At 71.6% G+C, this 56,887-nt stretch carries 44 protein-coding genes and 8 pseudogenes (1 of these 52 cut by a window edge); 20 read left to right on the top strand and 32 right to left on the bottom strand.

The window, feature by feature from the left end; translation table 11 throughout:
• A protein-coding gene (locus tag ACWDX7_RS13335) for an acyltransferase family protein (protein WP_451491664.1) crosses the window boundary here: on the top strand, window positions 1-42 show its 3' portion. The gene continues 1,404 nt to the left of window position 1, outside the view; 42 of the gene's 1,446 nt are visible here — the last part of the coding sequence; its start codon lies beyond the left edge, outside the window; its stop codon occupies window positions 40-42.
• Between the two features lie 893 nt (window positions 43-935).
• Here the strand turns inward: ACWDX7_RS13335 and ACWDX7_RS13330 are convergent.
• Window positions 936-1,385, bottom strand: a complete 450-nt coding sequence (locus ACWDX7_RS13330) for an SRPBCC family protein (RefSeq protein WP_451491665.1) — start codon at window positions 1,383-1,385, stop codon at window positions 936-938.
• Window positions 1,386-1,993: 608 nt separating this feature from the next.
• On the opposite strand from ACWDX7_RS13330, the gene ACWDX7_RS13325 reads away from it, so the two are divergent.
• Window positions 1,994-2,203, top strand: coding sequence for a hypothetical protein (locus tag ACWDX7_RS13325; RefSeq protein WP_451491666.1), 210 nt, complete (start codon window positions 1,994-1,996; stop codon window positions 2,201-2,203).
• Between the two features lie 82 nt (window positions 2,204-2,285).
• Entirely contained in the window at window positions 2,286-2,981 is a 696-nt protein-coding gene (locus ACWDX7_RS13320; RefSeq protein ID WP_451491667.1) for a restriction endonuclease, read from the top strand.
• A gap of 153 nt (window positions 2,982-3,134) precedes the next feature.
• Here ACWDX7_RS13320 and ACWDX7_RS13315 read toward each other — a convergent pair whose 3' ends face one another.
• From ACWDX7_RS13315 to ACWDX7_RS13300, 4 genes are all read right to left on the bottom strand, one after another.
• On the bottom strand, window positions 3,135-3,515 hold the full coding sequence (locus ACWDX7_RS13315; RefSeq protein ID WP_451491684.1) for a hypothetical protein: 381 nt from the start codon (window positions 3,513-3,515) through the stop codon (window positions 3,135-3,137).
• 3 nt (window positions 3,516-3,518) lie between these two features.
• Entirely contained in the window at window positions 3,519-5,132 is a 1,614-nt protein-coding gene (locus ACWDX7_RS13310) for a DUF4139 domain-containing protein (RefSeq protein WP_451491668.1), read from the bottom strand.
• Between the two features lie 8 nt (window positions 5,133-5,140).
• On the bottom strand, window positions 5,141-7,261 hold the full coding sequence (locus tag ACWDX7_RS13305; RefSeq protein WP_451491669.1) for a DUF4139 domain-containing protein: 2,121 nt from the start codon (window positions 7,259-7,261) through the stop codon (window positions 5,141-5,143).
• Window positions 7,262-7,760: 499 nt separating this feature from the next.
• Window positions 7,761-8,420, bottom strand: a complete 660-nt coding sequence (locus ACWDX7_RS13300) for a PepSY domain-containing protein (protein ID WP_451491670.1) — start codon at window positions 8,418-8,420, stop codon at window positions 7,761-7,763.
• Between the two features lie 560 nt (window positions 8,421-8,980).
• On the opposite strand from ACWDX7_RS13300, the gene ACWDX7_RS13295 reads away from it, so the two are divergent.
• On the top strand, window positions 8,981-10,021 hold the full coding sequence (locus ACWDX7_RS13295; protein WP_451491671.1) for an acyltransferase family protein: 1,041 nt from the start codon (window positions 8,981-8,983) through the stop codon (window positions 10,019-10,021).
• 143 nt (window positions 10,022-10,164) lie between these two features.
• Here ACWDX7_RS13295 and ACWDX7_RS13290 read toward each other — a convergent pair whose 3' ends face one another.
• Window positions 10,165-11,082 carry an alpha/beta hydrolase gene (locus tag ACWDX7_RS13290; protein WP_451491672.1) on the bottom strand — a complete coding sequence of 306 codons (918 nt, stop codon included), beginning with the start codon at window positions 11,080-11,082 and terminating at the stop codon, window positions 10,165-10,167.
• Window positions 11,083-11,287: 205 nt separating this feature from the next.
• On the opposite strand from ACWDX7_RS13290, the gene ACWDX7_RS13285 reads away from it, so the two are divergent.
• From ACWDX7_RS13285 to ACWDX7_RS13275, 3 genes and pseudogenes are all read left to right on the top strand, one after another.
• Window positions 11,288-11,938 carry an NAD(P)-dependent oxidoreductase gene (locus tag ACWDX7_RS13285; protein ID WP_451491673.1) on the top strand — a complete coding sequence of 217 codons (651 nt, stop codon included), beginning with the start codon at window positions 11,288-11,290 and terminating at the stop codon, window positions 11,936-11,938.
• A 156-nt stretch (window positions 11,939-12,094) separates the two neighbouring features.
• Window positions 12,095-13,966, top strand: a complete 1,872-nt coding sequence (locus ACWDX7_RS13280; protein WP_451491674.1) for an RNA ligase family protein — start codon at window positions 12,095-12,097, stop codon at window positions 13,964-13,966.
• Window positions 13,966-15,132: pseudogene (locus tag ACWDX7_RS13275) on the top strand (RNA repair domain-containing protein); the annotation flags it as partial. The gene ACWDX7_RS13280 and the pseudogene ACWDX7_RS13275, both read left to right, overlap by 1 nt.
• Window positions 15,133-15,349: 217 nt before the next feature.
• Here the strand turns inward: ACWDX7_RS13275 and ACWDX7_RS13270 are convergent.
• The 3 genes and pseudogenes from ACWDX7_RS13270 to ACWDX7_RS13260 form a co-directional block, all read right to left on the bottom strand.
• Window positions 15,350-16,270, bottom strand: a complete 921-nt coding sequence (locus ACWDX7_RS13270; protein ID WP_451491685.1) for an NADP-dependent oxidoreductase — start codon at window positions 16,268-16,270, stop codon at window positions 15,350-15,352.
• Between the two features lie 216 nt (window positions 16,271-16,486).
• Window positions 16,487-17,564 (bottom strand): annotated as a pseudogene (locus ACWDX7_RS13265) (RNA ligase (ATP)).
• A gap of 897 nt (window positions 17,565-18,461) precedes the next feature.
• On the bottom strand, window positions 18,462-18,812 hold the full coding sequence (locus ACWDX7_RS13260; RefSeq protein WP_451491675.1) for a hypothetical protein: 351 nt from the start codon (window positions 18,810-18,812) through the stop codon (window positions 18,462-18,464).
• 93 nt (window positions 18,813-18,905) lie between these two features.
• On the opposite strand from ACWDX7_RS13260, the gene ACWDX7_RS13255 reads away from it, so the two are divergent.
• Window positions 18,906-19,361 (top strand): hypothetical protein, encoded by a 456-nt coding sequence (locus ACWDX7_RS13255; protein ID WP_451750466.1) that lies wholly within the window; start codon window positions 18,906-18,908, stop codon window positions 19,359-19,361.
• A gap of 155 nt (window positions 19,362-19,516) precedes the next feature.
• On the opposite strand, the gene ACWDX7_RS13250 is transcribed toward ACWDX7_RS13255, so the two are convergent.
• Window positions 19,517-22,252: a DNRLRE domain-containing protein gene (locus ACWDX7_RS13250; protein WP_451488394.1), complete on the bottom strand. Its 2,736-nt coding sequence runs from the start codon at window positions 22,250-22,252 to the stop codon at window positions 19,517-19,519.
• A gap of 720 nt (window positions 22,253-22,972) precedes the next feature.
• On the opposite strand from ACWDX7_RS13250, the gene ACWDX7_RS13245 reads away from it, so the two are divergent.
• The 3 genes from ACWDX7_RS13245 (at window position 22,973) to ACWDX7_RS13235 (ending at window position 24,791) form a co-directional block, all read left to right on the top strand.
• Window positions 22,973-23,275 (top strand): hypothetical protein, encoded by a 303-nt coding sequence (locus ACWDX7_RS13245; protein ID WP_451488393.1) that lies wholly within the window; start codon window positions 22,973-22,975, stop codon window positions 23,273-23,275.
• Between the two features lie 278 nt (window positions 23,276-23,553).
• On the top strand, window positions 23,554-24,012 hold the full coding sequence (locus ACWDX7_RS13240) for a Crp/Fnr family transcriptional regulator (RefSeq protein WP_451488392.1): 459 nt from the start codon (window positions 23,554-23,556) through the stop codon (window positions 24,010-24,012).
• Window positions 24,013-24,320: 308 nt separating this feature from the next.
• A complete protein-coding gene (locus tag ACWDX7_RS13235) occupies window positions 24,321-24,791 on the top strand; it encodes a subtilase-type protease inhibitor (RefSeq protein ID WP_451488391.1) in 471 nt (156 codons plus the stop codon).
• Between the two features lie 163 nt (window positions 24,792-24,954).
• Here the strand turns inward: ACWDX7_RS13235 and ACWDX7_RS13230 are convergent, their stop codons facing one another.
• Window positions 24,955-25,404: a hypothetical protein gene (locus tag ACWDX7_RS13230; RefSeq protein ID WP_451488390.1), complete on the bottom strand. Its 450-nt coding sequence runs from the start codon at window positions 25,402-25,404 to the stop codon at window positions 24,955-24,957.
• 381 nt (window positions 25,405-25,785) lie between these two features.
• On the opposite strand from ACWDX7_RS13230, the gene ACWDX7_RS13225 reads away from it, so the two are divergent.
• On the top strand, window positions 25,786-26,517 hold the full coding sequence (locus ACWDX7_RS13225; RefSeq protein WP_451488389.1) for an SIR2 family NAD-dependent protein deacylase: 732 nt from the start codon (window positions 25,786-25,788) through the stop codon (window positions 26,515-26,517).
• Window positions 26,518-26,553: 36 nt separating this feature from the next.
• Here the strand turns inward: ACWDX7_RS13225 and ACWDX7_RS13220 are convergent, their stop codons facing one another.
• The 8 genes from ACWDX7_RS13220 to ACWDX7_RS13185 form a co-directional block, all read right to left on the bottom strand.
• Window positions 26,554-27,036 (bottom strand): VOC family protein, encoded by a 483-nt coding sequence (locus ACWDX7_RS13220; RefSeq protein WP_451488388.1) that lies wholly within the window; start codon window positions 27,034-27,036, stop codon window positions 26,554-26,556.
• A gap of 189 nt (window positions 27,037-27,225) precedes the next feature.
• On the bottom strand, window positions 27,226-30,804 hold the full coding sequence (locus ACWDX7_RS13215) for a bifunctional glycosyltransferase/CDP-glycerol:glycerophosphate glycerophosphotransferase (RefSeq protein ID WP_451488387.1): 3,579 nt from the start codon (window positions 30,802-30,804) through the stop codon (window positions 27,226-27,228).
• Window positions 30,805-30,972: 168 nt separating this feature from the next.
• On the bottom strand, window positions 30,973-31,347 hold the full coding sequence (locus tag ACWDX7_RS13210; protein ID WP_451488386.1) for a hypothetical protein: 375 nt from the start codon (window positions 31,345-31,347) through the stop codon (window positions 30,973-30,975).
• 85 nt (window positions 31,348-31,432) lie between these two features.
• On the bottom strand, window positions 31,433-31,852 hold the full coding sequence (locus tag ACWDX7_RS13205) for a roadblock/LC7 domain-containing protein (protein ID WP_451488385.1): 420 nt from the start codon (window positions 31,850-31,852) through the stop codon (window positions 31,433-31,435).
• Window positions 31,853-31,920: 68 nt separating this feature from the next.
• On the bottom strand, window positions 31,921-32,712 hold the full coding sequence (locus ACWDX7_RS13200; RefSeq protein WP_451488384.1) for a transcriptional regulator: 792 nt from the start codon (window positions 32,710-32,712) through the stop codon (window positions 31,921-31,923).
• Window positions 32,709-33,233 carry a hypothetical protein gene (locus tag ACWDX7_RS13195; RefSeq protein ID WP_451488383.1) on the bottom strand — a complete coding sequence of 175 codons (525 nt, stop codon included), beginning with the start codon at window positions 33,231-33,233 and terminating at the stop codon, window positions 32,709-32,711. The genes ACWDX7_RS13200 and ACWDX7_RS13195 overlap by 4 nt, the downstream gene beginning before the upstream one ends.
• Window positions 33,234-33,391: 158 nt before the next feature.
• The gene (locus tag ACWDX7_RS13190) at window positions 33,392-33,640 is read right to left on the bottom strand and encodes a helix-turn-helix domain-containing protein (protein WP_355415779.1); all 249 of its coding nucleotides are present in this window, start codon (window positions 33,638-33,640) and stop codon (window positions 33,392-33,394) included.
• 272 nt (window positions 33,641-33,912) lie between these two features.
• Window positions 33,913-34,494 (bottom strand): TetR/AcrR family transcriptional regulator, encoded by a 582-nt coding sequence (locus ACWDX7_RS13185; RefSeq protein ID WP_451488382.1) that lies wholly within the window; start codon window positions 34,492-34,494, stop codon window positions 33,913-33,915.
• A gap of 404 nt (window positions 34,495-34,898) precedes the next feature.
• On the opposite strand from ACWDX7_RS13185, the gene ACWDX7_RS13180 reads away from it, so the two are divergent.
• Both ACWDX7_RS13180 and ACWDX7_RS13175 read left to right on the top strand, forming a co-directional pair.
• Window positions 34,899-35,150, top strand: a complete 252-nt coding sequence (locus ACWDX7_RS13180) for an SCO4226 family nickel-binding protein (RefSeq protein WP_451488381.1) — start codon at window positions 34,899-34,901, stop codon at window positions 35,148-35,150.
• Window positions 35,151-35,339: 189 nt separating this feature from the next.
• Entirely contained in the window at window positions 35,340-36,761 is a 1,422-nt protein-coding gene (locus ACWDX7_RS13175) for a PP2C family protein-serine/threonine phosphatase (RefSeq protein ID WP_451488380.1), read from the top strand.
• Between the two features lie 266 nt (window positions 36,762-37,027).
• On the opposite strand, the gene ACWDX7_RS13170 is transcribed toward ACWDX7_RS13175, so the two are convergent.
• Window positions 37,028-38,524: a DNA-binding protein NsdB gene (locus ACWDX7_RS13170; protein WP_451488379.1), complete on the bottom strand. Its 1,497-nt coding sequence runs from the start codon at window positions 38,522-38,524 to the stop codon at window positions 37,028-37,030.
• A 229-nt stretch (window positions 38,525-38,753) separates the two neighbouring features.
• Between ACWDX7_RS13170 and ACWDX7_RS13165 the strand changes: the two genes are divergently transcribed.
• Window positions 38,754-39,878: an aminoglycoside phosphotransferase family protein gene (locus tag ACWDX7_RS13165; RefSeq protein ID WP_451488378.1), complete on the top strand. Its 1,125-nt coding sequence runs from the start codon at window positions 38,754-38,756 to the stop codon at window positions 39,876-39,878.
• A gap of 98 nt (window positions 39,879-39,976) precedes the next feature.
• Here ACWDX7_RS13165 and ACWDX7_RS13160 read toward each other — a convergent pair whose 3' ends face one another.
• From ACWDX7_RS13160 to ACWDX7_RS13145, 4 genes and pseudogenes are all read right to left on the bottom strand, one after another.
• On the bottom strand, window positions 39,977-41,587 hold the full coding sequence (locus ACWDX7_RS13160) for an RICIN domain-containing protein (RefSeq protein ID WP_451488377.1): 1,611 nt from the start codon (window positions 41,585-41,587) through the stop codon (window positions 39,977-39,979).
• A 274-nt stretch (window positions 41,588-41,861) separates the two neighbouring features.
• Window positions 41,862-42,233, bottom strand: coding sequence for a hypothetical protein (locus tag ACWDX7_RS13155; protein ID WP_451488376.1), 372 nt, complete (start codon window positions 42,231-42,233; stop codon window positions 41,862-41,864).
• 264 nt (window positions 42,234-42,497) lie between these two features.
• Window positions 42,498-42,998: a hypothetical protein gene (locus tag ACWDX7_RS13150; RefSeq protein ID WP_451488375.1), complete on the bottom strand. Its 501-nt coding sequence runs from the start codon at window positions 42,996-42,998 to the stop codon at window positions 42,498-42,500.
• Window positions 42,999-43,043: 45 nt separating this feature from the next.
• A pseudogene (locus ACWDX7_RS13145) lies at window positions 43,044-43,835 on the bottom strand (maleylpyruvate isomerase N-terminal domain-containing protein); the annotation flags it as partial.
• 142 nt (window positions 43,836-43,977) lie between these two features.
• On the opposite strand from ACWDX7_RS13145, the gene ACWDX7_RS13140 reads away from it, so the two are divergent.
• Window positions 43,978-44,574 (top strand): PucR family transcriptional regulator, encoded by a 597-nt coding sequence (locus ACWDX7_RS13140; RefSeq protein ID WP_451750451.1) that lies wholly within the window; start codon window positions 43,978-43,980, stop codon window positions 44,572-44,574.
• Window positions 44,575-44,777: 203 nt separating this feature from the next.
• Here ACWDX7_RS13140 and ACWDX7_RS13135 read toward each other — a convergent pair whose 3' ends face one another.
• Window positions 44,778-45,182 (bottom strand): hypothetical protein, encoded by a 405-nt coding sequence (locus ACWDX7_RS13135; protein ID WP_451493116.1) that lies wholly within the window; start codon window positions 45,180-45,182, stop codon window positions 44,778-44,780.
• Between the two features lie 242 nt (window positions 45,183-45,424).
• Between ACWDX7_RS13135 and ACWDX7_RS13130 the strand changes: the two genes are divergently transcribed.
• Both ACWDX7_RS13130 and ACWDX7_RS13125 read left to right on the top strand, forming a co-directional pair.
• The gene (locus ACWDX7_RS13130; RefSeq protein WP_451493117.1) at window positions 45,425-45,952 is read left to right on the top strand and encodes a hypothetical protein; all 528 of its coding nucleotides are present in this window, start codon (window positions 45,425-45,427) and stop codon (window positions 45,950-45,952) included.
• A gap of 1,390 nt (window positions 45,953-47,342) precedes the next feature.
• Window positions 47,343-47,570, top strand: a complete 228-nt coding sequence (locus ACWDX7_RS13125; protein WP_052877024.1) for a hypothetical protein — start codon at window positions 47,343-47,345, stop codon at window positions 47,568-47,570.
• A gap of 485 nt (window positions 47,571-48,055) precedes the next feature.
• Here ACWDX7_RS13125 and ACWDX7_RS13120 read toward each other — a convergent pair whose 3' ends face one another.
• The 3 genes from ACWDX7_RS13120 to ACWDX7_RS13110 form a co-directional block, all read right to left on the bottom strand.
• Window positions 48,056-48,886 carry a hypothetical protein gene (locus tag ACWDX7_RS13120; RefSeq protein WP_451493118.1) on the bottom strand — a complete coding sequence of 277 codons (831 nt, stop codon included), beginning with the start codon at window positions 48,884-48,886 and terminating at the stop codon, window positions 48,056-48,058.
• Window positions 48,887-48,987: 101 nt separating this feature from the next.
• Window positions 48,988-49,902 carry an ABC transporter ATP-binding protein gene (locus ACWDX7_RS13115; RefSeq protein WP_451493119.1) on the bottom strand — a complete coding sequence of 305 codons (915 nt, stop codon included), beginning with the start codon at window positions 49,900-49,902 and terminating at the stop codon, window positions 48,988-48,990.
• 599 nt (window positions 49,903-50,501) lie between these two features.
• Window positions 50,502-50,753, bottom strand: a complete 252-nt coding sequence (locus ACWDX7_RS13110; RefSeq protein WP_451493120.1) for a hypothetical protein — start codon at window positions 50,751-50,753, stop codon at window positions 50,502-50,504.
• Between the two features lie 637 nt (window positions 50,754-51,390).
• Between ACWDX7_RS13110 and ACWDX7_RS13105 the strand changes: the two are divergent.
• Window positions 51,391-51,740: pseudogene (locus tag ACWDX7_RS13105) on the top strand (transposase); the annotation flags it as partial.
• 290 nt (window positions 51,741-52,030) lie between these two features.
• Here the strand turns inward: ACWDX7_RS13105 and ACWDX7_RS13100 are convergent.
• Window positions 52,031-53,527 (bottom strand): hypothetical protein, encoded by a 1,497-nt coding sequence (locus tag ACWDX7_RS13100; protein WP_451493121.1) that lies wholly within the window; start codon window positions 53,525-53,527, stop codon window positions 52,031-52,033.
• A gap of 803 nt (window positions 53,528-54,330) precedes the next feature.
• On the opposite strand from ACWDX7_RS13100, the pseudogene ACWDX7_RS13095 reads away from it, so the two are divergent.
• A pseudogene (locus ACWDX7_RS13095) lies at window positions 54,331-55,059 on the top strand (NF041680 family putative transposase); the annotation flags it as partial.
• Between the two features lie 12 nt (window positions 55,060-55,071).
• On the opposite strand, the pseudogene ACWDX7_RS13090 reads toward ACWDX7_RS13095, so the two are convergent.
• The 3 pseudogenes from ACWDX7_RS13090 to ACWDX7_RS13080 form a co-directional block, all read right to left on the bottom strand.
• Window positions 55,072-55,263, bottom strand: a pseudogene (locus ACWDX7_RS13090) (integrase core domain-containing protein); the annotation flags it as partial.
• Window positions 55,264-55,289: 26 nt separating this feature from the next.
• Window positions 55,290-56,373 (bottom strand): annotated as a pseudogene (locus ACWDX7_RS13085) (IS110 family transposase).
• Between the two features lie 221 nt (window positions 56,374-56,594).
• Window positions 56,595-56,887, bottom strand: a pseudogene (locus tag ACWDX7_RS13080) (DDE-type integrase/transposase/recombinase); the annotation flags it as partial.

Raw genomic sequence — 56,887 nt, 5'->3', positions numbered from 1 at the left:
AAGCCCGTGGTCATGCCAGTGCGCGGCGGAACCCGGGAGTAGATCTCCCGGGGCGGGGGCGGGCGGGACGGCTTCGGGCCTTGCCAGCGACGCACGGTACCGAAGCGGGAGCCGGATCAGGCCAGACAGGTCCGGATGCAGATCATCCTTCCGCGTGACGGCCGTGGGGCCCCTGCCCGCGTAGTGCGGCAGGGTGGGCGGATGCAGTCGCGCCGGGCTCTGCCCCTGACCCTTGCCGCGCTCCTCATGGCCACCGGGTGCGTGACCGTGCGTCCCGCGGATCCGCCGGACGCATCACGCCTCGCGCCCGCCGCGGCCCGTCCCACGGTTCCCCCGTCGCCCCCCGCCGCCCTGCCGTTGGGCAGCCTGCCGGCCGGGCGGGAACCCTTGCCCGCGGCGCCGGCCGCAGCGGAACCGCCAGGGGCGCGTCCGGCGGGCGAGCGGCTCGCCGCGGCCCCGCCGCGACCACCGCGCCGGGCAGCCCCCGTCAAGAAGGCGAAGCCGGCCCGGGCGCCCCGCCGCGCCCGCCCGGCGGCCCCGGCCGTACCCCGCAAGCGACCGCCGGCCCCGGCGAAGTCCGTACCCTCACCGCGGCACGCGTACGACATGGCATCCCTGTGCGCGGCCGCCGAAGGCACGGTCGCCCCGTCCATCGTCGCCCTGTGCCGCTAGGTCCTGTCCGGGCGATCTTCGTGGATCAGGCCGCGTTGTCTGGTGCGGTGCATCGCAAGGCGGAGGGGCGCAGCTCGTACGTGGCCGTACTCGCGCGCTCCGACAACGCAGGGAGGTGCCGTGCCAGGCAGCGCGGGCCCGCGGAGATCGCCCGGACAGGGCCTGGGGATCGTCCTCCCCGACGCGTTGGACATGGGCCGGGGGCGGCGCCGCCCCCGGCCGGGGCCGGGGACGACCACCGCGAAGCGATCCGGGAGCGTGGTTCAGACGTTGCCGCGCCAGGCGCCCGTCTCGGCGCCGCGCTCCTCGATGAAGTGCTTGAACCGCTTCAGGTCGCCCTTGACCTGCCGGTCGACGAACCCGAGCTTGTCCCCGATGTTCTCCGCCATTCCCTCCGGGTCGAAGTCCATCATCAGCGTGACCTGGGTGTGTGCGGGGTCGATCGGGCTGAAGGTGACCAGCCCCGACTGCTCCGTTTCGCCACCGACGGTCACCCAGGCCACCTTCTGGTCCGGGACCTGCTCGGTGATCTCAGCATCGAACTCCCGCTCGACCCCACCGATCTTCGTCACCCAGTGGGTGAGCGTGTCGGTGCGCTGCTCGATCCGCTCCACACCCTCCATGAACTGCGGGAACGACTCGAACTGCGTCCACTGGTTGTAGGCCGTCGTCACCGGCACGTCGACCTCAATGGATTCCTTCACCTGCGACATCAGAAAACCCCTTCCGACTGCGCGTCCCGCCGGCCGTCGGCCGACGGCGGTCAGCCCTCCGTTTCCCCGATCCGGTGACCGTACGCACCTCCGGCCTGGAACATCACCCGCCCGAGACAGCAGCAGACGGCGATTCCCCGCAACCAGCCCACCCCGGCCGACCAGGCGCCAGGAGCCGGGTGAGCGTGCCAGATGTCATGGGCTGGGGCCACGGTCATCGCGCCCGCGGGCTTCCGCGGGGCGCTCGCGGCGCACCAGGCCGTCCCCCGTACGCGAGAGGTTGCCTGGATGCCGCGGAGGCAGCGCAGCGGCAGTCCCGTTGTACTGCGGAGCTCAGCAACGGGGCCTTTCCAGTTGCGCCTGGGGCCATGGGCGCGCCCGGGAAGAACGGCAGTGCGGCGGGGGATCTCTTTGTCGCGGTGCACTGCGTCTGAGTCCTCGTCGCCGAGAGGAGTTCTTCGAACACGTGGTCCTGACGAATCCGGCCAGTGCATCGCATTGCCGCCAATCCCCGGCGATCCAGCCGCAGCGCTGCTGACCTCGCGCTACACAAGAAGCCGGGGCTGTCGTCCGCTGCCCCGTGGAGGTTCTGGCGGGGGGCTGGACGCTTGCTGACGATCAACTTGGCGGTACTGCTAGTGGTCATCGTTGTGCTGCGGCTAAGGCGGCGTACCGAGGCCCGGAGCCGATTCGACGAGAAGATGACCGTGCTCATCGTTCTGGCGCTGGGTGTCGTCCTTGCTCCCACCGAGGTCGGCCAGGGCATTGCACACTTCCTTGGCCAACTCGTCAGCGGCGTCTCCCAGGCGGGACAGTGACTGACCAACCGCCTCCGTCTCCCAGCCGGGCGTCGCTCCACGGCCCTACACAGGGCTGCCATCTCGTTCTGAGGAGAGGACGGTGAGCGGGCGTCGTCCTGCCCGGCGTTCCGGTCGGCGCCCCCGGCGGCGGAAGAATCAGGGGCTGGAGCAGGTCGTCCTCGCCGCCCTCGCAGCCACGGCCGTACTCAGCCTGGCGGCCGCCGTGCTGCGGTGGCTGGCCGCTCACCCCTGGATCGTGGCCGCCTCGCTGCTGGCGACCGCCGCTGCCGCCAGCACTTGGGCGTGGCGTCGCAGGGAGGCCGCCCGGCGGGACCAGGCCCGGGCGAGCGGTCTGCGCTACGCGCTCGGACAGCTCGATGGCCTACATCACCTGGCGTTCGAGTTCGCGGTGCGGGACTTGATGCGCCGCGACGGCTGCGCGGACGCGCGGCAGGTCGGCGGCCGCGGTGACAACGGCGCCGACGTCAAGGCCACCGACCCCTTCGGCCGGCGGTGGGTCGTCCAGTGCAAACACAAGAGGGACGGCTGGTCGGGCAAGCCCGTAGGCACCCCCGACCTGCACGTCCTCAACGGGACCGGTAGGCAGGTCCATCACGGCAACGTCCTGGTCATGCTCACCAACGGCCGCATCACCGACAACGCCACCCAGTTCGCGAAATCCCAGCGACTGCATCTGGTCGACCGCCACCTCCTGGCCGAGTGGGCCAGCGGATCCCGCCCCCTGTGGGAGCTCCTGCGCGCCCTCCCCCCGCCCGGCCGCCAGGTAGCCCCCTGACGGACGGTTATCAGCCTGCCTCTGCGGCGACGAAAGCAGCGACGAGTAGCGGCCAGGGCGTGGTCGACATGGGCGCGCCGCGGTGGGCTGCCCACATTTGGGGATGCGTGATCTCCCGTTCGAGCCGGTGCATTGACGCCCGTCGCGACACGGTCAGAAGCCCACGGGGGCGCCGTCGGGCTTCCGCCCGAAGGCCGACGCGAGGACAGCGGGGAGGTCGGCTGCTGGGACAGCGGTGCGCACCTCCACCAGGACACGGGGGAAGTCGTCATCATGGACCGCGCCCAGATGCTCCTGGCGCAGCCGGTGGATGACCTCGACGAGTTCCGGCCGCAGTCGCATCCAGGCGCGGGACGTGCGGATCTCCACCTCGACTTGATCCATGAACCAGCGCATGACCTCGTAAGGGACGTTCAGGCGTCCGCCCTGGGGGTCGCGACCAGGTCGAGAGCCACGGTCCGGGCGTAGTCGCCGGGCCCCGCACGTCGCCGCGCGGACCCGGTGACGCCGTGCCGGGCGGACCGTCGCGCTCAGAGCTCAGAGCCCGGTGACCTTGGAGCTCGCCGACAGCTCGTAGACGAGGGTGACCGTACGCCGGCCGCTGGGTGGGAGGGTGACGTTCCAGCGGGCGATGCCCTCGGCGTCGACCGCGTCGGGCGGAGGGGAGCAGGATTCCTTGCGCAGGCGTATCTCCACCGCCGAGACCTCGGAGACCGGGAGCCGCTCCCGCAGGACGACCATCCGGTCGCCCTGCTCTCCGGCGGCAGAGAACCGCGAGAGGTGCGATCGGACCGTACGGGTGACGACGGTCCGCTGGGTGATGCCGGCCGAGTCACGTGACTCCTCGGCATGACGGACGACCCGGAGGTCGTCGCAGCTGCCGAAGGCCAGCTCGGCGGGCGCGCCGGGGGCGGTGAAGTCCAGCGTGCCCCGCCCGCTGAATCCGCTGTCGCGGACCAGGTCCACGGGCCCGGCGAGCAGCGCGTGACCGGCCAGGTTGTCGAACCGGACCACCCTGGTGACCAGCGGAGACAGCTCGGGTGAGCAGGCGTACTCGCTGCGCGCCGCCGTGGTGAAGGCGGACAGCGGCACCCGGTGCGCGCAGCCGTCACCGGGCACGGACACCGGCGCCGGGGACCGCAACACCCGCGCCTCGCCGCCGTCGTCCACCCCCGGCAGACCGAGCACCGGGCTGGGGCCGAGGGTCGCGATCTCCTCCTCGCGCAGCTCGACGTCGACCGTACGGCGCTCCGCGGCCGAGCGGTCCGTGAGCGTCAGCCGGTCCTCGTTCGGCCGCGGCGGATCGGTGGCGAGCGCCGAACGGGCCGTCGACAGCGTCAGCCGGACGTCCGACCAGTCCTCGCCGGTGCGCTGCCAGACCATGGCGTCGGTCTCCAGCGTCAGGGAGTCCCCTCGCAGCACGGCCCGGTAGGCGGGCCGCCACAGCGCACACGGGGTGAGGTGGCTCAGGCGCAGCCCGACCGGCCCCGCGACCGCGGTTTGCACGGTCAGCTCGATATGGCCGACCAGCTCGGCGGGCTCCACCTCGGTTGCCGCCATGGCTCGCTCGGCCTCCCCGAGCTCGTCTGCGAGGGCGGACAGCCGGGCCTCCACCGTGCGGAGTTGCTCGCCGCACGCGTCACGCTCCTCGTCCACCCGGTCCAGTTCACGGTTCCAGCGGGGCCCGTCGCTCTCCCCGGATCCGGCGCCCTCGCCGATCTCCCGCAGCAGATCGGCGGCGAGGCGGCCGAGCAGGTCGATGCGGACGTGCAGCCGGTCGCGTCGCTGCCCCTGGGTGAGCCGTTGCTCTTCGAGGGCGTGCACCCGCCGGCGCAGGGCGGAGTCTTCGTCGGGGGACGACAGCGGCCCGCGCGGCGTCCAGCTCCGGACGATCCGCACGTCGAGTACGGTCGCCGCGTGGTCGGCGGTCAGCTCGGCGTGGAGGGTCCGGTCGACGGCCAGCGCGCTGACCGGCCCGAGCCGTAGCCGCTGGACCCCCGCTTCCAGGTCGAGTACGACGGCACGCTCGACGTGTGCGCGGTCTTCCAGGCAGGTGACGGCGGTCACGGGGAGCGGGATGACGGGGACGGGGTCGGGGACGGCGGGATCGGCGGTGACGGGCAGCGCGAGCGGCTTCGGGGCCGTGGTCATGGTGGTGGTCAGCTCCTGCGGTTGCCGCCGACGATGGCCTTGCCGGCCGGGATTCGGATCTCGTAACCGCCTTCGAGCGCGGCGGTGCCGCCGGCGGGCAGGTCCACCCGCCAGACGCGGGTGCCCGGGGCATGGCGGTCGGGCTCCACACCGGCCTCGGGTGCCGTCCAGTCGGCCCGTTCCTCGATCCGGACGTCCGGTTCGGAGGTGACGGGCACCCGCTCGCGGACCTCGACGGTGACGGGTCTCGCGAGCCGGTTGGCCAGCTCCACGTGGACGCGGTGGTTCAGTACGGTGGTGTTGTTGCGCAGGCCCGAGGTGGACTCGTGCAGGTTCGTACGGCGGGTGACCCGGATGCCCTCGGCCGGTCCGAGCCCCACGCGGCGGACACCGCCGGGGGCGAGCGTGGGCAGCGCGGCCGTCAACAGGAACTCGTCGTCCACGGTGACCTCCACCGGGCCGGCCAGCAGGGCCTGGTCGGTGGCGTTGGAGAGCACCAACGTGGCGTACACGGTCTGCTCCACGGACGGCGTGCACAGGTACTCGGTGTGCAGACCCACCGGGATCTCGCCGACGGTGACGGTGTGCCAGGTGCCGTCCGAGGGGATGTCGGCGCGGGCGGCGGCATCGAAGCGGTGGTCGAAGGAACCCGCTGACTCGCGGGGCCGTACGGCGTACCCGGGCAGCGGCAGCGCGGCCACCGCTTCGGCGCGGCCGCGGTACTCGGCCGCGACCGGGTCGAAGGGAGAGCCGGGGAACAGCCGCCCCCGGCGACCGCCCTGCCCTTCGGGTCCGCACAGGACGAGGGCGGCGTAGTCGAGCTCGGCGCCACTCGGCTGCGGCGGCCCGGTGACCGGTTCCCGAAACGGTGGTGGTGGCGGTGATGCTGTCCGTGCGGCTCCGCCAGGAGCCCCGGGCGCCATGGGGGCGAGGGGAGGGGCAGGGGCAGGGGCAGCGAAGGGCCTGCCGCCGGCACTCGACCTGGGGCTCGGGCGCGCCGAGACCGGCTGCGCGGGGGCGGGTATCTCGCCCTCGAAGAGCTCCGGGGAGGCGCCGTACGCGCTGCCCGGCGCCGGGAACGCGGCGGGAGGAGCGCCGTACGCCTGCGGTGCGGGCGGCGGTGGTGGAACGGCTCCGGACCCGCCGGCCACGGGCACGGCGGCCGGAGCGGACGTGGCCGGGCGAGGGCCTGCCGCGTCGTACCCGGCGAACAGGTCCGCGAGCCCGGCCGGGGGCTCGCGCCAGCCCGAAGGCGCGGGGGCAGGCTGACGACGTCCGATCCGGATGGAGCGGAGCCTCGGCAGGTCGGTGCCGCGCCGCAGGTCGGCCGTGGCCAGGGCGATGGACACGCCGGTCCAGTCCTCGCCGGTGCGCTGGGCGACCGAGGCGCGCAGCACGAGACGGCCGCTGTGGTCGCCCTGCCGGTGGGTGAGACGGTAGGCAGGTGCCCAGACGGCGCCCGGCACCCCGTACTCCAGTTCCAGTTCGACCTCCGCCCGGGCCTCGGCGTCCAAGTCCCCGGTGTCGGCGGCCTCGATGACCAGGACGGCGCAGACGGTGGTCTGCACGTGCGCTGACGGTGCGTCGGTGGAGGCCCGGGCGAGTCGGTCCGCGGCGATGTCGAACTCGTGCTGCGCGCGGCGCGACTCCTCCTCCAGCTGGACCAGGCGCGTCTGGAGTCCGGCCAGGCGCTCCTCCACGAAGTCGGCGAGCTCCAGCCACGCGTCGACCGGGGTACGGCGGTACGGGTCCTCACGCCTGCGGGGCGGCGCGAGCGGGCGCAGAGCCCTGACCTCTTCTATCCGGCTGAGCAGGCGGTCCCGGCGACCCTGCGCCGCCGCGTACTCCTCGCGCAGCCGAGCGACCTCGCGCTGCAACTGGTCGGGCGTGGACGTGGCGAGCGGCTCCGCCTCGACCTCCACCCTGGCTTCGCTGACGCGCACCCCGGAGGCACCGAGAACACGGGCCCGCAGCGAACCGGGGTCCAGCGAGCGGGGCAGCCCCGTCACCCGCACCCTTCCGTCCGCCGGCAGGCTGCCCCGGGCGAGACGGCGGCACAGCGCGCCCTGTTCGTACACCACCACAGAATCGAGGGTCGAACCCCACCTCTGCGCTGTCTGCGTTGTCATCTGCTCCGCCCCCGTCCGTGCTGAGCGAAGCCTACGCCCGGTAGGTCCGTGGGGTCCGCGTTACGTCCCCATCTCCGGCCCAGCACGGGCGCCGCCGCGACGTACGCTCGGGACGGATCAGCGCCCGGCAGGTCTTCCAAGCCCAGAACCGCAGAACGCGCGCGATCTCAGCCTGCCGCTCGGCTTCCGCCTGCATGCTTCGGCGTGTGGCTGTAGGAGGAATCCACCTATCAGGCCGTAGGAGGCCGGTGACCGGTACCTTTCCGTAAGCCGACCCTACCGATCGACTGGCGATGCGGACCGCTGCGGTTCTCGCTCGCTGGAGGAGTTCGGCACTCAAGTGGTGCGGCTGGGTTGGGTATTGACCGGCGCCGGCGCCCGCCCGGTCCCGGACCCGGCGGGCGGTACCGAGGCGCATCGGCAGTCGGCCGGGGCGAGGCGGGGCGGACGGACGGACGGACGGACGGGCGAGCGGGCGAGCGGCTCCTCGCCGACTACATCAGTCGCGGTCGACGTGCTCGCGGACGACGTTGCCCTTGGCGGCGTCGATGTCGTAGGTGGTCTTGTTCCAGTCGTTGGGCGTGACGATGTCGACCGACCACATGTCGTCGTCCAGCTCCAGGGCCGTGACAGTGCCCTGCTTGCGGCCGGTGCTGGTCTGGACGGCCTGCTGCGGGGTTACGGTCGCCTTGCGGAGCTGCTGGGCGAGTTCACGCTTGTCGTCGGCGTCATGCCCGGGCTCCACCCGCGACTGGGTGACGCTGCCCGTGACGGCGTCGACCTGGACGTCGTGCGCGGTGCCGTCCTGGGTCGCGACGGTGATGTCCCAGAACGGGTTGCCGGGTGTGGGGCTGGCGCCCGTAGCGCCATCGCGTGCGGAGGTCAGCTCGCTCTCGACGAGTCTGCTCTGCGGGACCTCACCGACAGCGGTGTCCATGGCCTGCTGCCACGAAATCTTGGCGGCGGGCACCAGCTGCATGCGCTCGCGCTGGTCTTCGGTGAGAGGTGCGGTGCCCGTCGGGCTGGGCTGCCGGGACGCAGGGGTCGGGGCCGCGGCGGCGACGGGATCCCGGTCGCCCTCACCGCAGGCGGTGAGCACCAGGGCCGAGGAGACGGCGAGGCAGACGGCGAGGCTGCGGAGACGAAAGGAAGCATCCATGACACCACCCATAACCGGTCCCCCGCGGACACCCCATGAGCCGCGCCGACCACCACCCGATCGCGCACCGACGGAAGCCCCGGACAGACGAAACGGACACACGGGCGGCCGCGGGCGCGACCAGCCGAACCGTTGACGGTTGCCGATGTCACCCGCATGCCGGCCCGCGATCCCGGCAAGCCCCGCCGGGCCGGCCAGGGCGGACGGCGGGCGGGGGCCCGGGGCGAGGTCACGTAGCCGAGCGGACGAGCCGACATATCCGGATATGCGCCGCGGATGTCTGCCTGTCGGCCGGGCCCCGGGTGTCCATGGGCGTACGCGGCATCGCTACGATCGCGGGGCTCCTTACCCCCGAAACGTACCGGTGTCGCGGACACCGCAGAAATTGCAGAGGTGTCATGTCCGACCGGTCCGTCCTCGCCGGGGACCCTGTCCCAGCGCCCGCCCCGGCGCCGCAGGCAGCCCCCGATCCAGCCCGTGGCCGGAGGATGTGGCGCCGAGGCGCCGGGTCCGGGCGGGCCGCTGGTGAGGCCGGGGCCGCGCGGGCGCCGCGAATAGCAGTGCTGGACGGCCTGCGGCTGCTCGCGGCGCTGTCCGTGGTCCTGTTCCACTACCTGGCCGGCTCGGGAACGATCCCCTGGCAGCAGACGGCGGTCAAGCTGTTCCCCACGCTGCACGAGGTGGCCGAGTTCGGCTGGCTGGGCGTGGTCTTCTTCTTCATGATCAGCGGTTTCGTCATCTGCATGTCCGGCTGGGGGAAGTCTCTCCAGCAGTTCTGGCACGGCCGGATCCTGCGGCTGTTTCCGCTCTACTGGGCGGCGGTCGTGCTCTCCTCGGCGGCCGCCCGCCTGGGCCCGTCGATTCCGGGCGAGCCGAGGGTCACCGTCGGGCAGATGCTCACCAACCTCACCATGTTGCACGAACCCCTCGGTGTGCACAGCGTGGACAACGTCTACTGGACGCTCTGGATCGAGCTGCGCTTCTACCTGGTCTTCTCGCTGGTCGTCCTACTGGGCACGAGCTACCGCCGGGTGGCGACCTTCTGCTGGATCTGGGCGCTGGGCTCGGTTCTGGCACCGGTGTCGGGCATCCCGCTGCTGGACCAGCTCCTGGTGCCCCGATGGGCGCCCTTCTTCATCGCCGGAATCGCGTTCTACCTGGTCCGCCGGGCGGGCCGGTTCGAGGGCGAGACCGTCGGCATCCTGGCCCTGTCCTGGCTGCTGATGCAGCATCGCCTCCCGGCCATCATGGAAGGCGAGGGGCACGGCATCAATTGGAAGGTCTGCCTGACCGCGATCACCGCGATGTACCTGCTGATGGGCCTGATCGCGCTTGGGAAGCTGGACTGGATCCAGTGGCGCTGGCTGCCGGTCGCGGGCGCCATCTCGTACCCGCTCTACCTCGTGCACCAGTCGCTGGGCGTGCGGGTGATCTGGCGGTGGAACGAGCAGTGGGGCGCCTGGCCGACCCTGCTCGGCGTGATCGCGGGCGTGGTGCTGATCGCCTGGTTGCTGCACCGCCTGGTGGAACGGCCGCTCACTCGGCTGCTGCGCCACCTGATGGCTCCGCGGGCAGACCGGTCGCAGAAGCTCGCCGCATAGGCGGCGAGCCGGCCGGCCCGGACCGGTCGCGGCCACCTGTGACGACACCTCCGACGCCACGTCCGAAGACACGTCCGACGTCACCACCCCGCGGACCTGCCTGAGCCGATCACAGGTGGGGCAGGGAGCCGACCGCGCGTTCGCTACGACTGCGTGAGCCGGTCGCGCAGCCAGGAACCGACGCCGCTGAGCGCGGTCCTGGCCATGGCCGTGGGGTGGCCCGTGAAGCCGTGGGGTGACGCGGGGTAGACCCGGAGTTCGACGTCATTGCCGGCCGCCGACAACCGGCCTGCCAGCGCCAGGTTGTCCTCCAGCAGCACGTCCTCGCTTCCGACGACCAGCAGCGTCGGGGGAAGCCCGCTGAGGACGCCGTAGACGGGAGAGATGTCGGGAACGGTGCGGTCCTCCACATGGCCGGCGTAGGCACGGATGAAGTATTCGTCCGCGATGCGGTGGCCGGCCGGGGTTCGTGCGCTCAAGTCGTAGGTGCCGAATTGGAGTGCGGCGCCGGTGAACCGGCCGGCGGCCCCTCTGTCCCGCAGCCGGAGCAGGGTCGCCAGGGCGAGTGTGGCTCCCGCGGAGCTCCCGCCGATGGCAAGGCGCGACGTTCCGAAACGGGCATCGGCTTCCTCGACGAGCCAGAGCGCCGCTGTTTCGCAGTCGTCGGGCGCCGCCGGCCAGGGGTGCTCAGGTGCCAGCCGGTAGTCGACGCTGACAACGGCGAGCCGCAGGGCGTCTGCGAGCTCGCGGTTGCGTTCGTCTCCTCCCGCTGCGCGGTCCATGTAGAAACCGCCGCCGTGTATGTCCAGGTAGACGCCCCGCGGCGGACCGTCGATCGGCGTGAAGATCCTGACCGGTACGCGCCCTTCCGCGGATTCGACCGTCTCTTCGACGGCAGGCGGATCAGCGGCACGAGGAGCCGACCTCCTCGCTCGTACCTCCTTGAGCTCCTCCAGTGTGCCGGGGCCGCGGCCCGCCGCCCTCGACTCGTAGAATTCACGAGCTTCATGGACCTGCTCCGCGGGCACGTCGGCGAACAGTGCGTCCAGCGCGAATCGCACGGGCTCTCCTCATCACTCGGGTCTCAACTCCACGCTATGGCCGTCCAGCCGCGCCAGCTCCGCCGCACCCCATCTGAACACCCGGCCCGGGGATTCATCCGGGTGGTGCTGCGGCCCGGCTGCCGGGACAGGGCGGTGGCGTTCGCTTGGATGGGCTGTACGGGGCCCGGACGGGCTCCGTACAGCCCCAACCCAGGGAGTCGGCATGGCGAAGATCGCACTCATCGGCGCGACCGGCACCATCGGAACCCGGGTGCTGCGCGAGGCACTCGGGCGCGGTCACGAGGTCACGGCGGTCGTACGCGATCCCGCGAAGGCCGCCGGCAGCGGCGCGGCCGTGGTCCCCGGTGATGTCCTCGACCCGGCGTCCGTGACCGACGCCGGCGCCGGGCACGACGTGGTGGTCAGCGCGTTCGGCGCCGGGGCCGGGGACCCCGGCACGATCGCCGCCGCCGCGAAGTCGCTGATCGGCGGGGTGCAGTCGCTCGGCGCGGACGCTCCCCGGCCGCGGGTCGTCGTGGTCGGCGGGGCGGGTTCGCTGCGCACCCCCGGCGGACCGCTGGTGTGGGACGAGGCCGGCATCCCGGAGCCCGTGCTCGCCGTGATGCACGCACACGGGGAGGCCTTGGACTTCCTGCGCACCGTGCCCGTGGAGGAGGTGCGCTGGACCAGCCTGAGCCCGGCGGCGCAGGTCGCGCCGGGCGCCCGCACGGGGACGTACCGCCTCGCGCTCGACGACCTGGTCGTGGACGACGCGGGACGCAGCCGGATCTCGACGGAGGATTACGCCGTCGCCCTGGTGGACGAGATCGAGCGCGACGCGCATGCGGGCCAGCGCTTCACCGTGGGCTACTGACGTCCCGTTGGCTGACGGACGCCGGGGTCGGTCGGCTACGGACACCCGGCGCGAGTCGTGCTGCCACGGGTTGGATCTGACGCCGGGTTAATGGGTGGAGGCCCCTGCGACGGATACCTAGAGTGACGGGTACCAGGTCATCGAGCAGGAGCAGCCATGCGCACGCATTACCCCCGTACGCCGCACCTGCCCTGGTCCCCGGGGGCGGCCGCCGACGACGTGCGGGCGGTCGGCTTCGCGGGGCTGGCCGGGCGCGAGGTCGTGGTGACCGAGAAGCTCGACGGGGAGAACACCACCCTGTACGCCGACGGCCTGCACGCGCGCTCGCTCGACTCGGCGCACCACCCTTCGCGGGCGTGGGTCAAGGGCCTCCAGAGCCGCATCGGGGCGGACATCCCAGCGGGCTGGCGGGTGTGCGGGGAGAATCTGTACGCCCGGCATTCCCTGCCCTACGAGGACCTGGACAGCTGGTTCTACGGGTTCTCGGTGTGGGACGGGGACCGCTGCCTGGACTGGGACCGGACCGTACGGTTCCTGCGACGCCTGGGGATCCCCAGCCCGCCCGTGCTGTGGCGCGGCACCTTCGACGAGCGGGCGCTGCGCGCTCTGAAGCTCGACACCGCGCGGCAGGAGGGGTACGTCGTACGGACGGCGGCCGGCTTCGCCCGCGCGGACTTCGGGCGGTGCGTGGCCAAGTGGGTGCGCAGCGGCCATGTGCGGAGCGGCACGCACTGGATGTACGCGCCGGTGGTGCCGAACGGGCTCGGGCGCGCGGCCCCGCTGTGGGCGGTCCGGTCGGGGGCCGAGGCGGACGTGACCGCACTGCTGAGGGCCGTCGGGTCGGACGGACCGGATCCCGCCCACGGTGGCGGTGGCGGGGACCGGCACGGGCACGGGGACGGGGAGGCAGAGCCGGTGGTCGCCGAAGTGACGGCCCGGCTGGACACGGCGGGGCGGACCGGGGAGACCCGGCTGGCCGGTGTACTGGCCGCCGTGCTGCACCGCGTACCGGGGGCCCGGATCGCGGCGGGGCTCGGGGCCTCCGTCGGGATGCCGCTGGCCCGGCGGGTGGCCGACCTGGTCGGGCTCTACCCGTACCTCCTGCGGCCCTTCCCGGACGCGGAGCGGCGGGCCGGGCTGGTCGGGATGGCCGCCGCCGTCGATCTCGGGGTACTCCACGCGCTCGCCGGGGCGGTCGCCTCGGCGGGCCACGTCCGCAACACCGGTCCCGTCGGTAACACCGGTCCTGTCGGTAACACCGGTTCTGCCGCCGATGGCTCCCGTTCCGTGGAGGCGTCGGACGAGGCGTCGGAGTACGTGGAGTGGTCCGCCCTGTGCGCCGAGGAGGCGGGGCTGCTCGGCCCCGACCCGCTGGGCTTCTTGCGCGACGGGCTGCGCGAGGCCCTCGCCGCGCTCGGCGCGGACGCCGCCGACCGCTGCCGGGCCGAGGCGCACCGGGCCTTCGCGCAGGGGCGGGTCAGTACCGCGGAGGAGGCCGTGGCGGCCACCTGGCGCTGGCGCGACGGAGCCTTCCCCCGGCTCGTGCAGCTGTGCGGGCCCTCGGGCAGCGGCAAGAGCACCTTCGGTCGGCGCCTCACCGGTGTGGACGCGTACATCAGTCTTGACGATCTGCGCACCGCCCGGGGTTCCCGTGCGGACCAGCGGGCCAACGCTCACGTGCTGCGGGAGGGCTTGGACCGGCTGGACGCCGCCCTGGCCCGTGGTGGCACCGTGGTGTGGGACGCCACCTCGCTCACGGCCCGGCAGCGTGGCTCGGTCGGCTCGGTCGCCCGGCGACGGGACGCGCTGGTCACCCACGCCGTGCTGCTCACCGAGGAACGGGAGCTGCTGCGGCGCAATGCCGCGCGGGCGCATCCGGTACCGCCGCAGGTGCTGACCGCGCAGCTGCACCGCTTCAGCCCGCCCCGTCCCGGCGAGGCGCACCGCACGTGGTACGTCGGCTCCGGTGGAACCGTCGAGGACACGGCGGGCAGTCTGGACGCGTACGGGGAAGGCGGGATCGGCTGATGCGTACCAGCGAGGAGATCTACCACCAGGTCCGCTGGGACCCCCGCTTCGACCCCTCGCGGTTCGTGGTCGGGCTGCTCCAGCGCGGGGCGCCGCCGAAGCGGATCCCGCTGCCGTCGTTCGTGCCCGGCGGTGACATCCCCTGGCACCGGATCCTGTTCATCGAGGCGGACGGCGAACTGGTGTGGGACCGGGCCACGGGCGTGGACCGGATCGGCCTCACCGAGGCGGGGCGGGTCCGTGATCCGCGGCTGTTGAGGGCTCCCTTCTTCGCCGCCCGGACGCCGCACGCCTGGGATCCGTCGGACGGTGGCGCCTGGCGGCCGGTCGGGACCGAGGGCGGCAGCGGGGCCCGGGCCGAGGGCGGGGCCGGGATGCGGGCCGGGCCCCGTGACGGGGCGGTGGCGCCCGGCAGGGTGCGCCTCCTCACCTGGAACACGCTGTGGGACCGGTACGAAGCCCCGCGCATCGCCACCGCCCGGCGCAGGCCGCTGCTCCTGGCCGACCTGGCGGCCTGCGATGCCGACGTCATCGCGCTCCAGGAGGTCGAGCCGGAGCTGCTCGGCATGCTGCTGACAGCGCGGTGGGTGCGGGCCGGCTACGCGCTGGGCACGGATCCGGACGGGCCCGACGTCGCCGAGAGCGGGCTGCTCGTGCTGAGCCGGCTGCCGGTGCGGGAGGCGGGGCTGCACGTGCTGGGTCCGCACAAGGCGGTCGCCGCCGTGACCGTGGACACCGCGGCCGGAGCCCTCGTCGTCGCCGCCACCCACCTGAGCAGTGATCACACCGAGAACGGGGAAGTCCGCCGTGAAGCCGAACTCACGCGCCTGGCCGAGGGGTTGGCGGGCATCGAAGCCGATCTGGCCCTGCTGGGCGACTTCAACGACGCCCGCTCCGGGGCTGACGGCCCCGCCGCCGCACTGGGGCTGCGGGACGCCTGGAGCGCCGTACACGGGCCGGCGGACGACACGCCGACCTTCGATCCGGCGGCCAATCCGCTGGCCGCGGTGAGCTCGCTGTCGGGCCGGGCCGCCCGGCTGGACCGCGTACTGCTGAGGTCGGCCGGGGCGCGGGTGACGCGGGCGGCGCTGCGCGGCGACTCCCCGGGGCCGGACGGGCAGTTCATCTCCGACCACTTCGGGGTGGAGGCGACGCTGGAGTTCGGGCAGCCGGACCGGGACGGCGGGGACCGGGTCGGTGGTGACCGGGACGGCGGGTCCCCTCACGCCGCTGCCTGAAGGCCACCCCGCCGGATGTCTCGTGCCTGCCCGCCCTCCTGGGGGGCGCCGGCACGGGGAGCCGCACCGACGGGCCGGTACGGACGCGGCCCTGCCCTGCCCTGCCCTGCCCTGGCCTGGCCTGGCCTGGCCTGGCCGCGTCTCCTCAGACCTCGATGACGATCTTTCCCGCCGTGTGGCCGGCCTGACTCAGCTCGAAGGCAGCCGCCACCTCGGCGAGCGGGAAGGTCTCGGCGACCGTCACCGTGAGTTTGCCGCTGTCGGCGAGCCGGCCCAGTTCGGCCAAGTCGCTGCCGACCGGGCGCACCCACATCCACTGGCCGCCCGATCCCGTCACCGCCGGATCGGCGATGGAGGCGTGCCGGCCGCCGTCGTGCAGCACCTGGCGGGTGACGTCGAGAACCCCGCCCACGAAGTCGGCGACCACGGTGGCACCTTCGGGTGCCATGGCGCGGACCCGGTCGGCGAGGCCGTCCCCGTACGCGACCGGCTCGGCGCCGAGCTCGCGCACCCGGTCGTGGTTGCGCGGTGAGGCGGTGCCGATGACCCGGTCGGCGCCCAGCGCGCGGGCGATCTGCACGCCGAAGGAGCCGACGCCGCCCGCGGCGCCGTGGATGAGGACGGTGTCACCCGGGCCCGTGCCGAGCCGGGTGAGCAACTGGTAGGCGGTGAGCCCGGCGAGGGGGAGTCCGGCCGCCTCGGCCCAGCCGAGGGAGGCGGGCTTGCGCGCGAGGGCGCGTACGGGCACGGTGACGAACTCCGCGAAGGTCCCGCCGTGTACGTAGTCCTTGCGGGCGTACGCCATGACCTCGTCGCCCTCGGCGTACTCGGGGACGTCGATGCCGACCCGCTCGACGGTTCCGGCGACGTCCCAGCCCGGGACCACGGGGTGTACGACGTCCATCAGGGCATCCAGCCCGCCCCCCATGATTTTCCAGTCGACCGGGTTGACCGCCGCGTACCTCACTCTCACGAGGCACTCTCCGGGGCCGACCTTGGGCATCGGCAGCCGCCTCTCCGAGAGGACCTCCGTCCCGCCGTACGTCTCGTACGCCATCGCCCGCATGGTGTCCTGGCCGCCCTCGCTGCCCTGGCTACCCTGGCCGTTCTGGGACATGTACCCGACCTCTCCGTGTGCTGGTGGACCCCGCTCCCCCGGGCCATCCCACCACGCGTGCCGCGCCCGCCCAACGAGGCGGGGCCGGTCCGCGCGGGCGGAGCATGGCGTGCCAGCGGGGCTGGGCAGGGGCGGCGGCGCGGGGCGGAGCGGGGGCCGGCGGGATCACTCGTACTCCGTACCGCCCTTGCGCGTCAGGTACGCCGGGCTGACCGCCTTGGCGATGGCCCGCCCGCCCACCACCGGGCTGTAGCGCTCCGCCGCCGGCCGGATGACGACGCCCTCGCGCAGGTGCAGGGCCCGGCCCGACACGGTCTCCCGGCCGCTCGCCAGCTCCAGCACCGCGCCGAGCTCGTACGGCCCCTCGTACAGCCGTGGTACCAAGGGCAGTTCGCCGTCCGGCAGGACGGCCGCCGGGTCCAGCCACCGCACCTGCCCGTCGATCTCGGCGGACACGTCGAAGACGGCGTACCCGGGCGGCGTATCGGCGGTACGTGCGTTGGTCCCGTACGCCAGGTCCTGGACTCCCGCGCCGTACACCTCGCCGAAGATGCCGACCCGGCTCGCGCCGAGCCGGACGGCCAGGGCCGCGGCGACCTCCGCCACGCCGTGGCCCCCGTATGGCCCGCCAGTACACATTGCGCTCGTCCTCCTTGAGCGCCAGCGACTTCGAGCCGAAGCCCTTGGAGGAGACCAAGGCTCGCCTGCTGTCGGCGACGTAGGTGAACAGGCAGGCGGTGCCGTGCAGTTTCTCGGTGAGGACGACCGGCTCCCCGGGGGTGAAGAGGTCCGGATAGCGCTGGAGGTTCTCGATGTCCACCCACGGCATTAGGTCGGGCGCGGTCTCGATCTCACCGTTCATGGTCGTGGGGACCGGCGGCGCCCACTTGGTGATGCCGAGCCGCTCCGCGAAGTCCGTGCCGTCCTCGGCCGCGCGGGCCAGGTCGACGCCGGCCAGCGCGCGCGGCCGGCACACCAGGCCCTGTGAGAGTTCGCCGCGCAGCCGGACCGCCTTGACCCGGTCGTGGGAGCTTCCGGCGAGCCGCCCGGTCAGGCCTAGCTCCTCGATCAACTCGCCCGGCAGTACGGCCTGCTCGGGTATGTAGAGGGCGAAGTCGCCGGTGCGGTAGGCGCCTTTGGCGACGACGGCGCGGTAGAGGCCGACCTGGGCCAGCTCCAAGGCGTCGGCATTGGGATGCTCGTGGACGGTCAGCTCTTCGGCGGTGACGCGCAAAGTGGACATGGGATGCTCCTGGGACGTGGGTGGTGCGGTGCCGTTCGGTGCGGTGGCGCTCGGCACACGCCGTGCGGCGCCGTGCATTGCGGCGCCGTGCATTGCGGTGCGCTCGTGTGCGTTGGCGACGCCGAGTCTGCGTCCCGCCATTTCCGCTGGTCCATCGCTTATCCCGGTGCTAGCCTGCCGCTCCGCCGTACCGGTGCGACCGGAACGGTCCTACGTCACACTGGCCACCGCTGACCCCGTCTCGCGCTTCGGGTCCGCGGTCTGCCCGTCGCAGCGACCCAGCGACCCAGCGACCCGCCGACTCGCTCGGCCGAGCCGGACGGCGTCACCCGGACGCGTGAGATGCGGCCCCGGGCGGCCGGGCCGTACGGCAAGGTGGTGGGATGCAGTTACGCCGGGCCGTGCCCCTCTCCCTCCTCGCGCTCCTCGCGAGCGCCGGCTGCGTATCCGTCGGCCCGCAGGCTCCGGCGCCCGTGCGTGGCTCCGTACCGCCGCTCGGTGCGCCGGACATGACAGCAGAGCCGCCCGCGTCCCGGGCGTTGCCGCTCGGCAATCTGCCGGGGCCGCCCCCGGCGGACGCGGGCACGGCGACCGGTCCCCCTACGGACCCGTCGCCCGGGCGGGCCACGGCCAGGAAGCCGCGGTCGCCCGCCGAGCGGCCCGCGAAAGCGGCCCCGCCCCGGCGGGTGCGGCCGCTCAAGCCCCCGGCGCCGCGCCCCCACCGGCCGCCGGCGGCACCCCGTATGGAAGAGCTGTGCGCCGCCGCGGAGGGCACCGTACCGGAGCCCGTCGTTGATCTGTGCCGGCGCCAGTACGGTCGCTGAGCGGGCGGTGTCCCGCCCGACCGCCCCGGCCTTGCCCTGCCTCCGTCGTTGCTCCGCTCGCCGGGCCGGATCCTCAGGCTGGGCTGTTCAGGCCCGGGCGCTCGGGCTCCGGGTGTGCGGACGCGGGAGTCCAGGCGCGGCGCCCACACGCGGAGGCACACCGCCGGGCCGTGTCCCGGCGGGCCGTCCGCAGCCGGCGCATGGTGTGGAGGCGGCGGCGCGTCCACTCGCCCCGCGGCAGGCCGGCCCGCTGACCACCGCCCGCGATCAGGGCGTTGACCGGGGTCATCGGGTCGGCGGCCATGGCCTTGGCGAGCAGGACGCCGACCACCAGCGGGACCAGGGCGACGGCCAGGGCCGAACCGGCGGTGGTCACGTGCTGCATGCGCGGGCGGGGCGCGCCGCGCGGGGCGTCGGAAGTCATGCCCTGATTCGATCACCGGCGGCGCGGGGGCGGATCGGGGCGGATACTCAGGCTGGCGGGTATGAGGTACTCAGACGGGCGGGGGTGGTGGGCGTGACGGTACCCGGGCAGGGCTTCGAGCCCGCGACCGGCGACGGACCGGCGCTGCCGGCCGGCGCCGGGCGGCAGGCCGAGCTGCGCACGGCATACGAGGGACTTCTGCAGATCCGCCGTCTGGTCAACGGCCGGGCGGGCACGGCGGTTCCCGCCCCCTGGGAGCTGCGGCAGATGGCGCGCGCGGTGGCCCTCGTCCTGGAGGCGGAGGGCACCACGCCCTCGGCGGTGGACGCGCAGGGGCGGCGCACGCGGACCGGCTACCGCGTGAGCGACGCGGCGGAGCCGGGTCGGGTGGCGGTGTCCTGGGTCGGACCGCCCGGCGCCGGCGCCGCCGAGGAGGAACAGGAGCGGCTGACGGGCTGCGCGGCGCTGCTGGAACGGCTGGGGTGGCAGTGCCTGCTGTACCGGGGCCCGCGCCGGCGCCGCTTCCTGGAGGTGGAGCCCCCGCGCTGACGGGGCACGGCGCCGTCAGCGGGGGCCGGCGGCGGGGCCCGACCCGAGGGTGCGGGCCGGCGGCGGCTCCCCACGCGAGGGGGCGCGGGCCGACACAGCCGGCCCGCGCCCCCTCCTCGTATCCCCTTCCCAGACCCCCCGCCGCCGTCCTCAGGTCACGGCGCCCCGAACGTCAGCGTCAGGCGGGGTGTCCCCTCGTTGGCCGCTGCCTCCGAGGACCACAGCCACAGGGCGTCCGTACCCGTGCTGCTCAGCGCCAGGCTGTAGCTGCCGCCGAGCGCCCCGGCGACGGCTGCGGCGTTGAGACCGGTGGTGTGGACCGCCGAGCCGTCCGGGACCCCCGTGAAGCTGCCGAGCGCAGGGCCGCCGAGCCCCGGCCGGTTGTTGTAGGTCGTCCCGCCCTCCGACCAGGAGCCGGTGACCGGGACCACCGCGACCGTGTCCGTGGTCCCGGCTGCGCTCATGGTGCTGGTCTTCACGCTGAGCGCGGCCGACTTCAGCACCGTACCGGCGGGCGCGGCGGGCAGGTGGAAGCGCAGGTAACTCGTGTACGGCGAGCTGCCCCGTACCGCGAGCGAACCCGAGCTTCCGTAATTGGCTGCGGGCCCGCCCGCGTTGGCGTAGGTGTCCTCCACGGCGGTCAGCCCGACGACCGAGTCGGCCGGTGCGGAGGCGAGGTGGTAGTGGTTCTGCACCTGGCCCGCGCTCAGGACGGTCGGGTACACGGCGGTCTCGTCCAGTTGCCCCGCCCAGAACTCGCTGGTGGGGCGGTCGGGCCAGCCGCCGAGGCTGTCGCCGCCCGCGTGCCAGTAGCCGGAGTAGTCCTCGTGGGTGGTGACGCCGAGGGTGCCCTTCTGGACCCCGTCCACGTACAGGGTCATCCCGCCGGGCCCCTGGGTGGCGACCACGTGGTGCCAGGTGTTGTCGTTGTAGGCGCCGCTGGTGGCGATGGTTCGGGTGGCGCCGCCGGTGTAGACGCCGTACACCAGCCTCCCGCCATTGGTCATGTAGATGTGCTTGTCGTACCGATTGCTGGCGAGTGCCTGGTTGTTCCCGAAGCCGAAGAGCTTCCCGCCCCGGGTGGTGTTGGTCTTGAACCAGGTCTCGATGGTGTAACTGGCCCCCACCGTCTGGAACTTCTCGCCGTACACCCCGCTGTCCGCGCCGTTGAAGCCGATCGCCGTGCTCGGTCCGGAGACCGCGCCGGGCGTCTGCCGCAGAGCGGGGCCGTTCAGGTGCACGCCGCTGCCGCTGCCGCCACCCGAGGAATCGGCGACGAAGGGCAGGGCCGACTCGTCGTAACGCCAGTACTGCTGGGCGCCGTCCGCGCGGATCCGGCTCGGGTAGCCGGCGACCGAGGTCGCCACGGTCACGCTCGCCGTCGCCGAGAGGGCGCTGACGTTGCCGGCCGCGTCGGCCGCCGTCACGCGGTACGCGTACGACTGGCCCGGCGTGACGGTGGTGTCGGTCCACGAGGCCTGCGGGCGCCGGAAGAAGAGCGAGTCCGCGGTGACCGTGGCGATGGGCGTGGCCGCGCCGTTGCGGTACACCTTGTACGTCAGCGTGCTGTCGTCCAGATCGAGGCTCGTGCGCCACCGTACCTGGGCCTCGCCCGGCTTGAAGCTCACCGCGCTCGCGACGGGAACGGTGGGGGCGCCCGTGTCCCCCGTGGAGGCGAAGCGGGTCAGGCTCTGCTGCGCCGCGCCGTTGACGGTGGTGAACTCGCCGCCGACCCAAAGGTACTGGACGCCGCCTTTGGATGCCACCGTCAGCACGCGCGGGCCGATGCCCTCCCCGATGCCGTCGTTGGTGTCCGGGGCCCAGCCCAGTTTGCCGGTGCCGGTGGTCGGCTGCGCGAGCAGATGCTGGCGCCGGCCCTCGGGGAACTCGCCGACACTGGAGCAGTTGTGGGCGTGCGAGGCGCTGTAGAGAACGCTGCGGTACGGGAGAACGGCCTGCGTGGCCCCCAGGCAGGTGTCGCGCCAGCGCTGGCCGAAGTCCGCGAGGTCGAGGGCGATGCGGCCGTCGAAGACGCCGCCGCCCGTGCCCTCGTTCGCGGTGTAGAAGCCCGTCGCGTCGGTCGCGATGTCCTTGACGACCGAGTTGGTCTCGATGAATCCGGCGTACGAGGTGGTGAGCGCGCCGTTCTTCGCGTCGACGACGGCCAGCGCGTGCGTGTCCGTGCCGTTGACGGTGAAGAAGTCACCGCCGAGGACGACGGCGGAACCGTCCGGGGTGACCTCGACGGCGCGGCCCGGCTCGTCGGCGTCGGCCGTGAAGGGACGCAGCGCGCCGTCGGTCGCGGCGACCGCGGCGAAGCGGGAGCGTGGCTGACCCGCGACGGTGCGGAAGTCGCCGGCCGCGTAGACGGTGTCCTTGGTGACGGCGAGGGCCCGTACGGTGGCGGCGAAGGCCGGGCGGAAGGAGGGCTTCACGGCGCACGTCGCCACGTCGATGGCGGCGACGCTGGAGACCGGGGTGCCGTTGACCGCGCCGAAATACCCGCCGGCGTACAGGGTCTTCTTGTCCGGCGAGAGGGTGAGAGCGCGGACGGTCGCGGTGCCGGTGCCGATGGTGAAGGAGAGCGTGCAGGAGGTCGGGGCGCCCGTCGCGGCGTCGAGCGCGGCGAAGTTCACGGCGGGCCGCTCACTTCCGCCGCCACCCGCGGGCGGGCGCAGCGTGGAGAAGGTGCCGCCGACGAAAACCTGGCCGCCCGCCTCGGCGAGGGCCCAGACGATGCCGTTGGGCTGCCAGGTGGACAGCGCGTCGGCGGTGAACGCGACGGGCGGGGTGACGGCCGCCGCCTGCGGGACGAGGCCGAGGCCGAGGCCCGCGCCGGTCACGGCCAGGGACAGAGCGAGGGCGGTCGGCAACCCTCTGGATCTACGCATGAACCCCCCAGTTCGGTGCTGCGGTACGACCGTCCCGCCGGCTGGCTCGCGGCCGTGTAGGTCAACGGCCGGAAGCGGGCGGACAGCCTCTCCCGGCCATGCGTACGGGCGCACCCTAGGACGAATGGGCACGGCGTTCACCCGACTTGACGTATCGGATGCCGAATCGCACGCGCGGACGGCTGCGTTGTCCGACCGGCGGACCGGAGCAGGGTGCCAGCCCGGTGGCCTCGAAGGACGGCAGCACGGTCAGTACGCGGACGGCATGCAGCTCGCGATCCGCGAAGCGGACCGGCAGCCGCTTGGGCCGCGGCAAGGCGCCCGTGTACGGCGAGGGTGCGGCCGGCGAGGGTGCGGCCGACGCGGTTCCGAGCCCGGCACCCCCGGCCCTGCGCTTGCGCGGCACCGGATGCCATGCCTTACCGGCGTCCGGTGGGCTCGGCGGACGGCCTCGGCTTTGGCCGGGGCCGCCTTGGGCCTTGCCCTGGCGGGCGGGCACCGGCGGAGCGCCGGAGCGGGCCGCCCTGCGAGGTCGGCGCGGAGAGGGCCGGGGTCCGCAGCCGTCACGCCTGGTACTGCCCGCGCGGCCTGTACGAGGGGGCGGGGCTCGGCGCCCGGGGTTCAGGCGGGCACCCTGGCGGAAACCGCCCCGCGGGCGGCCGCGTCCCTCTACCGTGCCCTGAAGGGGCTGGGCAGGACACGGGCACGGAGGGCGGGCGGATGGACGAAGAAGAAGACATGCGGCTGGCGAGGATGACGCCGGAGATTTCTCGCCGCACCCTCACCATGCTGCGTGGTCTCGCGGGCCTGGAGCCGCCCGAGCAGGTGCCGGAGGACGCCATGGCCGTCGCGGACGCGATCCTCGCCGAGCACGGCACCGACGGGCTCCGCGTGCTGGTCATGACCCTGGCCGCCTGGGCGACGGCGCAGATCGAGAACGTCGCCGAGCTCAGCCAGCGCAGCCACGAGGCGGTGCTGGACGCGATGGAGCTGGCCTGCCTGGAGGCGAACGCCGAGGAGTAGGCACGGGGAGCACGAAGCCTACGGACGACCCCAGAGGACAGCCACGGAGGAGCAGCCACGACCGCGCCCGGGCGGGCCCCGGCGCGGGTCGGCCAGGCGGCGGCTCCGGGGCCCGGCAGGCCCTGAAGCGGCCCTTCCGCAGGTCACGAGCCAGGTCACGAGCCACGTCACGACCCGAGGCCGTAAGGAAGCCGCTGCGGACCTGCTCCCAATCGGGCGGGTGTCGGCGACACTGGGGGAAGCAGCAGCGTCCCGGGGGGTCCTGATCGGAGGCCGTCGTGAGCACACCTTCCCCCATCCGGATCGCAGCCGTCCTGTCCACCGAACATCGTGGACGGCTCATGTCACAGGCCCGCGAGGTCAATTTCCCCGAGGGCGCGCGGCTCTTCGAGGAAGGCGCACCGGCGCACGCCTTCTGGATCGTGCGCTCCGGCACGGTGACCCTGGAGATCCCGGTGCCGGGCCGCCGGCCCGCGCCCGTCGAGAATCTCGGGCCCGGTGAGCTCGTGGGATGGTCGTGGCTGTTCCCGCCGTACGTGTGGCAGCTGAGCGCCGAAGCGATGACACCGGTGCGCGCGTACGAGTTCGACGCGGCGGGCGTACGGCTGCTCATGGACGCCGATCCGGCCTTCGGCTCGGCAGTCGGACACTGGGTCGGTCGCGTCCTCGCCCTCCGGCTGAACCAGACCCGCACCCGGTTGCTCGACCTGTACGCGCCGCGGCTCACAGCCGGCTAGGGCGCGTCTCCCCGCCCCGCGTGCCGAGCCCCCGGGGGTCACCGCTCCGGCGCCGTGGGGTGGGGTCATGGAGGCACCGTCGTTGCCCCGACCGGTGTCTCGCGAGGGTTTCGCGGGGGTCTCCTGGGCGGTGTTCGGCCGATTCGCCGGCTTGCTCCCGCACTGGTCAACCCGGTGACACCGCCGCGGTCTGCAGTCATTCGTACACGATCGGTGACGAGAAACAGCGGTCCGAACGGGCGTTCATGGGCCGCGTGGGCAAGACTCACGTCCGTTATCCGAAGCAACCACGCAAGGGAGTGTTCGAAATGCGGTCCATCGCAAGGAGTCTCGGGCTCGGAACCGCCGCCATGGCGCTGACCGCGCTCACCGCTCTGGCCTGGCCCGGAGCGGCCGGTGCGGCGACGGCCGGTACGGCGGCGGGCGGCAAGGCGACGGCTGGTACGGCGAGCCTGTACGCGCCGTCCGCGCTCGTGCTGAGTGTGAGCGCCGGGGAGGACACCGGCGGTACGGTACTGCGCGCGGTGACGCTCGTCTGCGCTCCGGCGCCCCGCGGGACGCACCCGGACCCGGTCGCCGCATGCGCCGAGTTACGGGCGCACAGCGCCCAGTTGGACGCGATCACCGCACCCGCGGCGAACGTCGCGTGTACCAGGGAGTGGAATCCGATGACGGTGACGGCCGTGGGCGTGTGGGAGGGCCGCCGGCTCGGCTACTCCTACACCTTCGGCAACCCGTGCGGCCTGCAGAACACCACAGGCGTGCTGTTCGACTTCTGACGGGCTGCGCGAGGGGGGCTTATGCGACCTCGGCTGACTTTCCCTCAGATGACATAGGCCTGAGGCGACATGGACCTCAGGTGCGGTGACATCGGTTCGGGCCGGGCGGCGTCGTGCGACCGCCGTCCGGCTCACAGGGCCCAAGGGGGCCGGCGTACGGAGGTCAGCCCGCGCAGATCACGTCGTCCAGCCGGATGGGCCGCGAGTCGAGGCGCACGTAGGCGGTGAAGGTGTCGGTGGCGCCGGAGCCCCAATGAGTCGTGACCGTGGCCCAGCCGACTCCGGCCGCCGGGGCCACCGTGACCGGGCCGATGACCGTGGCCTGCGGCGTGTTCTGGGCGCAGAGCAGGACGTCGGCCTCCGGGTGTGCCTTCTGCCGGTCCTTGAGGACCTGCGAGACACGGTGCTCCCGGTCGTAGGGGGTGGGCCCGCGGGTGCCGTAGAAACCGGCGAGGAAGAGGGCGATCTGCGCGGCGCTGTGCTGGCGCCGGGTGTCGTCGAAGTGGGTGTCCCGAGAGGTGCCGGGGGCGGCGAGGGCGGGCGCGGGGGACGGTGCCAGCAGCGCGAGCAGGGTCAGCAGCAGGGCGCCAAGGGTGTACGGCTTGAGCTTCATGTCGGGTTTGTAGCCGCCGGGGCGGGCGGGCCGGGAGGGGGAGGGCTCGGATCTCACTCCTGTGGGGGCCTGATTCACCCCAGAAACAGCCCTTCGGCCCCCTCCCGCGGCAAGGCTCGGGGTCGCGGGGGGCATGGCGCTGATGGTGCACGCCTCGTACGCACGTCCGGTGCTCGGGGCGGAGTGTGAGCGCCACGCCGGCATCTCCGAGGTGAAGGCCGACGGCGCGGTCTGCCGCCTGCTGCCTGCGCCGGGTGCTGGTGGCCTCCGGCCTCCCGCGCCTCCAGCAGCTGCTGGACGCGGACCGGCGGGCGGCTGAGCGACCGGTGGGTCCGGTAATCGAGTCGCGGACGCACGGGGCGCGTACGTAGGGTCGGTCGTATGGGGAAGCCGCTCGTCGCAGTGTTCAGTGGGGCCGGGATGTCCACCGACTCCGGTATTCCGGACTACCGGGGGCCGCAGGGCCTGTGGCGGCGGGATCCGGATGCCGAGAAGCTCGTGACCTACGCCTCCTACATGGCCGATCCCGAGATCCGGCGCCGGTCGTGGCGGATGCGCGGCGAGATCGGGGCCCTCGGCGCGCGGCCCAATGCCGCCCACCGGGCCGTAGTCCGGCTGGAGCGCGCCGGTACTCCGGTGCGGGTGATCACTCAGAACGTGGATGGTCTGCACCAGCTCGCCGGGATGCCCGAGCGCAAGGTGTTCGAGCTGCACGGCACTGCCCGGGCGGTCGTCTGCACCGCCTGCCGGGCCCGCTCGGGGATGGACGAGGCACTGGCCCGGGTCGCCGCCGGGGAGCCGGATCCCGCCTGTCGGGCGTGCGGCGGGATCCTCAAGGCGGCGACCGTGATGTTCGGCGAGCGGCTCGACCCCCACGTGCTGGCGCAGGCGATGGCCGTGGCCAAGGGCTGCGAGGTCTTCATCGCCGTGGGGTCGACCCTCCAGGTGCAGCCGGCGGCCTCGCTGGTGGGCATGGCGGCGGAGGCCGGTGCCCGCCTGATCATCGTGAACGCGGAGGAGACCCCGTACGACCCGCTCGCCGACGAGGTCGTGCGCGAACCGATCGGGACCGCGCTCCCGGCGCTCCTGGCCCGTATCGCGGACACCCCTTAGCCGCTCCCCCGAGGCTCAGTCCCCCCGGCGGCTCAGTCACTCCCCCTCCGCGGCCCGGCGCAGTTGGGCCACGTCCAGCTTCTTCATCTTCAGCAGGGCCGCGCTCGCGCGGGTGGCCCGCTCCGGGTCCGGGTCGCTGATCAGGTCGATGGCCTCCGTCGGGATGACCTGCCAGGACAGCCCGAACTTGTCCTTGAGCCAGCCGCAGGCGACCTCCTGGCCGCCGTCCGCGGTCAGCGCTTCCCAGTAGTGGTCCGCCTCGGCCTGGTCGGCGCAGTGGATCTGGAAGGAGACGGCCTCGGTGAAGGCGAACTGCGGGCCGCCGTTGAGACCGACGAACTTCTGGCCGTTGATCTCGAACTCCACGACCATGACCTCACCGGCCGGTCCCGGGCCCGCCTCGGTGTAACGGCCGATCCTGCCGATCCTGCCGTCCTTGAAGACGGACACGTAGAACTCCGCGGCGGCCTCCGCGTTTCCGTCGAACCACAGGCACGTGGTGAAACCCTTGCTGGTCATGACTGCCTCCAGGGGCATCGGCGGCGGAATCCGGGGATGGATGCCGTCTCGCACATACAGACCGGCCCCGGGCCCGAAATTCATCGGTGGGCCCGGGGCCGGTCTGTGACTGCCGTGTTCAGCCGTGTTCAGTCGTGTTCAGCCGTCTTCAGCGCCTCGACTCGACGCCGCTTACTCCTCGTGCTCGCTTTACTCCGCACCGGTCGTGGACATCCCCAGCATGCGGTCGACCACGCGCTCCGTGGCGCGGCCGTCGTCCAGGTCGCAGAACTCGGCGCGGAACGCCGCCCGCGCCGACGCGTACGCGGCCCCGACCGAGTCCGCGTCGCGCACGGCCTCGATCAGGCTGGCCGAGTCCGCGAGCAGCGGGCCGGGAGCCTTCTCCTCCAGGTCGAAGTTGAAGCCGCGCAGGGTGCCGCGGTAGTGCTCCAGGTCGTACGTGAAGAGCAGGATCGGCCGGTCGGTGAGGGCGAAGTCGAAGATCGCGGAGGAGTAGTCCGAGATCAGCACGTCGGCGACGAGCAGCAGGTCCGTGGCGTCGGGCCAGCGGGAGACGTCCACGACGAAGCCGTCACGCACGCCGTCGCGGACCTGCTCGCCCACGTTGTGGTGGCCGCGGATCAGCAGGACGTGGTCCTCGCCGAGCTCGCGCCGGGCGTGGTCGAGGTCGATGTGCAGGTCGAGCTTGTAGCCGCCGGAGAAGCCTTCCCGGTTCTCCCGCCAGGTGGGCATGTAGAGGACGACCTTCTTGCCCTCGGGCAGGCCGAGCCGCCGCCGGACCTCGGCGCTCCGCTGCGCGTCGGGCCGTACGAGCGCGTCCGTGCGCGGGCTGCCGGATTCGATGACCTCGCCGTCGTAGCCGAGGGCGCGCTTGAGGACGGGTGTGGCGTACGAGCTCGGCGAGGCGAGCAGGGACCACTGGGCACTGTCGTGCTCCAGGGCCTCCAGCACCTCGGGGCTCGTGTAGTAGTCGTGGACGTAGTCGTGGCCGATCTGCTTGACCGGCGTCCCGTGCCAGGTCTGTACGACGGTCTGGCCGGCGCGGCGCTGGAAGTGCTGCGGCACGCTGGAGTTGACGACGTAGTAGCGGGCGCGGGCCAGCACGTCCCAGGCCTCGACGCTGTCGTACTGCACCGCGCGGGCGGTGGCGGGCACTTCGGCCCGGCCGTCGCGGACCAGCCAGATGTGCTCCAGCTTCTCGCCGCGGCGCAGCAGTTCCTCGTGGATGGCTCGGGGCGAGTCGCCGGCGCCGTGTCCCTGGAAGGTGTCGTAGACGACCAGGTCCTTGACCGGCAGGGCGCGCTGCGCCGGGTAGGTCTCGAAGCGGGCCTTGCGCTGGGCGAAGTTGGAGCGGTCGTACGGGCTGAGCAGCGGGTCGGAGACGATCACCATGCGGTCGTAGAAGCGGGTCTCCACCCGCATCCGGCGGCCCTGCGTGGTGAAGGGGTGGGGTCCCGCGAACAGCATGCCGGGGCCCATCTGCACGGGCGCGCCGCGGTCGACTCCCAGCAGCCCGGCGGTGGTTCCGCCCTGGGCGACGGGGCGCAGCGTGGGCCACCAGCGGCCCTCGGGGAGCGTGGTGCGCCCGGCGTAGGCCTCGGGGAGCACGGGCTCGAACGAGGCCTCGAAGCGGTCTCCGTCGCGGGTGACGGGGTAACTGAATTCCATTCCGTGCGCGTTGTGGAGGACGAGCTCGTAGGGCTCGTCCACGGGCGCGAGGAACCGGCCCCGCACGGTCACCCTCCCGCCTTCGGCGGCCACGGCGTCGACGAGCGGCGGGGAGGGCTGCACGGAGAGGGTCACGTGCCCGGTGTTGCCGCGCTTGGCGAAGAGGGTGCGGCCGGCGTCCCCTCCGGGCAGGCGGACGACCAGCCCGGCGAATCCGCCGCGCTCGTCGTGCACCAGGCGGTGCTCGGCGCCGTCGGACCCGATGACGCAGAGGCTCCAGGGCTCGGGGCTCCACTCGCCGGGCTGGCATTCGGCGTCCGGTACGGCGGCCAGCTCGGCCAGCGGCACCCGGGCGGTGAACGGAATCCGGCCGGCGCCGCCCCCGGCGGTCTCCAGCGGGAAGGTGAGGGTGGTGCCGGTGGTGACGTGGAGGGCCCGCAGGGTGGCGTCGGAGCCGACCTCGGCGGCGAGTTCACCGGCGATCTCGACGGCGTCGTCGCCGGCCGGGCGGACGTCCAGGGCGCGGGCGCGGACGGTCTCCACCTGGATGGTGAGGGCGCCGGAGACGCTTGGAACGACGCGCACGTCGGGGGCCACCCAGTGCGCGGGCGGGTTCTGCCCGGTGTCGTGCTCACCTCCCTTGAGGCGGGCGCGGTGCAGGCCTCCGGCGCCGGTGACGGCCACGGACGTGGTCCATATGCCGTCGTGCCACTTGCCGCCCGACTGGAAGATGGAGGGGTCGACGACGGCGGTGAAGCCCGCCCAGTCGGCGTGCCGCAGCGCGAGGTGCGGGGAGTTCACGGTGGCCATGGGCGAGGCGACCGTACGGGCGCTGACGACCGAGCGGCGGCGCTTGCCCCCCTCGCGGAAGACCAGCATCTTGCGCGAGCCGAGGCGGCTCTCCGCGCCGAGGTGACCGGGCAGGGCGTAGCCGCGCAGCAGCAGCTTGCCGTCGGCCCAGGCGGCCTGTTCCAGGCGGCTGACGACGCGTCGCTCGCGCGGGCCGAGGGTGAGGATCTTGGCGGGGACCGGCGGCCGGCCGTGCAGGAAGGGGTAGTCCGCCTGCGGGCGGGCGAGTCCCTTGACGGGCACGCTGTAGTGGTAGTCCCGCTGGTGGTTCTGGAGTGCGATGAAGTCCTCGACGCGGCCTTCGCGGGCCAGGTACGCCTTGAGGCGGTCGGCCACGGTCAGGTCGGACCAGGGGCCCGTGCCGATCTCGCGGACGAGCCCGCCGACCTCCTTGACGAAGGCGGCGCGGAAGTCGGGGCCGCCCTCACCGACGTACTTGTAGATGAGGGGGAGTTCCTCGCTCAGCACGTTGTAGTCGTAGTCGCGCAGGTAGCGGGCGTACTTGGCGCCCTGCTTGGCCTTGAGCGCCTCGCGGACAAGCCGTACGGAGGTCACGCGGTCGATGAGGGAGACCGGGTCGGTGGAGCGCTGGGTGATGGAGCGCTCGCCGGTCTCGCGGACGCGCCAGTGGTAGACGCAGTCGCTGATGATGTCGACGCTGGAGGCGAAGTAGTGCGCGGGGATGCTGACCGGGGCGTCCTCGTAGAGGATGCCCTCCGGGTACTGGAAGCCGTGCTCGTCCCAGAAGCTGCGCCGGTAGACCTTGTTCCAGGCGGTGCGGTCGGTGACCAGGGCCGGGAACTTGGAGATGTGGGTCTTCAGCTGGGTCTTGGCGAAGGCGGCCCGGTGACCCCAGGACTGCTGCATGCCGACCGAGCGGAAGCGCTTCACGTTGCCGCCGGCGAAGTCCGAGCCCGTCTCGTCGAGGGCGTCGATGAGCCGCTGGTAGGCGTACGTCGGCATGGTGTCGTCACTGTCGACGAAGGCGAGGTACTCCGTGCCCTCGCTGGCATGCCGGGCGCCCACGTTGCGGGCGGCGCCGAGGCCGGCGTTCTCCTGCAAGACGACACGGAAACGCTTGTCCCGAGCGGCGAAGGCCTTGGCTATGACGGCGCTGGTGTCCGTGGAGCCGTCATCCACGAGGATGACCTCGAAGTCGTCGAAGGTCTGCGCGGCGATGGATTCCAGGCACTCGTCGAGGTAGAGCTCGACGTTGTAGACGGGGACGACGATACTCAGGCGCGGGGGCATGGGTGGCGGGTTCTCCAGCGTTTTATGCTTTAGCGATGATCAGCTGATCAGAGCATCTTACTCTGTAACAGATTCATAAAATCCACCCATCCAGGGCATATGACGGCTGATCGTCGGGGCGGACGGCAAAGAATTCAACCGCCCGCCACCTCCGAGGAGCGGCCCCGGTCAGATCTCCAGCTCCGCTTCGATCTTCTTCAGCTGGTGGCGCGCCATCGCGAGGTTGGCCCGTCCCCTGTCCAGGGCGAGGTAGAGGAAGAAGCCGGCGGTGCCGCGGCCCTTGAGCAGCCGGATCAGGTGGTACTGGCTGCCCAGGGTGATCAGGATGTCCTCGATCTCGTCGTTGAGCCCGAGCATCTCCATCGCACGGACCTTGGCGCGCACCACGTCCGTGTTGCCCGCGGCCGCGACCGCGAGGTCGAGCTCCTTGCCGCCGCCGATGGTTCCGAGGGCCATGCCGCTGCCGTAGTCCACGAGGGCGGCGCCGAGGGCGCCGTCGATCGTCGCGGTGGCTTCCTTGAGCGCGGTCTCCACGTTGGCCATGAGAATTCCTCTTTCCTTCTCGTTCCGCTGTACCGGGATTCGGTCGTACTGGGACGGGTCGTACTGGACTCGGTCGCTCTCCCGCTCACCCCGGAGGGGCCGCGGAGCCCCGCAGGCGGAGGGTGTGCTCGATGAGCTCGCCTATGCGGAGGCTGGAGCGCCGCGCCTCCAGGTGCAGGCGCCCCACATTGATGCGCGGCTCCGCGGTCAGGGTCAGGACGGCCGCGTCACCCGCCGCGTAGGTGGCCACGTAGCCGTGCTCGCCCCGCACCAGCAGCTCGCGGAACGCGCCCTGGCCGGTGCTGTCGCTGAGCCGCTGGGCCACGCCGAGGGCGGCGGCCGTCAGCGCCGCCACCGGCTCTGCCTCGGCGGCTGCACTGTCCTGGGCGAGCACCAGCCCGTCGGCGCTGGCCGCGAGGGCGCCCGTCAGCTGGGGAACCCGGGCGCGCAGCCGGCGCAGCTCGGCGAGTATCTCGGCTTCCGCTTCGGCGGGCACCGCACTCATGGCCTTTCTCCTTTCGGGCTGCCTCCGCTCGGAGCGGTCGGCGCGCAGAGCCGGTCGCAGCGGGAGCTTCACAGGCTTGCCTCCAGTGCGTCGCGTAACCGGCGGAGCAGCGCCACGTCGGGCGGCTGGGTCCCGGTGATCCAGTCGGGCAGACACGGCGCGGCCGGCGCCGGGCCCGGTGTGTGCGGGGTCTCCACGAGTCCGGCCGCCGCGAGGCGCCGTACGTCGAGCAAGGTGTGGAAGGCGGGTCTGCCCAGCACCCACGCGAGGTCCGCCGGGGTGCGTACGCCGTCCGCCCGGGCCAGCAGGATCCGCTGGCGGGCGGTGACGGTCTGGCCGGGTGCGGCGGCGCGGGGCACGACCGGGGCCGTGTCCAGCAGGGGGTAGGGCCAGACGGCGTCGAGCAGCTCCCGCCGGCGGCGGGTCTCCCGCTCGACGGCGGCGGCCGGTACTGAGCGGAAGGAGCCGATCCAGTGGGTGGCCCCGCGGCGGAACCGCGAGGGTCCGCTACCGGGGGACAGCGCGAAGAACGCGGCGTCGAAGATGGCGGCCAGGTGGCATATTTCCAGCTCGCCGCCCGCCAGCCCGCCGCTGTCCACGAGGAAGCGGGCGACCTGGCGGTGCGCACCGGCCCGGTCGACGGCCTCCCGCCAGCGTTCGGGGGCCAGGCCGCCGCCGGTGGTGAGCAGGACCTCAAGGCCGGGGGTGGCCGGGCTCTCCGCGTGGACGACGCGGCCGTCCTCCAGGAAGAGGGTGCCTCGCTCGCGCAGCAGGGCGCCGGTGGCCCGCTCGGCGGCGAGCCGGGTGAGGAGGGGGGAGACGGCGGCGGAGGCCGCCGGGGCGGTGGCCGGGGTGGTCATCTGAGCACCAGTCCCTCGGCGAGGACGCGCAGTTTGTGGCGGGCGAGCGCGAGATTGCCGTCGGCCCGGTCGAGCCACAGGTGCAGGAAGACACTGCTGTCGAAGCTGGTCTCGACGAAGCGCAGCACGTGGTAGGCGGTGCGGGTGGTGACGATCAGGTCCTCGACGGGCGGTCCGTCGCCCGCCGGACCGGCCCCGCTCGCCCCGGCCACCGCGGGCACGGCGCCCGCCCCGGCCACTGCGGCCACCGCGCGGACCCCGCTCGCCCAGCCGGAGCCGCCGGGCCCCTGCCCGCCCGGCACGGCGCCGGGTAAGGTCTCGGCCGCCGCCGGGGCGAAGGACTCGTACTCGGCGGCGGCCCGGGCCAGCTCGGCGGTCTCGGCGGCGGTCGTCTCGTGGTCACCCACGGGAGAGTCCCCCGCGGTGCCGAGGGCCAGCCCGCTGCTCCAGTCGACCAGCGCGGCCCCCCGCGCACCGGGCAGGGCCATGGCTTCGAGCAGGCACTCGTCGATACCGGGCACGCGGGCTCCCCTCCCGACAGTCGTGCTGGCCGCACGGTCGTACGGCGCGACAGGAGGAACCTACTCAACTTCCACACTACGGAAGGGGCTTCTGGCATTTTCCGCTGGAACATGCGCGAAAGCGCTCGGCACGTTGGCCGGAACCCGTCGACTTCTGATCACGAAGCGAGCGGAAGATCGTCCGCGAGCCGGAAGGACCCGCCCTCGCGCTGGACGTAGCCCTCGTGACTGAGCGTGCGCAGCAAGTGGTAGACGGTGGGTAGGGGAATGCCGGTGAGCCGGGCGAGCCGCTTGGCCGTCGCTCCGCCCTCCGCGTACATCGCTTCCACGAGGCGCAGCGCGCGCTGCACGGAACCGATCAGGGTGGGTGCGGGTGTGCTGTCCTTCTGGCTGTGGTCGGTGCCCATGAGTAGTCCCCCTGAGTCCGGTACGAGGCCTGGCAAACCCATCAAAGTCGCTCACCGGCCGCAAAACCAGGCTGACTCGCGTAAACCTGAGCATAAGATCACCTAACGCCGGACCGGGACCGCATCGGCGGAGTCGCCGTCACAGAGCGTGAGTTCGCCGGGTGAGCATCGAGGTGGCCGCCCTGCCGACCCCCGGGCGTCTGCCGTCGCGCGTCTGCCGTTGATCAGTCGTCGCTCAGTCGTCATTCAGTCGTCGCTCGGCCTGCGGTCGGTCAATCGGTCGGTGCGCCGTCAGTCGGGGACCCTTGCGGGAGAAGGCGTTCGGTCATCACCCGGATGAGTTCCTCGACCGGGTAGGGCTCCAACAGGGCCGGGGCCGTCAGGTCGTCCACGATCAGGCCCAGCATGGCGAGGTACAGCAGCACGACGCCCTGCCGGTCCCCCGGCAGCCCGGACCCCAGGTGCCACGCGACGTTGGCCTCCAGCTCCGCGCTCTGGAACCCGGCCAGTTCCGCCTGGAGTTCGGGGCGCCTGGTTCCCTCCAGCCGCAGCTCCAGCATGGCGATGTGCACGCTGCGCTCGCGCCGCATCCGCCCGACGAGCTGCCCGAGCAGTACCCGGGTGTCCAGCGGGCCGGTCAGATCCGCCGGGTCCGGGGTCAGCCGCTCGCGGGTGCGGTGCAGGATCTGCACGAGGAGTTGGGCGCGGTTGGCGAAGTAGTTGGAGGCGGTGCCCGTCGGTACGCCCGCCTCCGCGTCCACCGCCCGCAGGGTCAGGCCCCGTGATCCCTCGCGCGCCAGGACTTCGATGGCGGCGTCGAGGAGCGCGGCGCGGCGCTGGGGGTTCTGGCGCATGGCGGGGTCCCTGGGGTGATGCGGCACGAGGTCATGAGCACTGCACATGCAGTGCTTCGCTCACGGTAGCGGATGCGGTCCGTCCGGGTCCTGGCGCCTACCCCTGGAGTGGCCCCGCCCGCCGGCGTACGGATGCCACGCGGGGACCGCGCCGGCGAGCACCGCGTACGGGCGAAGGCCCGCCAGCGGGTCCTCCGTTCGGGGGACGGCCGCGCACACCGTCCACCCGGCTTCCGCACACCTGCTCCCGCGCCCGCGCTTTTCGTACACCTCGCCCAGACGCTCGACGCCCCACGTCCGGAGGACCGGTTTCCGGCCGCCGCGGCCCACGCCCGTCCCGGTCGACCAGCCGCCGCGGCGGGCGGACGATGGAGGGACCGGAAGACGGAAGGAGACGTGCCGCAATGGCCACATTCATGGATGTCCACACGGGCATGAAAGGCATCACATCCGAGCAGCTGACGGCCGCCCACCGGGCGGACCTGGCCATCGAAGCCGATGAAGGCGTGCACTTCCAGAAGGCGTGGGCCGACCCCGAGGCAGGCATGGTCTACTGCCTGTCCGAGGCACCGTCCGCCGACGCCGTCCAGCGCGTCCACGAGCGTGCCGGGCACCCCGCGGACGAGATCCACCCGGTACCGCTGATGGTGTCCTGACCTCGGCTGACCGAATTCATTCGCACACGAAAGGGGGGGTGGGAGGCAGTCGGGAGGCCTGCGGCATATGCCAGATGCAAGGCCGTAGCGGATGTTGCCAAACGCCTTACAGGCCGTCGCCGCCTGTGCAACAGTCGTTACCGGTCCTTCCTTCAGACTTGGCCGCGCCGCGCCTGTATCGGAGTTCTCATGCCGTCCCACCTGTTCGCGGACCGTCCCGCGCAGCCGCCCGAGCCGGGGTCGGTGGACGCGCTGATCACACAGACCCGGCGGCTCCGGGGAGAGGTGGACGCGGTTCGCCGTGACACCGTCGTGGACGACGACGACGCCCAGGGCCGCTGGCAGCGCGCACTGTGCGATCTCGCGGTCCACCACCTCGATGACCTCGGCCAGCACCTCGGCCAGCTCAAAGAGGGCCTGCCGCCCGTGCCCGAGGTGATGGAGCTGCCGCAGGCGGCGCCCGAGGCCGCCTGCGAGGACCGCCAGACCCGTGTCGGCAGTGCCGAGTGGAACCTGCTGACCGATGAGGCCACCTGGTCCGACGAGCTCTTCCAGATCTTCGGCCGCTCCCCCGAGGCGGGCGCGCCGCCCCTCGACGAACTGGGCTCCACCCTCTTCTCCGAGGACCAGCCCCTGCTCACGGCGTGGCTCACCGCCTGTCTGGTGGACGGCAAGCCGATCGACGGCGAGTTCCGCATCGTCCGCACCGACGGCCGGGTGCGGACCCTGCACATGAGGGGCGAGCCGGTGCTCGACTCCGACGGCTGCACCACCTCCATGTGGGCCGTACTGCGGGACGTGAGCGAGCTGCGCCGCAGCCAGCGGGCCGTGCGCGAGTCCCGCGACTCCCTCCAGCGCCAGCGGGAGATCGCGCAGACCGAGCACCGGCTCGCCGTCGAACTACAGGAAGCGGTCCTCCCCCCGTGGCGCGGCTCCCTGCGCTTCCCGGGCAACGCCGGCACGCTGGACGTGGCCGCGCACTATCTGCCTTCCGCGACCAGTGCGCTGATCGGCGGTGACTGGTACGACGCGCTCGAACTGCCCGACGGCAGCTCGATGCTGACGGTCGGTGACCTCACCGGGCACGGCGTGAGTGCCACCTCCGGCATGGCGATGATGCTGGGCGCCCTGCGCGGGATGGCCATGGCCGGGATCGAGCCCGGTCCGCTGATGGGCTGGCTCAACCAGCTCCTGGAGACCTCCGTCCAGCCCGCGCTCGGCTCGGCCGTCTGCTGCCGCTACGATCCCGCGCGCCGCGTGCTGGCCTGGGCGCAGGCCGGCCACCCCGCCCCGCTCCTCTTCCGCCGCGGATCGGGCCGTTCCCTGCTGCCACCGGAGGGCGTGCTCCTCGGAGCGACCTCGGGTGCCGCGTACGGACAGGCCGAGGAACGGCTCGAAGTGGGCGACGTCCTCATCCTGCACACGGACGGGCTGACACCGCGCAGCATCGAGTTCAGCCGGACGGACGGGACCGAGCGGCTGCTGGCGCTCGCGCCGCGGTTCTCGTCGGCGCGTTCGGCGCGGGAATGCGTACGGATGGTGATCGAGGAATTCGGCGAGGGCGAGCGCGAGGACGACGCCTGCGTGCTGGTGGCCCGGGTCGGCGGTTAGGACGACACCCCGCGGCCCGAAACCCCCCGCCCATGCGGCCGTTCGGGCTTTTGGGACTTCGCAGCATCCGGGGTGATCAGCGCCTTCAGGGCCGCGCCGGGAGGCGCGGCCTTTCTCGTCTCCGTACGGGAGCCCGCGCGCGGCCTCGGCGAGGACTTGAGCGGTCGGCTCAGGAGGGCAGGGCCTCCGGTGGCAGGGCTCCGGGGTGGACGTCGGGGCGGGCTTCCGGGTTGATACGGCGGCGGGTGGCCGCGGCGGGCGCGGAGCTACACCGCCGCACCGCGCGCGCTGCGCTGCGCGGGGCCGTCCGGCAGGGCCGACGCGATCTCCTGCCGCAGGTCCTCGATCCGCCCGTAACCCGCGTACTGGCCGGTGAGCCGGTACATCTCGCGCAGCCGGTCCCATGTCCGGTGCGAGGAGGTCTCGTTCATCGAGACCAGCGCGAGGCGGGCGTAGCGGTCGGCCTGCTCCGGGTCGTCGGCGATGAAGCAGGCCGAGGCCATCGAGATGTAGTCGAAGATCTGCGAGCGCTGGTAGCCCTCGCCGCGCAGCCGCAGCGCCTGCTTGGCGTGGCGCGCCGCGATCGGCGCCGCCGTGGCGTCGTGGTCGGCGAGCGTCCGGTAGGCCAGGGCCTGCATGCCGTGCAGATCCGCCTCGTCGAAGTGCTGCATCCAACTCGGCGGCGGCACATCGCCCTTGTCGGAGACGAAGAGCTCCTCCGCCTCGCCCAGCGTGCGGCGCATGGCCTGGCCCTTCCCCATGGCGGCCTGCGCCCAGGCCTCGATGGTGTGCAGCATGGCCCGGGTGCGCGGCAGCGTCTGCTCGCCGGAACCCGACTGGGCCAGCTTCATCAGGTCGAGCGCCTCGTGGGGCTTGCCGAGGTGGACCATCTGGCGTGCCGCCCGGGACAGCGCCTCGCCCGCGCGCGGCCGGTCGCCGCCCTCGCGGGCCGCGTGCGCGGCGATGACGAAGTACTTCTGCGCCGTCGGTTCCAGGCCCACGTCGTGGGACATCCAGCCCGCCAGCACCGCCAGGTTGGCCGCCACCCCCCACAGGCGCCGCTGGAGGTGGTCGGGGTGGTGGTAGGCGAGCATGCCGCCCACCTCGTTGAGCTGGCCGACGACGGCCTTGCGCTGGAGGCCGCCGCCTCTGGAGGCGTCCCAGGCGCGGAAGACGTCCACGGAGCGTTCGAGGGCCTCGATCTCCTGCGAGCCGATCGGGGCGGCTTCGTAGCGGTCGTAGCCCGCCGGGTCGGCCTGGGAGGAGCCGCCGAAGCGCGGCGCCTCCCCGGTGGCGGCGGGGTCGGTGTGGAGCCAGTCGTACATGGCGTTGCTGAGGACGGAGCCGGCGGTGAGCGCGGCGCCCGCGCCCATCAGACCGCGACGGTTGAGCATGAGGTCCATTCCCGTGAATTCGGTGAGGACCGCGGCTGTGCGTTCGGGCGCCCAGGGCACCTGGTCGGGGTTGTCCTTCGCCCCGTCCGGCTGCCGTTTGGAGGTGCGACGCTGCCGTACGAACCCGAGGTCCTCGATGGTCACGACACGACCGAGCCGCTCGGTGAACAGTGCTGCCAGTACCGTGGGCACCGGCTCGCGCGGGGTTTCCCCCAGGTCGATCCAGCGCCGCACCCGCGAGGTGTCGGTGGCCAGCTGGTGGTGGCCCATGGCCGCCGCCTGCCGATTGACCATCCTCGCCAGTTCGCCCTTCGACCAGCCGGCCAGGCCGAACAGATCGTTCAGGCGGGTGTTCGGACCTTTGCTCACGTCAAGCCCCCAGGTTCTCGGCTGAGTTGACAGTAACCCGCCGTCAGGTGCCCAGCGACTATTCGCCAGGGTTCGCCAGGGCACGCCGGATGGTCCGCCACCCTTCGCCGGGTGTCAGGTAGGAATGCGCCTCCCCGACCCGGTCACCGGCGGAACTCCCCAGGGTGAAGTACGGGTCCGGCGGGGCGGCGTACGAAACCAGTCGGCGCACGAAAGGATCCGTAACGCCATGTACGCAGCAACGTCCTCCGTGTCCGCCCCGGTCCGGTCGCACCGCACGCTCCAGGCCGGCGGCGGCCCCTACCTCGAAGCCAACCGACCCGCGACCCCGGTGCAGGAGGCCGTGCGGGCACGCCGGATGCCGGTGACCGGAGCGCAGCCGCTCAGCGGGCGGATCGACCTCTCGGGTCCCCAGGGCGCGCAACTGCGGACCGCGCTCGCCTCGGTGCAGCGGATCTGTCCGGAGTTCGCGCCGGTGCAGGTGCTACGGCGCAGCGGCCGGTCGGTCCTCCTGGTGGGCACCACCGGCCGGATGACCGCCGTCGCCAAGGTTTTACTTGATCATTCGCCCGCGTGGCGCGAGCGGTACCGGCACGAAATAGCGGCGTACCGGACGTTCGTCCGTCACCGTCCACCGGTCCGGGTGCCGCGTCTGATCGCGGCGGACCCCGAGAACTGCACGCTGGTGGTCGAGCGGATGGCGGGCCGGGTGGCGGCGCTGCAACGGCACCCCGTGGAGGCCCCGCCGCGGGTCGACGTACGGGCGGCCGTGGGGGCGATCTGCCGGGTCAACCAGTGGCGTCCGCCGACCGAGCTGTTCGGCAGCCCGCTGAACTACTCGCGGCGGATCGTGCGCGACTACGAGCTCGGTCTGCTCACCGACCGGGACCTCGGCGACCTGCAGAAGCTGCTGCACGGGGTGAAACTGTCGGGGGCCGCGCTGCAGTTCAACCACGGTGACGCGCTGCTGTCGAATCTGCTGCTGTCCCCGGCCGGACCGGTGCTGCTCGACTGGGAGCACGCGGGCTGGTACCTGCCGGGCTACGACCTGGCCACGCTGTGGACGGTCCTGGGCGACGCCCCGGCCGCGCGCGGCCAGATCAGCCGCCTCGCCCAGTCGGCCGGCCCGGCCGCGCGGGACGCCTTCCTGGTCAACCTGATGCTGGTGCTGACCCGGGAGATCCGGATGGCCGAGACGGCGGTGCAGCGTTCGATCCTGTCGACCGCTCCGACCCGGCCGCTGCCGGCGGGGGCCGTCTCCTCCGGTGAGGAGCAGCGGCTGCTGCTGCGGCGCCTGCACGACGACGCGGGAATGGCCCGTAGAGCGGTCCGCGCGGCGGTCGGCACCCGCTGACACCGCCGCCCGGCACTCCGGGTACGAGCCCCGTGGCCCGTCAGAAGGGCGGCCCCCCTCCCTGGTGCAGCGCGGGAGGGGGGCCGCAAATGCGGGGGCTACTTCTTGGGGCCCGTGCCGCAGAAGAAAATCGCCTGGCCAAGTCCCTTGACCGTGCCGGTCATCATGCCGATGGCCAGTCCCGGTACGGCGCCGGCACCGCCTGCCATGGCGCCGGTCGCCGTTCCCACGACCGTGCCGACATAGATGCTGCTGCCCAGGTGCTTGAGCATGCACTTGTTCCACTCGGCTTCGGTCTTGGGCTTGTCGAAGAGGCCCATCGCAGACATTTGGGCCGTGTTCAGCTTGCCGGCGGTCTGCGCCAGGGCGGCAGCCGGAACACCGTCACGCACCGAGATGGTGGGCGGCGTCACGGTGCCGGTAACCGTGTCCCCGGTGACGCCTTCGATCGTCTGGGTGAGCTTCTTGCCATCGAGGGCGAGGCTGACCTTGTGCGTGGCACCGTTCGGCTCCTGGACGATGCCGGGCCGGACGGTGGCGATGTTCTTGCCGGAGCCGTCGGTAAGCTTGACCGTATTGTCCTCGACGGTCGCGGTTGCGCCCTCGGGGACGTCGAGGTCAGCGCTCTCGGTCTTGGCCAGGACCTGCGGCTTGACGTCCGCGTTGGTGTTGCTGGTGTCACTGCCCGGCGTGCTGGCGCTGGTGCGGGCGATGTACATCGTGGAGCCGGCCGTCGAGTTGACGACGGGGACCGTGACAGTCGCATCCGTGGTCCACGGCTGGTTGTCGGTGTCGAAGGTCCAGGTGCCCGTGACCTTCTTGCCGACGGCCGCGAAGTCGACCCAGGCGTAGTTCTTCGACGGGACGTCCACGGCGATGCCGTTGATCGTCGTCTCGTCCGAGGTGTAGGTCTGTGTCGTGGCCAGCTGGCTGGAGATCATGGCCTGGACCGGCACGGAGACCCCGACGGAGGTGGAGACGCCAGCCGAAAACGACTGGGCCCAGCCGGAGTGGTAAATCGTCGTGAAGATCTGCTTCATCGTGCTGTCGGTGCCGTTGTACCAGACGGACGAGGCGATCTGGCGGGGCAGGAGCTCGGGCTGTCCCTCAGACTTCTCGGTCCACGAACAGGTCGACGTCTTCTTGGAACAGAGGTCCGCGTAGTAGTCGAGGGCGAGGCTTTTCGCTTCGGCGGCCTTCGATGCGGGAACCGTCCATTCCTGGCTCGCGCTGCCGTTGCAGGCGTTGGGCTGGGCGAGGATCCCCCACAGGTGGAGGCCACCCCGGTTGTCCATGCAGTACTCGATGCCGCTGGAGTCGTCGCGGCGGACGATCCCGAACGTGTTGGGCTTGCCGTCGACGGGGCGGAAGTGCCACTGCTCGCCGTCCTTGCCGCAGGACTGCTGGGTGGCGGGCTGGGTGGCGTAGATGCACTTCCCGGAGGAGGTGTTGGCGATGTTGAAGGTGCCGGGGGCACTGAGCTTGATCAGGCGCCAGTTCGTGTAATTGGTGCCGTCGGGAGTGACGGAGATCTGGTTCCCGTCGTTGTTGCCCGTCGCGTTGAGGGTGCCGTTCTTGTTGGTAAAGGTGTACGCGTCGGTCGCGGCGGCTGCGGGAGTGGCGGCGAGGGCGAGAGCCGGGGCGATGACGGCGAGGGCGAGGACGGGAGCCGTTAAGAGTCGCGCGGCACGCGTGAAGTGGCGTTTCATGGCAACTTTCGGTTGAGTTTCCGGTGGATCTTCTGTTATGAGCCGTGAGGTAGGGAAGTTGCGAACGTCGGCCCGGGTGCCACGGCCAGGATCATGCTGCCCTGTGCTCGTTCATGAGCTGGCAACCCATCCTCCGGCCGTCGAACCGTTCGCTCTGCCGGACGGCCGAGCACCTTCGGGGCTCAGTCACGCATACACGTGCCGCGCCGCGAACCCGGAACGATCCGGAGTGACGGTGCGGCTGGTGTCGTGATCGAACAGCCTCACTACGCGTCTATGGAAGCGATGCGTTGTCCGGGGTGGGCCGGGCCGCCGGGTCCTTGGGCAGACACGGCCCGATGAACGAACGCAGCGTCGGCGGCACGGCCTCCAGGTCCGGCTCGGAATGCGCGACGTTGTACAGCACGCCCGGCACCGAGGTCCCCGCGAACGGCGGTCTGCCAGTACAGGCCGTCACGAGGGTCGAGGCGAGCGAGAACACATCTGCGGCGCGGTCATGTGAAGACCCCGCGCCTGTTCCGGCGCCTTGAATTGCGTCGTCCTCGGCCAGTTCGGCCTGCACCTGCCGGTCCGCGACGAGGCGGCCGTCAGAGGCGACACCCAGCAGCACGCGTCCCGTGCCACCCTGAACGAGCTCGGTCAGCACATGGCCCGAACAGCCCTGTTGTGCCCCTGTCGCCTCGTCCCTTCCCCCCGGGCCGTCCGGCCCTCCGATGCGAGAGGATCATGCCGAGAGTGGATCCGTGGGGACGTGGTGCGCACCGGATCCAGGCCTGGCCGCGAGCTGCCCGTACGGCACCAACTGCGCGGTCGCCGCACCGGCTTTCGAGTCCGAACGGCATCGCGGACGCGCGACGGGCGGGCCGGCAGGGGCCGGGCGACCGGTCCCGCCCTGGCCCTGCCCCTCGCGTTAGCCCTGCTGGAAGAGCTCGGCGGGGAGCGGCTTCAGGAGGGCGTAGAGGTCATCGGTGATCGGGCGGTCCCAGCTGGCGATGGTGACCAGCACATTGTCGCTGCGGTCGAACTGGACGCAGGAGATGCGGGACTCGGACAGCTTGATCTTCCGGACGATGAGGAGGTTGTCGCCCTGCATGACGGGGCAGTCCTCGGCACCGGTGACCTCGACGTCCTCTTCGTTCTCCAGGGCGTCGAGGAGCTGGGCGACCTCGAAGGGGACCTGTCCGTCCTCCAGGTCCCGGGCCGGAGAACCCTCGGGGAGGTTTCCGATGATCATCGCGGGGCCGCGTCCGCCGAAGAGGTCGTAGCGGAGGAAGACACCCTGGCAGCTGCCGTCGGGCGCGGGCAGCAGCCCGGCTCCGAGATTGCCCGGCCAGTCCCCCGGGTCCATGGCCAGGACGTCGAAGTCCGGGCCGGCGGGTGTGGCGGCGCGGTGGCGGCGGAGGAAGGACATGCCGCCATGGTACGTGGCCGTACGCGTTTTCCGGTCCCGGGGCCCTCATCCGCCGGGGCCGGGTAACCGTGTCCCGGCAACCCCGGCCGGCACGGCCTCCGGAGCCGAAGGCCGTGCCTCAGGCGCCGCCGATAAGCGATACGGCTTCCCCGGCGGGCCGTCAGACCGGCGGGGGCGATCAGACCGGCGGGACCAGCGCGAAGTAACGCGGGAGCAGCCCGGCGTCAGCCGTGGTCCGCCGGGCGGTGGCGGGAAGGCGGCCCCCGAGGAAGAGGGCGAGGTCCGAGGCGGGGCCCGCGGCCTCGACGTCCTCCGGGCCGGTGGTGCCGGGCTCCGACCGGATTCCCGTCCGCCCGGAAGGCGAGGGTCCAGGATTCGGGACCGTCCGTGCTCCGGAATCGGTATCGCTCGCCCGCGCCCCGCCGCGCCCCGGGCCGGGATCGTCCCGCGCGGGACCCTCACCTCGAAGCTCTGCGTCACGGCGTCCGCCGCCAAACGGGGGTCCAAGGCGCTCGGTGTCGCCACCGCGGCCTCGGCGTCCCAGCGGTGGACAGCCAGCTCGATCGTCTGCATCCGCAGCCAGAAACCCGAGGTCCGCTCCGCCGACCAGCTCCCCACCGGCACATCGGGCCCGAGCCCGCGCAGCAGGCCCTCCAGGGCCCGTGCGCCCTCGGTGCACCAGTCGATCAGCGCCTGCGACACCGGCCCCCGGTTCGGCGCCCGGCCCGGCACGGGCCGGGCGGCCCGGATCTCCGGGTCGGCGGGGGTCCCGTACAGGGAGAGATCACCCGGGTCCGGGGCCTCGGCGGACTGCTCCGGCAGGAGGTGGGCAACGTACCGCTGGACTCCCCAGGTGCCCGATCAGGTCGGACACCATGGCGCCGGGGCAGGAGGGGACCGCCGGCGCGGGACCGGCCCCATCCCTGCCTCCGCCCTGCGCGCGTTTCTAGAGGAGGCCCTCGTCCAACCGGACGATCCGGTGCGGGTATCCCCGGAACAGATTTCCGGCACCATCGACGCCGAACAGGCCGTACTCCTCCTCCTGCTGCCCGAGCCCACGGACGCGCTCCCCGGACCGGCCCTGGACTGCGCCGCCCTGCAGCAGAGGATCGCCGCGGCGCTCGCGCGCTGGCTCGGCCCGAGCGGTCGCCTCTCCATCGGTGTCAGCTCTCCGGTAGAAGCGGCCGGCAGCGCACGCCGAGCGCTGGACGAGGCCCGCACCGCGCTGCGGGTCGCCGAGGAGGGCCCGGAACGAGTGACCGTGCGCGGCCCCGACGACCTCACCTCGCACATCCTGTCGCTGCTGCCGCTCATCCCGGCCGAGACCCGGCAGGCCTTCGCCGCCCGTCTCCTCGGCCCCCTGCGCGATCACGACAGCCGACACCAAACCGACCTGCTGCGCACGCTGGAACGGTTCCTCGAATGCGACGCGTCCTGGATCAAGTGCGCCGCCCAATTGCACCTTCACGTCAACTCGTTGCGCCACCGCATTACCCGTATCGAGCAGCTCACCGGCCGGGATCTGGCCCGCCTGGAGACCCGACTGGACTTCCTTGCGGCCTTGAGGGCCGGCTGAGCCGCCCCACCGGTGCGCTCACGCCGCCTGTCGCACCGTAGTCCCGACGCCGCCGTGAACCGAGCCGAGCACCGTCGAACGAGCGCTTGAGCGTGCCGTAGTCCGCCAATATCTGCCGGCCGAGTCTCCCTGGCCGGGCCCCTGCACGGCACACTGCTCGTCGCCAGGTTCCGCGCGGGAGGCCGGAGGCACTCCCGCACTCCCTACGAACTCATGAGGCCGGATTTCGCGGCGGCCGCCGCCTCCAGGAGGGTCCAGCCGTCGACCTCCACCGCTCGCCGCTCCTCCGGCTGCCACCCGCGGGCCAGCGCCACGTCCAGCAGGGCCCGTACGGCGCCCGGCTCATGCAGGTTCAAGTCCGCACCCTGGGTGAACCCGACGTCCCCGGAGCCGAAGGGCGCCCCACCCGGAACGTACCGCCCGGGCCCGTCGGCGAAGGCGATACGCAGCGGACCACCGGCGCCGGCCGGCTGCGGAGACAGGGTGAGGATGTGGCGGCAGTCCACGGACCGGCCGTCGTGGTCTCGTCGGTGGCTGTGGCTCATCGTCCACATGTACACGCGCCCGTCGGCGACCAGTCGGCGGGGCTTCTTCGCATGTCGAGGCACGCGACCAACCCTACCCGGCCCGACCCGCAAGGCAGGGGCACAGATCAGGTCGTGGTCCTTCGTGGAGTGCGACGCTGTGCGGTGCGTAATGCGCGGCCTGAGCAAGGTGGATCGGCCCGTCCGGGCGATGTTTCCTCCAACTGGGTACGACCGGATCGGATGGGAATGAACGCCAGGCTTCGCCGTAGGTCAAGCCGCCCGGTGACACAGAAGGAGTTATGACGCCTCCATAGGCTTACCGCATGACAGTATCGAGCAGCTTTGCGCATCCTCGCTGGGGACTCCAGTTCCACTGGTGGGCGGTCGATCCGTTCAGCCGAGTCGGGTTGTTCTATTCCGCGTTCGGCCCGGTGCCCTCGGCGGCAAACGCCCATGAACAGACCCTGGATGAGGCGACGGCCTGGGCCAAGACGCGTCACCCGGAGTGGTTCGACGCGCACTGCGGGGAGGATGATTGTCCTTCGTACTGTGTCGTCGAGCTGGTACGGGCGCCGTATCTGTTCACCTGGGACGAGGAACACGACGAGCGCTACGCGCGATGCGGCGTACCAACACAACCGCTTTTGGTGTCCGAGCTGCCTGCGGCAGTGGCTGCTGCCGTGCGCCTTGTAGAGGTCAACTTTCCCTTCGACCAGGCCGCGCAGATCAACCTGGCATACCCCGGAGGTCGGGAAGTCATCTCCGCCTCGGCGCTAGCCTCCTGTACGTGCTGCCAACGGCACCCGGATGAGTGGGAGTCGGGCATCGTAGGAAGGCTCGGCCCCTCGTAGAGAGGACGGGGTGTCCTCGGTGTGGTTCAGCGACCGGGTGCGGGCACCGTGGTTCGGCGGCGGTCCCGTGGGCTCGCGTGGAGACCGCCGACGGCACCTTGGCCATCAGGGAGGGCCTCTCGAAGTCCTCCGGCAAGCACTGGGAGGTGGGGGGCCGCAAGGAGTGCCGGCCGCGGAGTTCCTGCGGTGGGTGTTCGCCGGTCGCGTGGTGCCGCACCGGCGGCGCGCCTCCGTCCGCAGCCCTCTGCCCGCCTGGGGACCCTCTGGACGGCGCCGCAGTACGCCGAGGCGGAGATCACCCACCTGGACGCGGAGGAACGGCGAAAGCGGGAACGGGAGGAGCAGGAACGTGCGTTCCGGCTCCGATGGCGCCAGGAGCAGCAACTCCAGATGCAGAGAGATTAGGAGCGGGCCCGGGCGGAGGGCGAGACACAAGGCCGCAGTTTAGGCCCTCGTCACACGGTAGGCCGCCCTGGAGATACCCGACGCCCAGTTCGTCCACCGCGAGACCGGCAGCTACCTCTTCGTCTCGGACAAGGCCGAACCGGAGTACGCCATGGGCGTCCCCGTCTATGTCGGGCTGAGACCGTACGGGGTCGTCTGCCCCGTGGCCAGCCGGATCGCCGCCCTGCGGGACCGGCTCGCCGCGCTCGTCACCTTCGTCGCCTCCGACGGGGAGAGGCGGCCCCATCGCAGCGCAGACCCGGCCGGATCAGCGGCTCGAAGTCCTGGGCGCTTGAGGCCGCCCCGGCCGAGGCTGGCCTGGATCTACGCGTGCGGTACGCAGAGCGGTGCAGAAAGTGCAGAAACCCCCGGCGCGGCAGCCCATCACCGGGGCCTGAGAATCCGTTTCACCGGGGCCTGGAAATCCGGCTTCCGGTGAACCCGGCTTCCGGCGGGTCAGGCGCCTTTAGCAACACCATCAAGTACGCCCATCACGTAGTTCCGGTGCCCTCGCTGTCGCTCCGGCACCGGCGGATGGTGCCGTTTGTGCGACATCCCTTGAGTTCCTCCGAATTGCAGATGCGCCGACGGCTCCTCGAGCCGGGTCGGCGACGATGCCCTGCGCAGCGGGCTCTGGAGTGTCACTTCGCCGCGACCCTCTGAGGTGATCACTCCCCTCGCGCCGCGCGCCTCGTGGCGTCCACAAGGGCGCACGTACTCAGACCACCCGCTCCGCGGGCGACTTCGGCGCTGAGCACCCTGGTCCGCCCGGACGGGCACGACGCACGAGCTCTCCGCGTTGGGACTGTAGGCCCGCATGTTGAGGTGTCGCGTATTCCAGCTTGGACAGCCCTCGTTGGTCACTCTGGGTGGCGAGGATCGCGGTGCGTCCTCGGACGGATAGGTTCACCGTGGTGTGTTCGAGTCACTTCTGGAGGGGTCACCGGTGGACATTGTCGCGATCATGGAGGCGCTGGCCGAACAGGGCATAACCGTGCTGTTCAAGGCTGACGCTGAGCGGATGGCAGAGAGGCGGAAGCCCTGGACGTTCGTGGCCAGTGGCGCCCCCTTGCGTGACGACATCCTCGTGCGAACCGATGCTGCGTCGGTGGAGCAGTGTCTCGAAGCCTGCCTGCCCCGCCTGCGCGAACTGGGCTTCACTTTTCCCGAGTGACGAGGCATGCCAGCAGGAGTGGAAAGACAGCTCACCGTGTGTGGTCACCGAAGCCGGAGGAACATGGAGCCGATACGCCCCCGGCGACCACCAGCGATGAAGCGATGTTACTTACGCCGGGTCCGCTGAGCCGCGTTTGTCCTCAACGTGGACGACGTGAAGCTCGGTGCCGTCCCGGTGGCGCTTGGAACGTCCGAACAGCCCGACAGCGATCTGCGACTGAGGAGTTCCTGCGGTAGGTGGTCGGCCCACGGCAACAGGACCGCGGTCGCCTGCCGGACCACCGCCGCCGAGGGTCGTCCAGGAGCGGTCGTACTCCTCGACGCACACCGCCTCCAGCGCTCGCAGCCCCGCCATCGCGCAGGCGCGCACGCCAGGGACCGAGTGCGAGAGGATCCCACCTTCGGGCCGGTCCGCGGTGGGCTGTGCAGCATGCTGGAGTCCCTGTCTGCGGTGACGTCTGCCGCGCGCTGGGGTTCGGGCGTTCAACTGGAGGGCGCGTCCCGGCCTCGGTACGCCCAGTAGCCCGCAGCCGTCAGAAGGACGGTGTAGAGGCAGAAGAGCGCTGTTGACGTGGACGTGGACAGGTGCGAGCCGACCAGGGTTTGGACGAAGGAGCGGTCCTCCGGCGGGTAGGCAGAGACGTCCGTCAGCATCGCCCGGCCAGCGGCGAAGGGGAGCCAGCCGCCAACCCCGTCGAGGCCTGGCAGGTATCCCAGCAACCCGCCCACCAGCCTCTCTACGATCAACGGCCACATGCACAGCATCAGGACTGGGATGATCCGGCTGCGTATCAGCGACACCAGTGCCAGGCACAAGAGAGCCCAGCAACCCATCCAGAGCACGAAGCGGGAGGCGGGGAACAGCACCTCGGTCCAGGCGGGCTGGGGAACGCCCTTCACGGCGAGGACGACCGCGGAGGACAGGGCACCCAAGAGTGCGCTCCCTGCCGCGATGCCGGCTCCGGTGAGGAAGCCGACGGCGCACTTGGCGGCATACGCAGTGCTCCGGCCGTTCGCCGACAGCCACGTCGTGCGGGCAGCGCCGCGCACCAGCTCTGTGGAGACAGGGCCGGTGCCGAGGACGAGGACGAAGAAGCACAAGACGGGGATCTGCGTCGCGAGCGGCGTCCAGGCGATTACATCGGCCATCGCAGCGGGGCTGGTCCCGCGCGTGCTGAGATCGAGGAGCACGGTGATGCCGGTGAGGAGACTAAGGAGCACCACCACGCCGAGCAGCGCCCAGGTGGAGCGCAGTCCTGCCAGGTGTCGCCACTCGTAGCGGCAGGCACGCAGCAGGGCCGCGGTACGCGACACGGGCACTGGCAGCCGGAGAGGTGGGGGTGGCATGGACGGAGGCGTCGCCACGGCGTCGGACAGAGGCACCCGGCGGCGTACGGACTCGTCTTGGGAGCGACTCACGAGATCCTGAACTCCTCTTCCGCGACGCCGAGGTAGAAGTCCTCGAGCGACGGGCTCTCCTCGTGCAGCCAGTACAGCGGCACTCTGCCCTCCAGAGCCAGCATGGCGATCCGTTTCCTGTCGACCCCCGTCACGTGGGCGCTCTCCTCGCCCAGGGGAGTCAGGGTGCCGCCCGCCGCCTCGACCAGCCGGGCCAGTTTCGGAAGGTTCGGAGCCTCGACGGTGACGCCCCGCAGGGTGGCGGCACGGGTCAGCAGCTCGTCCATCCGCCCTGAAGCGACGACGCGCCCGTGGGAGAGGACCACTACATGGTCCGCCAGTTGTTCCATTTCTCCGAGGAGGTGGCTCGACACCATGACGGCGCGTCCCTGCGAGGCCTGGGAGCGTAGGAAGTCGCGCAGCCAGCGGATCGAGTGCGGGTCGAGACCGTTCGCCGGCTCGTCGAGGATCAGCGCGGGCGGGTCACCCAGGAGGGCTTGAGCGATGGCCACGCGCTGCGCCATGCCCAGCGAAAGTTGCTCCAGGAGGAGTGTGGCGGCCCGCGTCAGTCCCACTACCTCCAGCAGTTCGTCGACGCGCCTGTCAGGGGCGGCGGAACCGGCGGCGACCATGCGCAGGTGGGTACGCACCCGATGTTTGGGGTGGCCCGCCACCCCGCCCAGGACCGCCCCTACCACTGTGCCGGGAGCCCTCCAGTCGGACAGGCGGCGCCCCAGGTAGAGGGTCTTGCCCTCACCGCGCGTCAGGCCCAGCATCAGCCGGATCGCGGTGGACTTGCCCGCGCCATTGGCGCCGGCGAATCCGGTCACCTCGCCGGAGCGGAGGGTCAAGGAGACCTCTGAGAGGACGCGTTTGTCGCCGAAGGACCGGCCGAGGCCGCTGGCCTCGACGAGTACGTCACCCTTCTCCATCAGGTATTCCTCTCCGGACCGCTCATGTAGGGTTTCACTGCGTTATCGCAAGGGGGAGGAAGACCGCGCGGATGGCCTGAACAGGCGTGGAAACCGGAGGGCCTGCTGCGGTCTTCTTCCCCCGACGGCGGCCCCTTTCCTCGTTCGTCACTCCGGCAGTGGAAATTGAGCCCGGCGCTGGGGTTCTCACCCGGAGACGAGGGCGATAAGACGCCAGGCGAGTACGGCGTGCGTCAGGACGCACAGAACCCATGCGGCCGGGGCGCGCATTCCGTGACGTACCACGGTCGTCCATCCCGCGACGATCGAGAGGGCCGACAGACCCCACAGGACCCAGCAAACTACCCGCCATGCTGTGGACAAAGGCTCCACCAGGAGCCCGATCACAGCCAGCGGCGCGAGCAGGATGAGCGGCAGCACCCAGGTCCCTGCGGTAGCGGCACGCTTCGATGACCCGGTTGGGGTGGCGGACATCATGGAGGTACTCCCTCTCGTACGTATTCGGGCTGTCGGCCGGGTCCGCTGCGCGCAACCGTGGCGGACCCGGCCGGCATTACCTCAGAGAGGATGCCGTCGGCGGACCGACGGCATCGTCACGCTCAGTGCATGGCGTTGTAGATCTCCAAGAGCGTCAGACCCGGGGAGACGGCCGCGAGAGGCGCCCGGGCGTACCACGGCAGGCCGTCGTACCACTTCTTGAAGTCGCTGTACTTGCCCGCGATGGCTTTCGCGAAGCCGCCAACCTTGCTGAACGCGGCCTTGATAGCGGCCCACCGGCTCGCGGTGGCGGCCTCGCCGGCGGCGATCCGCTCCATCTCAGCCTTTTCCGCAGGCGTCAGCTTGACCGCCAACGGGCCGTCCAGCAGGGCGCGCGCGGCCTGCTGGGCTTCCGCCTGATGCGTGACCGAGAGGGTCTGCGGAGCCGGCGTGGGTGCCGGGGTTGCCTGGGCCAGGCCAGCACCCGCCCCGAACGCTACGGCGGCAACGGGGACACGGCCGCCAGGCGCATGGTGTTGCGGTTCATTCGATAGTCCCTTGCGTTCGTCGCAAGGAGGAGGAAGCCCGCATGGGCGACCTGAACAGGCGTGGAACCGAAAGGCCCCCCGAACTTCATCCCCCGATGATGTGATGGCGCGTGCCGGACCGCCCATGGTCAGTGTGGCGGAACGGCCATGTCCGCATTTCGGAGTTTCAGTTCCGGAGTGCGGGCACGAATGAACGCTATCGGGAAAAAGATCACGTCACCACAGGCATATCAGCCAGCGTGGCCCACGGACCCATCGGATCTCTGCCTGCGGAGAGCAACGAGCAGCCTCTTCCTATTGTCTTCCTGGCCGAATCCATGCCGTATAGCTGCCGCGTCCGTCACCGGCGCACGCCTTTCACCGCAGCACGCAGTAGACGTGGCGTACGTGGCACGGCCGCGCCCCTTCCGCGATCGAGGACATCGCCTCACGCAGGGCCTCCACCTGCACCTTTGTCCGTCAGGAACTCGGCTGGACCGTGTCAGTGGACTCCACCGTCTGCCGAGCCCACCAGCACGCCGCCGGAGCCAGGAAAAAGGGGCGCCAGATCGGGCTGAGCCCGACGACCATACACTCGGACGTTCCCGCGGCGGCCTGAGCACGAAAGTCCACCTCGCCAGCGACAGCCACGCACGACCCTTGGTCCTCCGCGTTACCGCGGGTCAGGCGGGCGAAGCCCCAGCCTTCGAGGCCGTCATGGCCGGCATCCGTATGCCGCGAAGCGGGTCGAGAAGGCCGCGGACCCGACCGGACACCGTCCTGGCGGACCGCGCGTACTCATCCCGCGCGATTCGTGCGCATCTTCAGCGGCGTCACCGGTGAACCAGTCGGCTGGACCTCTTTGCGGTGTCGATCGAGCTGCAGGTAGGCCGCCCCAAAACCTCCGAGCCGGTCGCTGCCCGGGTCCGCGTGGGAAGGGGCGGTCCGCTGGCTGCCCTGGTCTGCGCGATGGAACTCCCTTGCCGGTGGGCCTTGGCCAGCGGACCGCTGCCCGAAACCCACCCGCCCGGTCAGCTTGCCCGCCCACAGGGCGGTCCGGGAAGGCCGGGCCCCGGCTCCTCAAATGAGGGAGCCAGGGCGGGGCGCCCGGCTTCGGGCCTTGGTCAAGGACGTTGCGGGGCGAGCCGTATGGCGGTACCGGCGTTCGCGAACGTCAAGGTCCCGGTCGACTTCAGGGCCGCTCCCCCGTCGGCCGGCTGGACTGTGAGGGTCCACTCGTGCACCCCGCCGTAGAGGCGCCTGCCGCTTTGGTCCGTGCCGTTCCAGGCGACGTCGATCACCCCGCGAGCCTCTCCCCCACTGCGTATCACCGAGGTGATCCCGGAGGTCGTGTTGCGTACCGTCAGCTTCCAGGAGGCTGCCGGCTTGGACAGCCACCAGCGCGTGTTGCCGCTGGTGGCGCTCTTGGCCGTGACGGTGGCGGGGACCGACTGGTCGATGACCGTCAGCGGTGAGGCCTTGCCGGTGACTCCGATGAGGTGGATCTCGTCCTTGGCGTCCTTGTCGTCGATGTAGGCGACGCCGCCGCCGAACTTGTCGACGGTCCACTGCTTCCAATAGGTGGACAGGTAGGCGGCGTGCTCGCGCACGACCGCGCCGGAGCGCAGGTTGTACACGTACAGGCCATCACGCGTCCGGTTCACGACGTAGCCGTCCCCGAGCTGCGCCTCGCTGCGCTCCGTGTCGGCGAAGGGCAGCGGGAATGCCCTGCCTGTGGGCGCGTGGAAGGCGGAGTAGGTATAGGCGGCGGCGTTGCGAGAGCATGACGTGTAGAACCAGTCTCCGGCCACCTGGAGTTCTCCTGCACGGCAACCCGTCCGGAGGTCCACCCGTTTGACGACCTGGTTCGTTCGCAGGTCCGTGGCGGCGACGGCTCCGGTGTCACCGTCGGGCCGCCACAGGAGAGAACCCCACAGGGAGAACACTCCTGTCGCGTCCACGTTGACGTCGAGGACCTTGTCGGCGTCGATGTCTACGACGAAGCCGCGGGCTTGACGGCCCACGGTCGTGATCGCCGAGATCACGGCGTAGCGGCCGGAGACTGCTTTGACCTCCGCCATCTTGAGCGGTCCGGTAACGGGCGTGGTCAGGGGAAACGTGCGGCGGGCTCCGCCGGGGCGCGTCTCCTGGACGAGGAAGTCGCTGTTGCACGCCGTTTCGAGGCAGTTGCTGTGGATGCCCGGGGTGGCCGAGACGAGCCGCCCGTCTCCGGTTGCCCACCCCACGTCCCGCGAGGGGTGGGAACAGATCAGGTCGTGCACGATGCTGCAGCTCCACGCGGGTGTGGCGGAGACCGTCATGGGGCCCGAGAGCGAGGCCCGGTACGCGTGGGTGCTGTGCTCGAAGTCGTCGGTCTGCCGGACAGTTAGCTCGCCGTGCGTCAGCGTAGGCCCGTAGCGCTGGACGGGCTGTGACGGGAGGGGCTCGAGTTCCTCCGTCACCGGAATGCCCTGCGCGTTCAGCGAGATGCGGTGGAGGCCCCAGTGGTATCGGTCCGGCCCGCCGATCGCGTACAGGTTTCCGTCGGTGCCGGCGACGGGGTTGCCCGCGAGCGCGGGCAGTACGGTGCGCGCGGTTCCGCCGGCGAGTGGGTACGCCACCAATTCCCCGCTGGAGAGTCCGCCCGGGCATTGATCACCCAGTCGCCCGTCTGGTGCAGGTAGCCGTAGGAGGCGACTGCGGTGATCGTCCTGGGCGCGGCGGTGCCCGTCCTGGGCACCAGGCTGATCTTGTCCTTCGCCGTGAACACCGCCGTCCACTGCCGGCCCAGGCCGGCGGGGACGTCGCCCAGGTCATTGGCTTCGGCCGGCAGCGGGAGGGCGCGCATGGTCGCCGAGGCGTAGTCGACCAGGCCGAGACGTACGCCCGTGGGTCCTTGGTAGCGGAGCAGCGCGCCCCGCGCATCGGCCTCCTTCACGGAGACCTGTCCGTCGATCCGCTCCGACGTCACCACGAGAACGTCCTTGCGCGATTCGTTGCTGCGGCCCACCAGGTGCAGGGCGAGCGTGCCGTCCGCGCGCTTCTCGGTCGTCAGCGCCTGGGTGGCCGAGACGGCGGGGAGCCAGGTTCGGTTGGGCTGGGCCGGCAGGCCTTCGACGGTTCCGGTGGCGAAGTCGCGGATGTGCAGGCCGTCCCCGAGGCCCGACCCGGCTCCGGCTGTGCACGCTTCCATGTCGCCCAGCCGCAGGGTCCACGCGTAGTGGCTTCCGTGGCAGTAGTCGCTGCCGGTTTCCTCGCCCTCCTTCAGGCTCCGCCAGTAAGGGGCCTCGTTGACTTCCGGTTGCATTTGGAGGCCAGTACCGGCAGCGGCAAGCTGCCGCTTGGGCGCCTTGACGCTCGGTGCTGCGGCGATGACCGCTTCGCCTCCCGGAGCACCGAACGCGCCTGCGAATGTCTGCCGAAGCCGCCGCGGATGCACGGCGTGAACGGTCGGCCGCCCAAGCACGGCCCGGAATTCCGGTTCACCAAACCGGAAACCTTGCCCGAGCCCGCGATCACCACGATCACGGACACCACCAACTACGGCAAGGCCGCAACCCAGGCATGGGACCGGGTTCACCCCCGGCTCACCCACCGTTCCTCATGGCTGGACCACGACGGCTAACTTTCCTTGGTGGAAGGGACGTTGTTGCGACTGGAGGTTGAGCACCTGTCGAAGGAACGAGATGCTCCGCCGGTGTGGTTGTGGTCCTCGAAGACCGGCGCCACCCAGGACGACGTAGACCGCTTCTGGCAGGCGTTTCTCCGCCGCTTCGACCTGGAGCACACCTTCCGCTTCGCGAAGCAGACGCTGGGCTGGACCACGCCGAAACTCCGTACTCCCGAGGCCGCGGACCGGTGGACCTGGATCCTGACGTCGCCCACACCCAGCTCCGGCTCGCCCGGCCCCTCGCCGGATGTGGGAGAATCCCCCCACATCCGGCCGGCTCACCCCGGCCCGGGTCCGCCGGGGGTTCAGGAACATCCGCGCTCACCTCGCCTGCCCGGCCCGCGTTCCCAAACCGCGAGACGCCGGCACCGGGCGGCCACCCGGTGCCAAGAACAAGCACCGGGCACCCCGCTACGACGTCGGCAAAACCATCAAACGCGCTGAACCCTCAACGCCATCGGCAAACCCGGAAGATCTTGGTAGATGTAGAACAAGTTAGTTGTATTGCCCTGTGCGGTTGGGGACGCGGCTGGCGGGTGGTTTGCCTGCGAGGGCGGTGTGTCCGCGGTGGTGATTGTAGGTGTGGAGCCACTTGGGGAAGGCATCGCGTCGTTCCTGCTCTGACTGGTAGGGGCGGGCGTAGGCCCACTCGTCCAGGAGCGTGCGGTTGAGGCGTTCGACCTTGCCGATGCTCCTATAGCTGTCAAGGACAGTCAGGCTGCGGTCGCCAAGTCTCGTTGGGAGGGTGGCTGGGCTGGGATGCGGGGGACGAGCAAGCGGTAGATCTCGCGTGCGATGTGCCGTTTCAAACAACGGATGATCTCGGTCTTCGTCTTGCCTTCGGCCGTCCTGCGGGCGACGTAGGCGCGTGTGCGTGGTTCCCAGGCCATTCGGGTGACCGTGATCATGTAGAGGGCGTGGTTGGCCTGCCGGTCGCCTCCGCGGTTGAGGCGGTGCCGGCTGGTCTTGCCTGAGGATGCGGGGATCGGGGCGACTCCGCAGAGGTGGGCGAAGGCGGACTCGGATCGGAGCCTTTCGCGGTTGTCGCCGACAGCGATGAGCAGGGCTGCGACTGTTTCGGCCCCGAGTCCTTTGACAGCCATGAGCTCAGCTGCTGCCTGGGTGACGAGCCTGTGGAGGTGGCGGTCGAGCTCCGTGATTTCGTCATCCAGCTGGACGTAGCGGAGGCCGATGGACCTCATCGCCAGCTTGGTGACCGTGGTCAGCGTGTCTGGCTCAGTCCCGGGCCGCCACCGTGTGACGGTGCGGATCAGTTCCGCCCGGTGCATCCCGCGGATGCACTCGCGGAGAGTGTCAGGAGCGGTCACGATCAGGGGCCTTGAGCTGGTTGACGGCATGGGTGCGGGCTTTCATCGCACTGCGACGGGCAACTCTCAGGGTCCGGATCATTTCGACGGCGCCGTCACCGGACTTCGGTATGGCCGTGGCAGTGCCGGACTGCACTGCTCGTGCGGCGGCCTCGGCGTCCACCGCATCGGACTTCCCGCGGCGGCGGCGTGTCTGGTGGTCGGGGCGGTTGACCTCGAGGACCCGGTGGCCCCGCTGCCGCATCCACCTGGAAAGGCCGGCGCCGTAGCAACCGGTGCCCTCCAGGCCGATCTGTTCAATGGTGCCCATGCTTGCAGCCCAGAATTCCAGAGAGGCATAGCCCTCTGGTGTCGAGGGAACGGCGAGCGTGCCCAGCCGACGGCCGAGCTGGTCGAGAGCGGCAGCGACATGGACGTCCGCGTGGGTGTCGACTCCGAGGGTCACACTCGTGATGCAACTGCTGGGCACCTGTCCTCCTGGCGGTCCACATGGCTGGAGCCGCACCGACGGAGCACCGGGGACACACTGCGATGAGGCGCGTGAGCCAGGCTCTTATCAGGTCACATCCGGCAGCCCGCCGGTGCAGCCGCACGCGTTCTCCCGGCCGGCCGACACATCGGCAACAAGGCACGAGCGGCCGGTTGGTCTGTGGGTCAGACCGGCCGGAAGAACGCTCCCAGATCCTCGCAGTTGGTCTGGGGCCGGTAGGGCCGGGTTCGCTATGGGTGATCTGGGCTGCTGCCAGTGCGTCCCGCCAGGTCTAGGACTTGTAGCAGGAGCCGTTGTCGGTGAGGACGCGTTCGACGGTGATGCCGCAGGCGGCGACGTAAGCGTGGGCCCGGGCACAGAAGCCTGTGGCGGTCTCCTTCTTCTCGTCTTCGAGGATTTCGCTGTAGGCGAGGCGGGAGTGGTCGTCGACGGCGGTGTGGATGTAGCTGTAGCCGGTGCCGGACCTGGTTTTGCGGCCGGCTTGGCGGCCGAG

The sequence above is a fragment of the Streptomyces sp. NPDC003034 genome (assembly GCF_053591375.1).
This window is presented reverse-complemented; position numbering and strand designations above follow the sequence as displayed.

Bases quoted from the DNA above. Each gene is read 5' to 3' on its own strand.
- ACWDX7_RS13330 (WP_451491665.1), bottom strand. From the start codon at position 1,385: ATGTCGCAGGTGAAGGAATCCATTGAGGTCGACGTGCCGGTGACGACG.
- ACWDX7_RS13310 (WP_451491668.1), bottom strand. From the start codon at position 5,132: ATGACCACGGCCCCGAAGCCGCTCGCGCTGCCCGTCACCGCCGATCCC.
- ACWDX7_RS13305 (WP_451491669.1), bottom strand. From the start codon at position 7,261: ATGACAACGCAGACAGCGCAGAGGTGGGGTTCGACCCTCGATTCTGTG.
- ACWDX7_RS13300 (WP_451491670.1), bottom strand. From the start codon at position 8,420: ATGGATGCTTCCTTTCGTCTCCGCAGCCTCGCCGTCTGCCTCGCCGTC.
- ACWDX7_RS13285 (WP_451491673.1), top strand. From the start codon at position 11,288: ATGGCGAAGATCGCACTCATCGGCGCGACCGGCACCATCGGAACCCGG.
- ACWDX7_RS13280 (WP_451491674.1), top strand. From the start codon at position 12,095: ATGCGCACGCATTACCCCCGTACGCCGCACCTGCCCTGGTCCCCGGGG.
- ACWDX7_RS13270 (WP_451491685.1), bottom strand. From the start codon at position 16,270: ATGCGGGCGATGGCGTACGAGACGTACGGCGGGACGGAGGTCCTCTCG.
- ACWDX7_RS13260 (WP_451491675.1), bottom strand. From the start codon at position 18,812: ATGACTTCCGACGCCCCGCGCGGCGCGCCCCGCCCGCGCATGCAGCAC.
- ACWDX7_RS13250 (WP_451488394.1), bottom strand. From the start codon at position 22,252: ATGCGTAGATCCAGAGGGTTGCCGACCGCCCTCGCTCTGTCCCTGGCC.
- ACWDX7_RS13245 (WP_451488393.1), top strand. From the start codon at position 22,973: ATGGACGAAGAAGAAGACATGCGGCTGGCGAGGATGACGCCGGAGATT.
- ACWDX7_RS13235 (WP_451488391.1), top strand. From the start codon at position 24,321: ATGCGGTCCATCGCAAGGAGTCTCGGGCTCGGAACCGCCGCCATGGCG.
- ACWDX7_RS13230 (WP_451488390.1), bottom strand. From the start codon at position 25,404: ATGAAGCTCAAGCCGTACACCCTTGGCGCCCTGCTGCTGACCCTGCTC.
- ACWDX7_RS13225 (WP_451488389.1), top strand. From the start codon at position 25,786: ATGGGGAAGCCGCTCGTCGCAGTGTTCAGTGGGGCCGGGATGTCCACC.
- ACWDX7_RS13220 (WP_451488388.1), bottom strand. From the start codon at position 27,036: ATGACCAGCAAGGGTTTCACCACGTGCCTGTGGTTCGACGGAAACGCG.
- ACWDX7_RS13215 (WP_451488387.1), bottom strand. From the start codon at position 30,804: ATGCCCCCGCGCCTGAGTATCGTCGTCCCCGTCTACAACGTCGAGCTC.
- ACWDX7_RS13210 (WP_451488386.1), bottom strand. From the start codon at position 31,347: ATGGCCAACGTGGAGACCGCGCTCAAGGAAGCCACCGCGACGATCGAC.
- ACWDX7_RS13205 (WP_451488385.1), bottom strand. From the start codon at position 31,852: ATGAGTGCGGTGCCCGCCGAAGCGGAAGCCGAGATACTCGCCGAGCTG.
- ACWDX7_RS13200 (WP_451488384.1), bottom strand. From the start codon at position 32,712: ATGACCACCCCGGCCACCGCCCCGGCGGCCTCCGCCGCCGTCTCCCCC.
- ACWDX7_RS13190 (WP_355415779.1), bottom strand. From the start codon at position 33,640: ATGGGCACCGACCACAGCCAGAAGGACAGCACACCCGCACCCACCCTG.
- ACWDX7_RS13185 (WP_451488382.1), bottom strand. From the start codon at position 34,494: ATGCGCCAGAACCCCCAGCGCCGCGCCGCGCTCCTCGACGCCGCCATC.
- ACWDX7_RS13180 (WP_451488381.1), top strand. From the start codon at position 34,899: ATGGCCACATTCATGGATGTCCACACGGGCATGAAAGGCATCACATCC.
- ACWDX7_RS13175 (WP_451488380.1), top strand. From the start codon at position 35,340: ATGCCGTCCCACCTGTTCGCGGACCGTCCCGCGCAGCCGCCCGAGCCG.
- ACWDX7_RS13165 (WP_451488378.1), top strand. From the start codon at position 38,754: ATGTACGCAGCAACGTCCTCCGTGTCCGCCCCGGTCCGGTCGCACCGC.
- ACWDX7_RS13160 (WP_451488377.1), bottom strand. From the start codon at position 41,587: ATGAAACGCCACTTCACGCGTGCCGCGCGACTCTTAACGGCTCCCGTC.
- ACWDX7_RS13150 (WP_451488375.1), bottom strand. From the start codon at position 42,998: ATGTCCTTCCTCCGCCGCCACCGCGCCGCCACACCCGCCGGCCCGGAC.
- ACWDX7_RS13130 (WP_451493117.1), top strand. From the start codon at position 45,425: ATGACAGTATCGAGCAGCTTTGCGCATCCTCGCTGGGGACTCCAGTTC.
- ACWDX7_RS13115 (WP_451493119.1), bottom strand. From the start codon at position 49,902: ATGGAGAAGGGTGACGTACTCGTCGAGGCCAGCGGCCTCGGCCGGTCC.